The organism is Streptomyces sp. NPDC052496 (assembly GCF_040679095.1).
Lineage (GTDB): Bacteria > Actinomycetota > Actinomycetes > Streptomycetales > Streptomycetaceae > Streptomyces.
Genome location: NZ_JBFAUH010000036.1, coordinates 1 through 55355 on the forward strand (window position 1 = coordinate 1; position 55355 = coordinate 55355).

Sequence of the window (55355 nt, forward strand, 5' to 3'; positions counted from 1 at the left end):
GCGCGCGGGCGACCAGCGCGACATTCTGGCGGGACTCGGCGACGAGGTGCTCGTAACGTTCCCGCGTGACGTTCCCGATCCGCTCCGACACGAGGACACCGCCTCACTCCAGGCAGACACGACCACCCACCGTGGTCGATAAAAAGGTTTACCGCCCAGGCCACCGCAAGCGTGACGCCGTCGGCGGGCGGTGGGCAGGCCCTTTTGCGTCGTTCCGTTACGGCGTCTCCGAAACGCCCATGCGTGACGCCTCACGCGCCCGCCAGGCCCGCACCCGGCACCTGCGCGAGCAGTACACCGCCGAGCGCTGACGCTCCACCCCTACCGTCCAGCCCCGCCCGCACACCGGACACTCGGCCCGCTCGCCCTGCTGGATCGCTGCCACCCGCCGGCGCGTCTGTTCAAGCTCCCGCCACCGCCGTGACCTGCACCGCCCTGAGCAGAACATCGCATCCGGTGCCCTGGTCGGCGGCAGCGGATCACCACACTCCCGGCAGTACCGGCGTGCTCCTGGTCGTGACGCCACATCCCCGATCGTCCAACCAGGTCAGCCCACAGGCCAGCCTTCAAAAACACTCACTGAGCGAGGAGGAGTCGCAGTCCGGTCCCTTCGCATGCATCGACCGTGCGGGCACGCACCCCAGCATCAACTGGTACGGCGTCGCCACACAGCTGATCGGCAACACCGTCGGCGGCGCCTTGACGCACACTCCCATCGTCGGCTCGCGCAGCGAGCTGGCCGTGCTGAGCATCGCGTCGTCTCTGGCCGGCGGCACGCCGATCGAACTGCGGGAGGTCCTGGCCCCGCTCGACGGAGAGGAACTGCGTCTGGTCCTGCGGGCCCTGCAGGAGGCCGTGTACGGCGAGGACTCCCGAGAGCACTGATCCACTGCTATCGGATACCCACTGGTCTTGATCACGACATAGGAGAGCCGGTACCTACGCAATCACCACCCCCTCAGACCATCGACTGACGTCCACTCCAGAGCACCAGCACCTCTCCTACCGATCGAGCACCCACACTCCTCCAGCCCCTCAGATCAGCACCTCAGAACCTTCTGCCATGGGGACTACCCGATGTGTGAGAAGAAGTCGGCATTCCGGCAGCCCCTTGCCGACCGCCTCTGACCTGCTACTTTCCCTGCTCTGAAACCAGCTATTGAGGCATGTTCAGAGGCATGTTCAGAGGCATGCTCAGGGGCAGGCGCAGAGGCACGTGCAGAGGCATGCTCAGGGGCTGTTGCTTGCCATGGTGGAGTGGATCTTAAGAGCCTGGCCGTTGCTCGTCGGCGTGCGGCCGCAGGTGTGCGGGCGCAGGGTAGAGGCATGGCCGCACCGATCACCGTGCACCGGCCGACGCTCTCGGGCGGCCGCCGCGTCTCCGTCCGTACGGACGGCATCGACCGCGACCTGGGCATCGCGTTCTCGGACACCGATGTCGAGGAATTCTTGCGGCGCGCTGGGCTGTCGGAAGGCGCCGCGCTCCTCGATGACCCCGGCTGGGTGGAATGGCGCGGCGGCCGGGAGTGGGTGACCGGCTGACGTACGGGTGCGTGTCCGGCCGTGAACAGGGTTGGGGCAGACAGGGGAGCGGTGTGGCCGTAGGTTGGTCGCCATGGCGGAGACGCAGGATCTGTGGCGGGCGGTGGACCAGCTGGCCTTCGACGTGTCGACGACCGCGGGGAGGACCGAGCGGTGGCATCGGGCGCTGCGGCGCTCGGCCGCCTTGTTGGAGCCCGCGTGGCCGACGCAGTACAGCGGCGGGCCGTTCACTGACGCGCTGCCCACTGTCGCGTTGCTGCTGTACGCGGGCCTCTTCGCGAGCGAGGTGGAGGAGGTGCCGGTGGAGCAGCTCGTCGCCGCGCTCACGCCGCGCCCGGTGGGTGAACCGCAGATCGAGGACGCCGTCCGTGAGGCACTGACGGAGCGCGGGCACGACCTGCAGGACGACTCGCCGCTGTCTGCGCTGGTCCGCCGGCTCACCGCATCCCACCCGCCGCTCGCCTACGGGGCGGGCGGCGTAGAGCTGCCCTCGATGGAGAGCTGGCCCGGCGGAACGACGATGCGTGAGGCGGCACGGTGGGCGGCGCACCGGCTCACCCACCACCTCAGCGCCGACAGCGCCTGATCAGCCCGAGGCGTCAGGCCGCCTGTGGCAGCAGCCCCAGGTCGAGGTCGGCGCTGACCGCAGCGTGATCCGACAGACCCTTGTCCACCGGCACCATGTGCACCTGATAGTCGACCAGTGCCGGGGCCAGGGCGGGGCTGGCCAGGATGAGGTCCTGGCGCCGCGGCACATCGCCGTCACCGAACGCGGCCGTCGGTGTGGCCTGCTGCCCGACCCACCCGCTGGTGTCGATGAAACCGGCCCGGGTGAGCAGCTCCACGGCGTCCCGGTCGGAGACCTCCTCCTGCCCGGGCAGCCGCAGGTGCCCGTTGAGCAGATGCGGCGGAAGCTTGCTCCAGTCCGGTTCGGGGAAGGCCGTCCCGATGGTGTTGATGTCGCCGACGATCAGTGACAGCCGTCCGGGTGCGGCGAGAACCTCCAGCGGGGCGATCTCCCGTGCCCGGTTGCGCGGGTCGAACGGGTCCAGGTGCAGATTCCGGATCTCCAGCAATCCGCCGGTGCCGGGCAGAAGCAGGCTGGCCCAGCCCATGACGTGGTGATAGCGCGTACGGTCCGCGTCCTCGGCGGCAACCCGGACCCGGTCGCTGAGCAGGATCGCGGAGTGGAAACGATGACCGGTCGTCGTCGCGTTGGCCTCCGCGAGGAAGCCCTGAGCCAGACCGAGTTCGGTGACCGCCCGGTGCAGCCGCCGGCGTCCCAGCAGCTCGAAGAAGACGCACTCCTGCAGAGCGAGTACGTCCGGCTGCAGCGACCGCAGGAACGCCATCTGCCCGTCCCACCGGTCACCCGGCCCGAGCCCGGCGTCCGCGTGTCCGGCAAACAGCATGTTGAAGGTGACGACCCGCAAGACGGGGCTCATGCCCGAGTCTCCGGGGTCTGCTCCAGGGCGGCACGCAGCATCTTCACCGTGGCGGCCGCGGCCGCCAGGGCCTCGGGATCCGCGGCCGTACGGGCCGGATCGTCCAGGAGCGCGGCGGCGGCCTGCAGGGCCCCGGCCTGGACGGACACGGTGCGCAAGGCGGCGAGGGCGGCCGCGGCCTGTCCGGCCGGGGTATCGGCGGCAGGGCTCGCGGACTGGGGAATGAGAGAGCTGACGCCGCGTCCGAGAGGCGTGCGAGACGGCTGAGCCGGTGCTGTGGTCACCGCGTCAGTGTGCCGCGTGCCGCGTCCCCGGGCTGGCGTCGGGTCATACCGGCTGCGCGGCCCTTGCATGGAACTTGGCGAACAGTACGATCCTGACCCGCCGGCCCCGCCCCGGCAGGCCGCGGTCGGTGGCGGCGCGCAGCACGGTCAGACCGTCGCGGGACAGGTCCTCGGTGTCCGCCTGCAGGTGCTCGGCCCAGGCCCGGAAGGCGTCGCGGCAGGTGTCGGTGCGCGGTACGTCCGCCTTCAGGGTGCCGTCGGGCATCACGGTCCACTTCAGGGTCGGCAGGCCGCAGGCGCGCCCCTCGTCGAGCGCGTCGATCAGCGTGGCGGCGGCTTCGTGCTGCTGGAGGTACGTCGTCGCGTCGAACATCTCGGCCTCTCCGGTGCGGTGCGCTCTGTTCCTTCAACGAGCCGCAGGCGACCGCGTAGCGACCTCGCCGTCCGTCTCCGGCGGCCGACCGGCAGTTGGGGCCGTTAGGACCAATGGGGGTAACGGCGGCTGACGTCGCGTCGTACGGGGCGGCGCAGGGGTGCCCGATGCGGGCCACCGGTCGTTGACGGGTCTTCCTCGGGGGCGGACGCTGAGGATGGCGCCGAGTGGAGGAGGCGGTGGGGATGGGAGGGCCGGGCGTACCCGAGGAAGTCAACGGCTATCCGCTGCTGGAGGCCGAGACGGTAGTCGAGCCGGAGGAGGACGACGCCGGCACCGAGGAAGACGGCGACGATGGAGCGGGATGAGTCGGGGCGGCGCTGGGCTGAGGCGTATCTGCTGCGGCCCCCGGTACGGCCCCTGCCGGTGACCACCGATCCGTTCTGCTCCGTGCACCCGGACGCCGAGCCGGTGCGTGTGCTGGGGCGAGTGCCCCTGTGCCCGGCCTGCCTGCGCCAGCCCCGCTACGGGGCCCCGGAGTGACCACCGCGGCGCCCCGGTCGGCCGCCGCGCAGTCCTGCGGCATCCGGCGACCGGAAACCTCCCCCTTCCCGGTCGGCGCGCACCGCTGAACCGCGGGCCCGGTGACCGGAAAGGGGGGCGGCAATGGGGGGTGGATGGCGGACCTGCGACGGGCCGGGGTGCGGCAAGACGGTGCCGACGACGAGCGGCACGGGACGCCCACGGCGGTACTGCTCCGAGGCGTGCCGGTCCCGCTGGAGGCGCGTCGCCGCCCGGATACGTCGGCGCCAGGCGCTGCGGGAGGACCGTACGGAGGCCCTGTGCGAGCCGCGGCACGAACTGCGGGCCGCGGCCTACCGGGCGGCGGCCGCCGCCCGGGCCCTGGCCGCCCTCGTCGACGCCGAGGAGGCGCGCGGGGAAGGCGAGATGGAAGACCGCCACTGGCATCCCGAGCGGGCGGCCGCGCTCTACACCCGCGCCGCCCGCACGCTCGCCGAGGCGGCCGAGGACGTCCTCGCGGCCGCGGTGCGCGCCGACCGGACGGCCGGGGACAGCTGGGCAGCCGTCGGCAGGGCTCTGGACGTCAGCGCTGACACTGTCGCCCGCCGCCACCGGCGCGCCGCCCGCCTATCCAACATCAGACCTGTTGCCCCTAATGGCCCTGACCCGGGGTGACCAGGCATTTCAACATCAGACATGGCCCACCGAACCACGGCCCTGTTTAGGTGCCGCCGTAGCGGTGCAGTGCGTCCGCCAGCTCATCCGGGGCCATTGGAGGTGGCTGCTGAGAGGGTGGGCGTTGGTCGAGCACAGCCATGGCAGCCCTGGCGATCTCTTCGGGCTCCGGCACCCGACTGGACCCGAAGGGCCGGCGGTCTGGAGGAAGATTCACGTCGTTGCACATGACTTGAACCTTGGTGCGTGACCAGGTCCACCCCTCGTCTTCGTGCCAGTACAGGTACAGGTTGGCGCCGTCCTCGTCAGCAGCATGCGTGAGGATGATGCCCGCCTGCGAGGACTGGCCGGTCACGCCCCGCGTGCGGCAGTGGTGAACCGTCAGCTCGCCCCTCTCTTCGAGGCAGTGCCGGACCGCGTTGATGTAGCCGGAGTGCAGGTTCGCTGGTCGCATGGCCCGGCCCCTTTCGAACGGTGGTGCTTTCAGGTTCCGCCTTCCGCAGCGGGCCCGCACATGCAGCGGCGCCTCCTTGTCACCCCTGTTGCCTCTAACAGGTCCTACCGGCCCATCGACGGCCCTCCACGCTCCTGGGACGGCGGTGTGTGCTGGTAGGCGGCGGCCGACGACTCCGCGGCTGTCCTGGCCCGCTCGGCGGCCGCGCGCTGTTGCTTGGCGATATACGACCGGCGGGCTTTGGTCTCGTTGTCGTGCAGCTCGGGGTACTTCGTGGCGATCGTCCGGCGCAGGACCTGCTCGGCCTGTCCGGTGGCGACGGTCTTGCGGCTGCGGGCGGCCGCGTCGGTGTACTTGGTGATCTCGCCCTGCAGGCGGGCCAGCGTCTGGGCATCGCGGCGGTCCAGGCGCATCTCAATGTCGGGCAGCCGCTCGCGCATCGTGGCCAGCCGCTCGGTGACGACGTCGATCTCCTTCGGCGCCGGCTGGTCGGCACCGAGGTCGCGGAAATGCCCGGCGAAGTTGCTGTCGCGCACCAGCTTCCATGCCTCATCACGGGCGTCGCGGGCCGCGTTCTCGGCCCGGTTCGCCTCGGTCCGCAGGCCCGCACGCTCGGCCGACAACGCGGAGATGTCGGCCTCCAGCTGCTTCAGGGTGAGCTTGGCGCGACGCCGCTCGAAGAAATTCAGGTCCCGCTTGGGCTCCAGGTACTCGCGCAGGTAGGTGTCCTTCTGCTCTGCCTCTGCCCGCGCGTTGAGTGCCCGGCCTGCCTCCTCGGCGGCCTTCTTCGCCTTCGCCTCCGCCTGGTCCAGCACGGTGGCAGCCGCAGCAACGAACGCCTGCCCGCGGGTCTGCCCGGACGCTTTCTCCTCGGCGAGACGCTCCTCAAGGACGCGGGCCTTCTCCGCAGCCTCCGCCGCGGCGCGCTCGGAGATGCCGGCCGCTTCATGAGCCAGACCGATCACCCGGGCCAGTCCGGCGTCCGACCGCTTGCCGTACGGCCGGTGCTTCCAGGACTGCACGGACGCCATCTCGCGCTGCCGCTGGGTCTCCGCCAGACGCATCTCGCTGGCGGCCCGCTCCCGGGCGTCGTCCTCGTTGTCGGGCTGGAGCTGCACGGTGGGCTCGACAGCGGCCGTGGTGTCCTCACCGGCTTCGGCGGCGAGCCGCTGCGCCTGCTCGTACGCCTCGTGCGCCCGGCCGGAGGAGACGGCGGTCGCCGCCTGAACCCGTCGCCGGGCGGCCTCCGACTCCTCGCGGACCAGCTCGTGCTCGCGCACGGCCGCCTGCTCCGGCACGCGTACGGCCGGGGCCGGCGGTTCGCGCAGCAAGTCCGAGACCATGTAATCGCCCCGGTCCTGTCCGAGGAATGTCGCGAACGCGATGACGGCGCGCTGCAGGCGTTCGGTCTCGGTGCGGGCCTTGCCGAGGCGGGCCTGGGTCTCGTCGTCCTCGACGACCTGCAGGGGTAGCCACAGGTGGTTCTCGGCGCGGCCGCGGGTGATGCCCGGGTAGACGGCGAAGGCGTTCGCGCCGTGCCCGTAGAGCAGGTTGACCTCACTGGTGAGGCCCTGGCTGGCGGCGACGGTCATCGCGTAGCCGAGGGAGAGGGCTCCGGCGCTGATGGCCTTCGGCTCGTACCAGGCGGAGACGTGGTCGCCCGTCTTCGTATCGCGCCAGGTGATCTCGACGCGGTGGTCCTCGTCGATCGCCGTGACCACGGCCCGGTAGCCGTTGAGGACGTCGGGGCCCTCGCCGCGCCTGCTGCGGTAATCGTTCTGGCGCACGCGCACCAGGTCGCCCACGGCGAGGTTTACCTCCGCGCCGCCGGACAGGGCGTAGCGGTGTTCCGCGCCGAGTTCGCCGCGCTGCCGGCGGATCTGCTGTGCCCCCAGGTTCAGCACGTCGACGTCCGTGTTTTTGGCGGCCAGCACGGTCAGCGCGTCGATCAGGTCGTGCGGGTCGGTCCAGCGGCCGCGCAGCTCGTCCCAGGTGGTGAGGATCTGCTCGTGGGCCTCGATAGCGCTCTCGGTCGCGTGGACGCGGCCGGTGTCAGCCAGGATGCGCAGGGCCTGCTCGTGGTCGCCGGTGCGCCATACCTCCAGGGCGGCGCGCTCGGCGTCGTTGCGCTGGCGCCGGTTCTCGGTGAGCGTGAGGCCGCCGACGAGGCGGTGGACCTCCTTGAACCAGCCGCCCGGGCCGATCGCCTGCATCTGCTGCGGGTCGCCGATCGCCACCAGCTTCGTGCCGGTGCGCTGCGCCTCTTTGAAGAGGGCGGCGGCCTGCCGGTCGTTGGCCATGGTGGCCTCGTCGACGACCAGGACGTCGATGCCGGACAGTCCGTTGCCGTCGCGGATCTGTGTCAGCCAGGAGGCGATCGAGCGGGCCGGGATACCGGACGCGTCCTCCAGCGACGTGGCGGCGACCGCGCTCACCGTGGCGCCGGCGTAGGTGTGGCCGGTGGCGTCCCACGCGATCCGGCACGCCTCCATCAGCGTCGACTTGCCGGTGCCGGCCGCGCCGATGTGCGCGTCGATGCCGAGCCCGGCGGTCAGCGTCCGCTCGATCGCCGCGCGCTGTTCGTCGGACAGCGCGAAGCCGTTCGCGACCTCGAAAACTTCCATTGCGCCCGCGGCCTGCTCGGCGGTCAGCTGCACCGCGCCCTCGTGGACTCGCGCCTGGACCTGGCTGATGACGAGTTCCTCGGCGTCGAGGATGTCGCGGGTGGTGTACCGGTCGGTGCTGCTCATCACCGTGGAGCCGACGTGCGGCAGCGCCACGGCGTACCCCTCGACGCGCAGGACGTCGTCGACCAGGTGCTGGAGGTCGGTGAGGTCGGCGCTGCCGAAGCCGTACGGCAGCGCATTGACGACGGCGGCCATCAGCGCGGCGCGGGTGAACTCCTTCCTACTCGCGGTGACGCCGGTCTCGGGGTCGAAGACGATGCGCGCGATCTGGTCGGGCGGCGGGATGCGCGGCCCGCCGGGACCGTCGACGGCTGCCCCGCCGTCGGGGCCGGGCGGACCGGGCGCGGCCTCGGCGACCATCGCGTCCACGTCGATGCCCAGCGTCTCGGCGCGCTGCCGCCAGCTGGCACGCATCCCGGTCGCATCAAAGGCGTGCTTGGCGTGACGGGTCTTCGCGGAGGCGCGCATCTTGTCCTCGCGGGAGGCGTCCTCGCCGACGGTCTCGTTCACCAGAGCCGCGCGCCGGCTGAACGCGTCGCGCAGCTGCTCGGGGATGCCCTCGATCTCCCACGCCCGCGTCGTCTCCGACTGCACGCGCCGAACGCCGAACCGCTCGTACGCGAGCTGGCGGACGCGGGCCTTGAAGGTGGCGTCGAGGACGGCGGCGTGCCGGTAGAGGTCACGTCCGGAGTTGGCGATCGACCGCCACTTGCCGTCCTCACAGAGCGCCAGGTTGGCGATGACGACGTGCAGATGCAGATGCGGGTCACCGGGCTGTCCGTCGCCCATCGGACGCGCGGCGCGGTGTTCGACGGACCAGCCGAGCAGACCGCCGGTCGCGATCCGCACCGGCTCGCCGTCCTCACTGCCGACCGCGTAGCCGACCAGTTGCTCGGCCATGCGCAGCGTCTCGTCCTTCGCCTGGTGGACGATCTCGCGGTACGTACGCTCGTCGAGGTCGGGCATCAGGCCGTCGAGCGTGCTGTCGCTCTTGGTCAGGTCGAGCACGATGTCCCAGCCGCGCACACGGGAGTCGACGCGCAGGTCCTTGTGGCCCCACGCGAACTCGACCGCGTCCTGGCCATACACCGTGTCGAGGTCGATGCCGGTGGCGCGGGCGAGCTTGCCCACGGTCTCGACGTGAAGTCGCTGCGCCTCGCCCTTCCGGTTGACCATCCGCTGTTGCTGCGCGAGAACCTTCTGCTGCTTCGGTTTTCCCTCCAGCAGCGCGGCGGGTTCGACGCCTTGCCCGGCGGCCTTCGCCTCGATGGCGCGCAGCAGAGGAGCGACGGTCAGCGTGGCCTTCTCGTCGGCGCGCACGGACGTCTTGGTGGTGATCAGCCGGGCGCCGGTGGCAGGGTGGCAGCCCTTCATCAGACGGCGGGCCGCGGCCTCGCCTTCGGTGCTCATCACGGTGCCAGCCTTGAGGCCGACAGCGTCCAGGCCGGAGCCGACCCACACCAGGACGCCGTCCGCGTCCGACTCCAGTCGGTAGTCGACCTGGCCGTCCTGCCCAGCCTCGACCTGTTGGCCGGCCCCGTCGACGACGCCGCATCCGGCCTGGCGGCTGAGCCGGTAGTCGACCTGCTCGTCAGCCCTGATCTCCGTCACCCACGCCATCCGGCGGCCCTCCCCGTTCCCGCAGCTTGTGCGGTTGTGCAGTCGTTCGCTCTTCCCGGCCGCGCCGGGGTTCCCCGACAGGGGAACCCCCTTTGTCCATCCCTGTTCTTTGATCTTGCTCTATTCGAATCTGAGTTCTAATCATTCGGGCGGCATCGAGGGTCGTTGACGGTAACTCCGGATCAGCGGTTGACCAAGAAATGGCCTGCGGGGCGCCTGGTTCATGACGGTATGACCAGCCTCAGCGTCTGCCCTGGGAGCGCTGGACGGTTCCGCTCGCGGGCCCGCCAGGCGGTCTGCAGGATGCGCGGCACGCCCCGGAGGAGCGTCCGCGATTCGCGGACGACTGGCGAGATCAGTCACGGACGGTGATTGGCGGGCAGGCGTCCCGGCGCGGCCGACGAGACCGAGCCGGACCCCCGGAGGGTCGTCGCCAGCGTCGGCGACGGTGCGGTTCACGGTCCCCAAAGAGGCGGTCCCCGCGCACCTCGCGGCACTCCGCGCTTTGCCCGTTCTTGATGTTCGCCGGGGGTCGCGATCCGTGTGCGCTTTACCCTTGCTTTGCTCGCTGGTCGGCGCGGTTTGACGGCCGTACGGTCCCCGACGGTATGTCAGGGGGACCGGTCCCCGAACGGCAAAGTCCCCGACCGCTGGGAGCGCGGCCGGGGGCTACGGGAGGCGTTCGGGCGGTGGCACGTCCCCGGTTTCCGGTGCCGGAGCAGGGGCGGCAGCTCAGCACAGAGGCAGCAGCATCGCGTGGAACAGCGGCGCATCCTTGATCCGTGGTCGCAGGTTGCCCAGGGTCTGCCAACCCCAGCTCTCGTACAGCGCGTGCACCTTGGGATGGCCCTGGTCGACGAGCAGCGTGGCGCGCTCTTCGGGGCGGCCTTCGAGCAGGGCATCGTGCAGCTGCTTCGCGGCGCCGGTCTTGCGCCAAGGGGTGCGGACCATCAGCTCGCTGAGTGCGTACGTACGGCTGCCGGTCTCCGCGGTGATGGCCGGGTCGACGTCGCTCAGCAGGCCGCCCCACCACGGGGCGTCGGCCGCCAGCGGGGCGCCGTAGGCGTAGCCGACGGCCTGGTCGCCGTCGTAGCCGACCACGCACGTCCAGCCGGGCCGTGCGCTCCATCCGTCGAGGCCCCGGGCGAAGCGGTCGACGCCGGCGAACGGATCGGACATCGCGGCGTCGGCATAGACCTCGGCGTAAACCTCCAGCAGCAGCGGGCGCAGCTCGGCGGCGTGGCGGTGGTCGTAGCGCCGTATGGCGATGCCGGTGGTCACGGGCGGGGCTCCTGGGAGGTGAGGGTGTGCTGGACGGCGGCGAGCCGGCTGGCGATGCGGCGGCTGTCGAGCGAGGCGTTGTTGAGGGCGGCGACGGTGTGCGCGGCCTGCTCGCGCTCGCCCTGCGCGAGGTGCAGTTCGGCGAGCTGGACGCCGTAGTAGGCGCGGGAGCGGCGCATGGCAGGCGGCAGCAGGTGCAGGGCCTGGACGGTGGCGGCCTGCGCCGGGCGGTAGTGCCCGAGCGCCTGGTGGGCGATGGCCGCCAGCCCCGACAGCTCGCCTGCGGACAGGAACCTCAGCCAACTCGGTGCGGATCCGGCGGCGTCGACGCGGTCGTACGCCTGCTCGGCGGCGAGCAGAGAGCGGGCGGCGCCGGTGCGGTCGGCGGTGCGGGCCCGGCCGATGGCCAGGCGGGCGTGCAGCAGGGCGGCGATGCGCGGGTCCTGGCGCACGCGGCGGACATCGAGGGCGGCGCGGGTGATCTGGACGGCCTCGCGGTGCCGCCCTTCCAGGCGGGCCTGCAGGCCGAGGTTGGACCAGGCGCGGGCGACGGCGGACGGATCGGCGGCGAGCAGGGCGCTTTGCAGCGAGGCGGTGTGCAGCAGCCCGGCCTGGCGGGGCTCGCCGCTGTCGTGGGCGGCCCACCCGGCGGACGCGTACAGGCCGCTGATCGCGCCGTGCAGCCGCCGCTCGACGCGCTCGCCGTAGACGCAGCCGTCCAGGGCGTCGCGCAGCCGTTCCACGTAGGTGGTGCACACGCTCAGCAGCGGGCCGCCGCCGACGGCGAAGAAGTGGGCGTCCAGGCGGCCGATGCTCCGGTCGATGCGGTCCAGGTCGCTCATCGCCAGGCGGCCGCGCACCGGGGTGTCGTCGATGCCCAGGGCGAGCGCCACCGTGGCGGCCACGGGCGCGGTGACGAACGTACGGCGATACATGTCGCCTCCCACCTCCTTGGGTGCCGTCGGGGCGGACCGGCGGACGGCGCTGTGCTTTCCGCGCGGCACGAACCCGATCGCCTCCGGCGGCCGGCCGAAGATGCGTTCCAGCGCCAGAAGATAGACGGTGCACGGCCACCGGGCCTCCCCCGAAGTCCAGCGGCGCACATGCCGGTCCGTACACCGGCCGCGTGCGCCGGTCAGCTCGCCGACCACATCGTTGATTTTGTCGGCGAGGCTGGAGTGGCTGAAGTCGTACTGGAAGAGCAACGCCTCCAGCACGGTGTTGCGCTGTCTGGTCATCAGGGCCCCCGGCCGTGTGGTGCGTGGCCGCGACGGTAGTCCGGATCCGGCGGCCCGCGCGGGTAAAACCGTCCGGTCCCTGGCAGGTAAGTGCCCGGAAAACGTCCGGGGCGCACACGCGGGAGCGGGGGTTGGCTGGGTACCGATACCCGCACCCCGCTGGAGGCCCTCGTGCCGCTCATGACCGCCGCTCCCGGCACACCCCAGCCCTCAACCTCGCCCCCGGCCCCAGAACGCGCTGGCGCCGCCGTGGACGCCATACAGGCCACCGTCGCCCACGTCCTGGCCCCGCGCCGCTATGTCCCCGGCCTGCGCACCGCCCGGCAGCAGCGCCAGGCTCTGGCGCGGCACATCGACCTGCTTGCGCCGATCGCCGAGGAGCGCATCCGCTCGGTGTGGGCCGGCAGCGAGACCGCGCACCTGGTCGTGGCCGGTCTGGCCTGCCTGCGCTACCGGCTCGACCGCGGCCTGCCGATGTCCGCGGACGCCGCCTGGACCAGCGTCCAGGTGCTGGCCCTTCAATGCCGGGCCCTGCTGGCCCTGGCCACCGTCCCCCTGGCCAGCGAGGCCCGGCGGTGATCCCCGCGTCCGCCGCCCCGTACGGCCCGGACGGCTTCGCGGACAAGGTGCTGCCGCTCGATCGCGAGCCGTACCTGGCGCTGGTCAAGGCCGTGCTGGCCTGGTCCAGCCCCGGTCCGGATCTCCAGCCGCGCGACTACGAGCAGATCGCTCACGTGCTTGCCGTCCACGCCCGCGGTCTGGCCGGTGACGTCCAGCGCCGCTGCGCCGGGCTGCCGGCGGACAGCGAGGTGCGGGCCCTGACCGAGGTCGTCCTCGGCGAGGCCGGGCGGCGCCTGTCGGTGCCGCCGCGGGCCACGGTGGCCGGGGTGCAGCACCTGGCCCGGCTCGTACGGGCGCTGTACGAACGCCTCGACCGCCTGGACCCCGCCCCGGCCGCGCCCTGACCCCACCTCGAAGCCGCCGCCCGGTGGTACCTCCCCATGGACCCGGGCGGCCGGAAGCCCTGGCGCCGCACGCCTGTTACGGACTGCGGCCGCCGGGGCTTCCTCCATCGCTGGTCAACACCTGTTGGGCCCGTTACCCCTAACAGGCCCAACCTCCTGGGCCCGGGCGTGCGAAAGGCCCTGCCGAGGGAGCCCGGCAGGGCCTTGGCCGGTGGTGTGGGGGTGTGCGAGGGCCCGCCCCAGCGGTGCGTCTCGTCGGGGCGGGCCTGCCCGTACGGTACGCGAGCCGGTCCGTGCCCGGACACGACGAAGCCCCCGCCCGCGGGGCCGCGGACGGGGGCTTGGGGGTCAGTCCAGGTCCGGCATGACGACCTCGTCGACGATCGTCGGGGGCCTGCCGGTGTAGGTGTAACGGGCAAGGCCGTGGCCGCGCGGGAGGTCGATGGTCCAGGTGCCGGCAGCCGCGTTGTCGACGCGCGCACCGGGCGGCTGGATCCCCATCTCGTGCGCCTCGCTGATGGCGACGGTGACGGCGAAGAAGGCACCGAAAGCGTCGGCGTCGTGCAGGGCAGCGTGTTCCAGGACGGCCATCGCGCGGTCGGAGGGAACGACCGGCCAGCCCTCATCGTCCTCGTCGGGCCCGTTCACGCCGCTCCGGCGGCGACGCGTGCCCGGTCGATAGCGTCCCAGTCGATGTGCCGGGCGCCACGGCGCTCGCGCATGGCGTCGATCTCGTTCCAGTCGATCGCGCCGCCGGCGGCGATGCGCCGCAAGAACACACTCGTCATGGAGACGGTGCCGGGCGGGGTGGCCTCCTCCTTGGGCGCGGCGGCCTCCAGGACGGCGACGCCCCACCATTTGGCCAGGCACGCCTCCAGGTCGGCGGCCTCGGTGGTGCGGGCCTCCGCGTTGAAGCGGGCGCGCTCGGCGGACGGCAGGGCGTCGGCGATGCCGTCGATGGTGCGGGGGATCGGCGCCACCCGCGCATGGGTCTGGGTGCTCATCGGCTTCCTTCCGACGATGTCGAGTGTGCCGCCCCGGGCCCGGCCGGGGCGAGCGATGGACGCAGAACGGCTCCACGGACGGACCTCGATCCTGGCGGCGTCGCCGGGCGGCCGGGCGACGACGGACAGCCGTACGGTGCCGGGCGGGCCCGGCTGCGCCTGCACCGAGTGGAAGGCTCCGGCCGCTCCCAGGGCGTCGGGCTCGAACGCGCTGGCGGGCAGGTCCAGGGAGCCGCCGTGGTGCATCAGCACGGCGATGAGCATCGCGTGCGACATGTCCTCCGGGGCGGGCAGGCCGGTCACCAGTGCCCTCCCTCGTCGCCGATCAGCTTGGCGACCCGGTGCCCGGCGATGTCGTTGATGCCCGCCACGGCAATGGCGACGGCCTGCTTGGCATCGTCGATCAGCAGCTCCTCGACCGGCCACTTCCCGGCGGGCTCGTGCAGCATCCAGCCGTCCGCTGGCAGGCGCAGGGTGGCGGCGAGCAGCAGCGCGGGCCTCGACTCGTCCTCGGGAGCCTGCAGGCGCCGGGGGCCGTCGGAGGAGTACGAGTACCGGTCGGTTTCCCAGTCACGCATGGCGGCGTACGGCGGGCGCACGCCGGGGGCGAGCTGACCGTGCTGGACAGGGGTCTCGACCTCGACCAGGAGGCGGCCGTCCTCCTGCGACTGGGTGAGCCGGACGGCGCCGAGGTCGGGGCGGATACGGACGTAGCCGGGGGACATGACCGGCGGGGTGGCGACCCGCCAGGCCCACACCAGGAAGGCGGCCGGGTCGGTGCGGTCGTCGTCCCACAGGCCGTCGATCCGCTGGGTGAGGTAGCGGCCGAAGCGGGAGTCGAGCGGGGCGCCGGAGTCGCCCATCTCGCGGTCGTAGTCGTCGGCAATGGCGACGAGGGTGGTGCTGGACCAGGTGGTCACGAAGGGCTCCTCGGAAGGGAGGGGCGGGGACGGTTTCGGCGGCCCCGCCTCGGGTCAGCCGTGGTGGGTCAGCGACGGAACGGGTTGCCGAGTTCGCCGTGCACAAGAGCCCGGACAATCTCGGCGACCTGGGAGGCGCCGGCCTGTGAGGCGGGGGCGGCGACCGGCAGGAGGGGGGCGCCGTTCTGGTTGAAGGCCATGTCCCATCCGCTGTCAGTGTGGATGCCGACGATCAGGTTCGCGTCGCCGTGGAAGCCACCGCGCGGGGTGGCGGAGCCGCGCTCGACGATGACGCTGGCGCGCGGTCCGGGCGTGGCGCTCAGCCCGATCTCGTCGGAAGTCAGGGCCTCCATCAGGTGCCGGGCGAGGGCGAGGGCCTCCTCGGAGGTGCGCTCCTTCGCCGGCCGCTCGTACCGGCGGGAGACGACGTCGAGCGCACCGCCCGCCAGGTCAACCGCCCATCCCCACTCGGAGGCGGTGACGCCGTGGCGCTCGCCGGTGGCCCATAGGCCGGTGAGGAGTTCAGCGGCGTGCTCCAGGACGCTCGGGGCGTACAGGGTGCGGTGGGAGCGAGCGGCCTTCTCGATGGCGGTGTACGCCTCGGGGGAGTAGACCGGGCCCGGCGCCGGGGCGCTGCCGGTGGTAGTCATGGTGTCCTCATCTCATGAGTGAGCCCCGGGGCCGGTTTGGGCGGCCCCGGGGCTCATGCTGTCGCCTGTGCTGATCGTGCGGGCGGGAATCGGCCGCACGACCCGGTGGGGGCGTTGGGTCCAACAGGCCCAACCCGTCGGGCCGGTCCGGCATCGGGCAGCAGAAGCGCGGCGGACCTAGAAGGGCGGCTCGAAGTCGTCGTGCGCCGGGTCGGCGTAGCTCGCGCTGCGGATGCGCAGCCGGTAGTCGCAGGCGACGGGCGCCCCGGGAGCGGTGTCGAGTTCGTCGAGCATCATGATCAGCGCGTCCTCGTCGGGGATCTCCACGTGCAGGTACGTGCCGCAGGTGCAGGGCGCGATCAGGGTGAGGACGTGCTGTGCCTCGCCGAGCTGGTCGTGGCGCTGGGTGGCGTGCAGCCACCAGCTGTGGTCGCCGTCGGCGGATCCGAGGGGGGTGACCGCGCACGCCGCGTGCGCGGCGTCGTCGACCGGCGGGTAGCCGGTCCAGGACATGGGCGGGACGGCGGCACCGAGGGTGTCGGGGAACGAGCCGATCATGGCGGCTTCGGCAGCCAGGACCGCCTGGAAAGCAGCCGCCTCGCCACGCTCACGCTGGCGGCTGACCAGGTCGGCACCGGCCACGCGCTGGCACAACGCGACGATCGGGGCCGTCGTCTCATCGGTGGTGCGGTCGTGCCGGACGGCGGGGTGCATTTGGACGACGCTCATGGATCTGTCCTTCCGGGATGGGGACTCCGGTCCTCGCTGCGCCCGGCCCTGGCAAGAGAGCCGGGCGGCTGCGGGAAAGTGCGGATGTCGGTCTTTTCGGCCGGCTCGCACGCGGCGGCGGCCCGAGCGAGCCGACGTCAGATGGTGGCGATCACCAGCGCGGCGACGCCGAGCCATAGGACGTGCCAGGTCTGGTCAATCTCAAAGGCCGCGGTACCGGGCCCGGTCGCGTCTGCGTCTTTGTCGGGCTTGCGTACGACGGTGCAGTGGTCGAGATAGCGGCCGCGCCGGATGGCCCGTACCAGGCCAAGCAGCATGAAGCGGCGGTCAGCCCAGTAGTGCGAGACGGCGTCCACGGCGCTGCCCAGGACAAGTCCGGGGATGGTCACCGGCAGGTGCAGCGTCAGGACGACTGCCGCCAGGATCCCCACTTTGGTCGCCGTGAGGGTGGCGACGTGGCTGACGCAGGCGAGCCGCCCCGGCCACCCCCGGGTGCCCTTCACCTCGGCCTGTGCGCTGGTCTGGACGATGTGGTCGCCGAGCAGATGCCCGATGTAGAGCGCGACGAACACCGCTGCGAATGTGGCTGCGGCCGTCGCCGCGGCGACGGCCGATTTCATGTCGTGCATACAGGCAGGTCCTCCTGGACTGCGCGGTAGGTATTGGGTGCTGCCGCCCGCCCGGGTCGGCCGAGCGGCAGCGAGGAGTCTCAGCGGGTCGGGCCGGAGTGGCCGTGGTGGCGGTGGACGACCTGCACGGTGACGCCGGCGGCGCGCAGTCGCTCGGCGATCTCCTCGGCGACGGCCGGTGCGCGGACCTGGCCGTCGGGGCTGCGGACGTGGACGTCGACCTGGCCGCTGACGCCGAGACGCTGGCGGATACGGTCCAGGGCCTGATGCACGAGGTAGGCGGCGGCCTGGGTCTGCATCACCTGTGCGCGTACGGCCGGGTCGCGGCCGCCGCGGCCCTGCCGGGCCCGCGGGAGCGGGCCGGGCAGAACCTCAGCGTCGACCGTCACGGGCCGCAGGCCCGGCGGCGCATCACAGCGGGCAGCGGCGTACGAGGTGATGATGACGCTGCTCAGCGGCGCGGGCACGGTGCTCAGCGCGCCGTGCGGGCGCCGTCCGCCCACACCGGCAGTCCTCGCAGGGACCGGGCGGTGCGGCCGCGGCCGAGACCGACATGCAGGTAGCGCAGCACGCGGCGGCCCTGCTCGGCGAGCGGCACCAGGTCCGCCCGGGCCGTGAAGCCGCGGAGCCGCTGGACGGCGCTCTTGAGGAGAGCGAGCTCCTCGATGAGCACCGGGAGGGTGGTGGGCTCGCCGCCCTCGGCGACCTGCGCCGCCCCCAGACGCTGGTGCAGCGCCTCCAGGAGGCGCTCGGTCTCGTCGCGGTCGTCCAGCTCGATCATCAGGGAGACAGCGGCCTCCAGGATTTCCTCGACCACGGGCAGGTCCTCGGTCGCCAGGGGAGCGGCGGCCCGGCTGGGGGCTGCGTCGGCCGGCGGGCGCTGGGCAGGGATGGGCAGGCGGTCGGTGGCGGTGGTGGTACGGCGGTCGAGTTCGATCTCCATGGTGTGTTTCCTTTCTGGGCCGCGGGTGGGCGGCCGTCGTGGTGTACGTACGGGTGGTGCGTGGGGTGTCGGCCGTCCCAGGCGGCGGTCAGCCGCCGGGGCAGGCCGCCGTCGGGGAAGGCAGGCGGGGCAGGGGCCGCGCGGCCGGGACGCTGCCGGCCGCGCTCAGTCCGCCCGGGGGTGCAGGAGGCGCGCGGTGGGCTGCACCAGGCGTTGCAGGAGGGGGGTGCGGCGAGCCCAGGTGCGCCACCGGGCCGGGTGGGTGTGGCGCCAGGCGCTGCGGCCCGCGTCGCCCTCGGTGGAATGGCGCTGGCCGATGCCGCAGGAGCACTCCCAGCCGAAGGGCAGAGCCGCGGCGTTGGTGCGGGTCACGACAGCGATGGCCTTGGTGCCGCCGTGGTGCCCGTGGTGCGTGCCGACCCACGCGGCGGGGCCCGCGGCATCGTGGCGCTGGCGGGCGGCGTCGAGCCGCTGAAGCCACGCATCAGCCACGATGCGGCTGTGGTCGAAGGCGAGGTCGCCGGGATCGGCCAGCGGCGCCCACATCACGGCTGCCGCGTCGTCGTCGGCCCGCGCCGTGGTGCCGTCGGGCACGGTGACCATGTAGGCCACGGTGATGAACCGCCCGCGGGGGTCGCGGCCGGGCTCGTCGTAGACGCCGACCAGCGTGAGGTCGTCCTCGACGACGCGAACGCCGGTCTCCTCGGCCAGTTCGCGGACCGCGGCGGTGAGCGCGGTTTCACCTCGCTCCACGTCCACATATCCGCCGGGCAGAGCGAGCTGCCCCGCGTGGGGCGGGTAGCGGCGCTCGACCAGCAGGACGGAGCTGCCGCGGATGCACACCACGTCAGCGGTGAGGATCGTCTCGGTTTCGGTGGTCATGGGGTCCTTTCCTGGAGATAGGGGTGTTGGGTCCAATGGGTCTGACAGGTCGTGAGCTGGAGGAACAGGTGGGCCAGGCTGGTTAGCCGCGCAGTTCGTTGCGGGTGCGGGCGACGAGCCCGCGCGTCTGGCTGGTGATCGCGCGGTGGTCCTGGACGACGGTGCCGCTGTAGTGGTTGTGGATCTCGGGCGGCGCAGCCGCGGTGGCCTCTTTGGCGCGCTTGAACACGCGGCACAGGGCGAGGAGGAAGGCGGTGGGCCCGCCGATGACGAGGCTGACGACGGCCGGTCCGGCCTGGCCGGCGGTCCACAGCAGCAGGGAGGCCGAGCCGCCGAGCGAGACGACGGCGACGCTGCCGGAGAGCATCAGGCCGCTGAGGTCCGTGGCGCGCTGGCTCATCGGGGGCCGGCCGGGCTGCGGGACGGGCGGAGCAGTGCCGACGGCGGGCACGGGGCTGGGGTCGCGGTACGACGTCACCGCGAGCTGCTGGGGCTGGTAGGCGGCCTCGATGAGGCGGCGGGCTTCGGCGGCCGCCTCGGATTCGTCGAGCCGCGGCCCGGGGACGTCATGCTCCACTGCTGATGCTCCTTCGCGTGTGGTGGGGGGAGTGGGCGGGGACCGGCGCTTTGTGACGGGAGGGCCGGTCCCCGTGCCGGTCAGAGGCCGTCTCGGGCCTGGCGGGCCCCGGTGGTTCTCCGAGGCCCTGCCGGTGGGTCAGTCGGCTACGGGCACGGCGCGGCCGGAGCCGTCCGGGCGGGCTACGAGGCCCTTGGCGCGCAGGGTGCTGAGGGTGGTGCGCAGGGAGCCTCGCCGTACGGCGCGGCCGCCGTCCGCGTTCAGCGCGTCCAGCAGGTCCGCCTCGGTCATGCCTTCGGGCGGCAGGAGGGCGAGGATGCGGTCGGCGGTGGACGCCGGCGCCGTCATTTCCTCGGCCGGTTCTGGTACTGCGCCCGCTTCCGGCGATGCCGGATCATCGGGCTGCTCGGCCATCGCCTTGATTTCCTTCGGCTTCACATAGGCCATGAGGAAAAGCCCCTCGCCGGGCGGGGCTTCGGCGCCGTACAGGTCCAGGACCAGCGGGTCGTGCCCTTCACAGGGCGCAATCGAACCGACCCTGCACGTCCGGGCCATACTCGTCGGACGCGGTCCGCTGAGGTGATAGAGCATCCCTTGGGAATTCACCTTCTCAACACCTCTTTTGACCGGCTCGTTGAACCGGCGGATGCGGCGGACCTTGCCGACCTCCTTCAGGATGGGCTGCAAGGCTTCGCCACGCGGGATCAGACCGTCGCCGACGAGCTGCTGCATCATGCTGCTGCTCCAGCGCAGCAGAATGACTTCGCCTTCCTTGAGCATGGCTCGCAGGGTGTCGCTGCCGCCGAGTTCGTCGAGGTGTCCGGCCTGGGCGGCGATGATGATGCCGACGCCCACGCTGCGCCCCGTCCGGCCCAATTCTTTGATGAGCGTGGCGCCTTCGTCGCGAAAAGGCGCGTTTTTTTCCAGAAGGCGGTTGGCTTCCTCGATGATGCCGTACATCAGCGGGTCGGGGCGGTTCAGGACGAAGCCCGAGCGCCCCATCTCGGCGTATTCCTTCATCCGCCGCTCTGCCTCGGCGACCAGGCCGCGCAGCATGAGGATGGTCTCGTACTGTGTGGTGACGCGGGTGGCGACCTGTCCCTTGGCCTCGGGGACACTCTGGCCGTGCTTGAGGTCGGCCAGGTGCACCACAATGCCGGAGCGCTTACAGGCAATCAGGATGGCCTGCACCAGCCGGGATTTCCCCGCGCCGGTGGTGCCGAAGATGGCACCGCGCTGCGCGTTGCCGGTGTCGGGGTCGAACAGGCGGAATTTCAGGGGCTCGGCGTCGTAGTAGGCGCCGAGCACGATGTGGCCGTCCGCGTCCATCAGCAGGTCGTCCGGCCGGATCGGGCGCATGTTCATCAGCGGGTTGGCCGGGTAGATGCGGACGATCGCCTCCCGGCCGACGCCCTGCTCGAAAATCACCCGGGACCGGTCGTCGATTTCCAGCAGGTCGCACAACGCATCGTGGTCGTATCTTTTGATGCCGCCCGGCGGGGTGCGCAATACGTATTCCTTGACGACGGCGGGCGCCATCAGGTCAGCTCCTTCACGGTGTAGGTGTTCGCCTCAACCAGCTCCACACCGGGCATCGCGGTCTGGGCGATCACCGTCCAGGTCTCTTCGTCGTCACTGCCCCTGGCCGTGACGGGCTGCGGGCGCTCGCCGAGGAGCACGAGCTTGACGCCGGCGCCGCGGCCGGGCACCGGCTCTATCGCGATCAGGGGTTCCGGCAGGTCGGTGAGGGCCGACAGGCCGGAGGGCTTGATCTCGGGGACGGGGGCGCCGGGGACGGCCGAGCCGATGACCAGGGCCAGGCACCGGTCGCTGATCTGCTCGTGGGCCAGCAGCACGGTGCCCGGGGCGGGGCCGTCCTCGGCGGCCACCACGGTGGCCCACCAGCGGGCTGCTTCGCTGACGGGCTCCGGCTGGACAGCTACCGGTGCGGGCGTCTCCTCCGGCGCCTCTTCCTCGGCCGTCTCCTCGGCGGCCTCGGCGGCGTCCTGGGCCTTGGCCTCGTCGACGACCATGCGGGCCAGGCGTCCGGGCCGCAGGTACCAGGTGGCGCCGGTCCACAGCGCCACGGCGCTGGCCTGCCCCATCAGCCAGGCGGGGCTGCCGCCCTGGGGGATGAGGTGTTCGCCGACCAGGAGGGCGGCGCATCCGGCGTGCGGGGCGGCGTAGAGGGCGATGGCCGTCGCCCGTACCGTGTGCGGCCCGCACAGGATCTTGAGGTTGGTGGCCAGGCCGATCCCGGCGGCGGCCGCCGCGGCGGCCAGGCCCGGCAGCATCGCCGCGTCCGTGAACAGGCCGCCGGTGAGCAGGGACGCTCCGGCGAGGGTGGCGATACGGCCCGTACGGTCACGTACGCGGTCCAGCATGCTCTTTCTCCCAGGTATCGGGAGGGCGGCCCGGAAGCTCCAGGCCGCCCTCGGCGGGTGGTGGTGCCTCCGGTGCCGCCAGTCGCGCTGGCTACCGGTTGCTGTAGTACGTGCGGTCGGCGATCTGCCCCTGCTTGGTGGTCATGGCCTCGTGCACCGGCCCGTAGTCGGCCTCGTGATCGTTCTTGGCGTTCTCGAAGTCCGAGGCCATTTCCTGGGCCTCGGTGGCCAGGGCCTCGGCGTCGGCCAGGATGGTGCGCGCGGCCGTCGCCGCGTCGACGTGCGCCTCGATGACGGCCGGTTCCACCTTGAGGCGTCCGGCCGTCTCCGCGATCGTCAGGACCTGCTGAGCGCAGCCCTCGACGTAGTCGTAGGCGCCGCGCACGGCCCTGCTGAGGCTCATCATCGACAGTGACGCGGAGGCCAGCCGCGCCGTGATGATGGTGAAGGTCACGGCGTCTTTGGCGCCATCGACGATCTTGCCGCCGATGCGTTCGAGTTCCAGTCCCATGGCTACTCCTGGTGGTATGAGGCGTCGGCGGGCGCGGTGTGGCCCATGTCCTTGACGACGTCGGCGGCGTGCTTGTCGCAGTCGGCGGCGACCTGACCGGCATGGCGGATGGCCTCCGAGGCCAGCGGCAGGCCCACGGCGAGCGCCTCGGCCCTGCTCTCGACGACCCCGGCCCGGTCGATCAGGCGGACGCACCAGCCGAGCAGCGTGCCCGGCACAAACTTCGCGGTCAGCTCCGCCCGCACTTCCTCCAGCGACGACTTCAGGTCCTCGCAGCGGCTCGCCACGTACTTGACGTGCTCGCTGCCCGCGAGGATCTCCTCGGCCATGTCCTCGTCCGCCTCGATGACGTCGTAGACCGTCATCTCCGCGTCCTCGAACTGCACGCTCTCAACCGGTACCGGCGCTCCGCTCATCGCGCGCGCTCCTTTCTGTGGTGCTGGTGACGGGCCGGACGGCCCGGAGACGACCACCCCTTCGATCACCGGGGCACCGGTGGTCGTCGCCGCGGGCGCCGGCGGCGCGGGGGCGTCCGGGCCGGGGGTGGCTCCGGTCGGCTGCGGCGTGGTGCCGGCCGGGCGGCCCCGGGGCAGCGCGGGCCGCACCGGGGGCTGCGGCGGCGGCTTGTCCTTCGGCAGCCGGGTGAGCCTGACGGCGTAGGTGGCCGTCATGCCGGGCGGGGGACGCAGCCACTCGCCGTCCGTACGCGGCATATCGCCGGGCGGCGGAGTCTGCTGGCGCTGCCTGCGCGAGCGCGAGCCGGGCCAGCCCGGCGTCGGCCCCGCCGCCCCCGCACCGCGGCGGCCCTTGAAGACCTTGGGCCCCTTGGCCTTCTTGGACTTCTCGCCGTCTGCCTTCTTCCTGCCGCGCCAGGGCCGCATGCCGGGCGTTCCGCCCGGCGTGTGTGTCGCCCCGGGCGGCGGTGAGGTGGCGGTGGAGCCCTTGGGCGGCGCCGTCGAAGCACCCTTCGGCGCCGTCGTCTTCGGCGGCTTCTTCGTCAGGTCGACCTTGGGCGGCGCCGCTGCCCCGCTGCCCGCCTCGCCGGACGGCGGGGTAGCGGAGGATCCCTTGGGCTTCTTCGTCAGGTCGACCTTCGGCGTGCCCGTCGAGGCGGTCTTCGGCGACTGCCCTGCCGTCCCGCTGCCCGTGCCGCCGTGCTTGGGGACCTTGGCCACTACGGGCGGAGCGAGATTCTTACGGCGCTGGTCCAGGCGCTGCTGCGCCTGATCCGCCGCGGCCTTGCCCAGCGTGGTGCGGCCTGCCTTGGCGGCCGCCGCATTCGCCTTCTTCGTCAGGTCGACCTTGGGCGGCGCCGCCGCCCCGCTGCCCGCCGCGCCGGACGGCGGGGTAGCGGAGGATCCCTTGGGCTTCTTCGTCAGGTCGACCTTCGGCGGGCTCTTGGGTGCCTTCGTCAGGTCGACCTTCGGCGACTGCGCCGCTGACCCGCCGCCCGTGCCGCCGGGCTTGGGGATTTTGGTCAGTACGGGCGGGGCGAGATTCTTACGGCGCTGCTCCAGACGCTTTTGCGCCTGATCCGCCGCGGCCTTGCCCAGCGTGGTGCGGCCTGCCTTGGCGGCCGCCGCATCCGCCTTCTTCTGGCGCCGGTCCTCGGCCCGGGCATCGCGGGCCTGCTCTTTCCGGTTGGCCTTCGCCTCCCGCCGTGCGTTGCGCAGCTTGTCGTCCGCGGCCTGGCGGTCGCGCTTCGCGCCGTCCTTACGGTCCCGGGCCGCATCACGGTCCTTGGCGCGGTTCTCCAGCCGGGCGGCCTGCCGGTCCGCGCGCCGCTGCATCTTCGCGCCCTGGCGGTCCGCGGCCCGCTGCTGGCGGCCACGGGACCGCTCCAGCGCAGGGCTGGAGGCACTGGAGCTGGGTGACTTGCCGCCGGAAGGCGACTTGATCCCCTTGCCCTTGCCGGAGCTGCCCTTGTCCGAACCGGACTTCCCGAGGCTGCCCTTGCCGGGGCCGCCCTTGTCCGAACCGGACTTGCCGGAGCTGCCCTTGCCGGAGTCGGACTTGCCGCCCGACGGTTTCGGCCCCGGGCCCTTGCCGACGCCCCCGGACCCGTTGGCGGTGCTGGGCTTCGTCTTGCCCGGCCGGTCGCTCCCCGACCGGCCGGAACCGGACGACGTCGGCGAGCCGGAGCTGCCCGAGGGTTTCTTGCCGGACCCGCCGCCCGACCTGCCGGATCCCGACCCGCCGGAGGCCCCGGAGCCCGAGGACTTCTTGCCCCCGCCTCCACCCCCGCCCTTGGCGGCGCTCTTGCCGAACTCCGTGGGGGACTGGACGACGCCGGCGGCCTTGGCCCGCTTCTGAGCGACTTCGTCGCGCAGCTTGGCCATAGCCACCTCATGGTCGGCCCGGGCCGCGAGCTGCTGCGCTTTGGCCTTGGCCGCGGCCTCACGCACCGGTGCCTCGTCCTGGAAGCGCTGGCGGCGGTCGGCGAGCCACCCGGCCATGCCGCGCAGCGCGGCGACGGCGGCGCCGACCGCGACGACCATCGCGCCCTGCGCGGCGCCGTGCCCGTCGCCGTCCTCCTCGTACTCGTACTCCTCCTCGTCGGCGCCGTCGGCGTACACCGCGGTGGCGGTGTCCCCGGCGAGCAGCGGCGCGGGCAGCACCGGCGGGGGAGGCACCGCGGGCGCGGGCATCTCCAGCTGCGGCCACTGCTCCTGCTCCTCGGCATCGTCCTCGTCGGCCGCGTCGACCGCGTCGTCCTCGGGTTCCGTTTCGGAGGCCGAGGGCGGCGGCGGAGGGCCCGGCGGCGGGGGAGGGGGCGGCGGCGGTGCGCCCCCGGTCGGCCGGAACGGCAGCACCCGCCCGCCGTCCGGCCGGTCGTCGTCGTTGCTCACACTCTCCTCCAGGGAGTTGACAGACGGTGACGGCCTCGCGTACGCGCGCGCGTGTCCGCGCGCCCGTGTGTCCGCGCGTCCGCATTACGCGCGTGCGAGGCCGTCACCGGCGGTTTGATCGGTGGATTGATTGACCCGCGTGATTACGCTTCGTAGCGGCTGCACCAGGTGGCCAGCGTCCTCGCGAGGTCGTTCCACGCCTCGGGGTCACCGGCCCGCTCCCGCTGTGCGGCGATGGAACGGGCCCGCTCGGCCCACGACTCGGCCCGGCCGCGCGGGCCCCGCTTCTCGCGTTCCGCTTGGCGCTTCTCGAAGTGCGCCAGCTTGTTGAGTGCGGCCCGCTCCGCCTTCGTCTGCGCCCGCGTCACGCTCACGCTCCCTTGCGCAAGTGCTCAAAGACGGTGTTGAACGGCCCCTTCGACTCCTGCTCGGCAGGCACGGGCGCCGTCCCGCTGTCCGCCGGCGCGGACTCGATGGCCTGCGGCTCCTGGCCCTGGCGCTTGGCCAGTTCCTTCTCGGCCTTCTTCCTGGCCCGCTTGACCGGCAACTCCTCGTAGGACCTGCTGTAGCGCCCGTTGAAGGACACCACGTTGGCGATGGCCTTCTCGACTTCGTCCGCCGCCTTGAACAGCGGCCGGACGGCGTGCCAGGCCCGCAGCCGGTCCTGATACGGCCAGTCGCCCTCGATCTCGCCGACCTCCTTGAGCTCGGCCTCCATCTCCCGGGCCAGGCGGCGCAGGTCGTCGACGATCGGGTGGAGCTGGGCCCGGCGCTGCTCCAGATGAATAGCTCGGCCCGCCGGCTCCGAAAGCCGGTCCGGGGTCCACTTGTCCGCGCTCATGAGTCATGCCTTTCGCGTGGTCGTGCAGGGGGAGGAGGCCGGGCCCGCCGGGTCGGAGCGCGGCGGGCCCGGCGGGGCGGTGGTGCTCGCCGTACCGCGTCAGGAGCGGACGGCGGGGTTCAGGTGCGGGTGCGCTGCTTCGACCCGGTCGCGGATGCGCTGAGCGGTCGGCCGGGACGGAGCCTCCATTCCGGCGGCGCTCAGCGCGTCGCGGATCTCGGTCCACTCCGGGCGGTGGCCCGCCGTGTAGAGCGCGCGCACGATCTCGTCCTGGCGCTCCTTGAGCGCGGCGCGCTCACCGGTGTGAGCGCGCTTGGCCTGACGGCGCTCACGCTTGGGACGCTCAGCGGGCGGGCGCTCACCATCAGCGCTCCGAGCGCGCTCACTCGTGGCGCCCTGAGCGCGCTCAGCGCTCGTACGGTGAGCGCGCTCGGTCTGCCGGTGAGCGCGCTCGGCGGTGTGCGGCTGAGCGTCGGACTGAGCGGGTGCGGCATGGCGCTCAGGGACGCTCGCGGGCTGAGCGCCCGCGCTGTCTTCGGCGGGCGGGGCGCTCGGCTTCGCGGTGTCGTGATCGCCTTCCTGAAGACGGTGGATGCGCCAGACGATGGCGACCACGACGATCACGGCGACGACGATCAGCCAGACGCTCGGATGCTGCTGGCCGCCCACCACGGTCATACCGGCGCCGGTGCGGTCCGCCACGTGGAAGGTGATGTTGGTGGCGGCCATCAGGCCGAGGGCGAAGCCCACGTCCTTCTTCTTCCGGAAAGCCGTGACCGCGTACACGTCGAGACCGAGCGGCAGGGCCCATCCGGCGTCGCCGATCGGGGTGTCCCCCAGACCGACCAGCCGGGCGAACTGCCACTCGCCGGACGCGGTCAGGACGATTACCGCTGCCAGCCCCACCCACAGGGCGGCCGCCTTGGCGATCTCGCCTACGCGGTACTGGCGCTTGAGGCTGGTGGCCCGCTGCTCGGCGAGCCGGTGATCCTCCTGCGCGGCCCGGAGCTCCTGTTCGGCGGCCTGGCGGGTGTGCTGGGCTGCCTGGAGCTCCTGGTCGGCGTCGCGGCGGATGTCCGCGACCGCGGCGCGGGCCCGGGCCTCCGTCTCCCGGCGCAGGGTCTGCGCCTCGGCGGCCGCCCGGTCACCGAGCTGCCCGGCCTCCCGTTCGGCCCGGGCCCGGATGGCGTCGGCTGCGTCCTCGGCCTCGTGCCGGGCCTTGTCCCGCACTTCGGCGAGTTCCGCCTCGATCGCACGGCGCCGCTCGGCCAGGTCCTCGTCCAGCTCCAACCGGGCCGTACGGCGGGCCAGCTCCAGGTCGGAGTCGAGCGCGGCACGGGCCGCGTGGATCTCCGCGGCCTGGCGCTGGGCTTCGTCCAGGATCTTCGCGGCGTCGGCGAGCGCGTCGCGGTAGGCGGCCTCGGCCGCCGACCGGCGCAGCGCCGCCATGCGTTCGGCCTGCTCAGCGGCCTCGGCGAGGATCTGCCGCGCCTGCCGCTCGGCCTGAGCCAGTACGTCGGCGGCCTGGTCTTCGGCGCGGCCGCGGATCGCCCGGGCGGCGCGGTCGGCGTCCGAGCGCGTCCGGCCGGCGGCCGCGCGGGCCGAGGTGGCCATCTGCCGGGCCTGGTGGCGGGCGCCGTCATGCAGCGCCTGCGCCTGGTCCTCGGCGGCGGTGCGGACGCCGTCCGCCTCGGCGGTGGCCTGCCGCAGTCGCTCCCCGGCCTCCTCGGCCGCCTCGGCCAGGACCCGGCGGGCGTCGGCGGCCGCCGCCCGGCGGACCGTACGGGCACCGTCCTCGGCGGCCCGGAGCAGCCCGGCGGCCTCGGCGGATGCCTGCTGCCGGGCCCCTTCGAGGACGTCGGCGGCCCGGTCCATCAGGTCCGCGGCCCTATCGCGCAGGTCTGCGGCGCGGGCCTCGGCCTCCTCCCGCACCTCCGGGCTCGGCGGCACGGTCGTCGCCGGGCCGGGAGGCTCGGCGGCCGCCCCGGTCGGGCGGCGCGGCGGCGGTGTCGTCGTGGTCTTCGACGGCGGCTTCCGGGCCGCCGGCGTCTTCTTCTTCCCGGGGGTCTTGTTGCGGGTCGCGGTACGGGCGGCCACGCCTCAGCTCCTTTACGTACGTACGAAGGTGACCGCCCGTCGGGCGGTCACCTTGGCGTGGTCAGTCCTGGGTGGTGCGGGCCCCGTCGCCCTTCTCGCGGGAGGCGAGGTTCTGGTGGATCTCGTACTCCACCGCGTCCCACTCCTCGTCGACCGGGTCACCGTGCGCCTGGCGGAACGCGGAGGCGGTGGTCGCCGGGGCGCGCCAGGACTCCTCCAGCCCGAAGAAGGCCAGCCACTCGTCGGGCGGCGCGCCATCGAGGTACCAGCGGTCGATCGCCTTGCGCACTGGCAGCTCGCCGAAGGCCCGCCACAGGATCACGACGCTGAGCGCGGCCAGCCATGAGTCGATGCCATCCGTCGAGTGGAGGTCGACCAGGCTCGACGGCCCGTGCGCCCCGAACAGCGGGATGAGCGACGCCATGACGGCGGCACCGGCGAGCACGGCGAACGGGGCGACGTCGCACACCGCGAAGTGCGCGATGCGGGCAGTCCAGTAGCGCCTGCTCATGCCGTCACCCCCGAATTCGCAGCCCGCATCCGGCGGTCGACTTCCTGGCTGATCAGCTCGGCGGCGTCCGGGTCGTCGGCGAGGCGGGCGGCCTGGTGCGCGTCGACCAGCTGCTCGGCGTCGAGCTCCCGCAGGGCCTCGGTGCAGGCGGGGCACCCGTCGCTCAGGTGCCGGGCGATGACCGCCGGATTGCGGCTGTCGTGCTCCTCGGCCACCGCCGGCAGCGCGGCCACCGGCTGCGGCGTCCTCTTGTTGTCCTTCTCCCGGTAGTGGGCTTCGAGCGCCGCGGCGGACGGCGCGGGCGCCAGCTCGGGCAGCACCATGCGGTGGTGCCACCAGCCGGTGCCCGGCCCGTCGTCCGTCCGCGGCTTCCAGACCGCCAGGTCCGGCGCATCGGGGTCGAGGCGCCGCACGGCCTGGGCAGCCTGAGCGTGCGTACGGTAGAGGCCGATCAGGCGTCCGGCGCGCTGCAGCACGTGCACGGGCTCGTCGATGGCGGCGGTGTAGTAGTCGAGCGCCTGGTGCAGCAGCACCTCGACGCGCCGCAGGTCGGTGAGCTCGGCGTCCGCGGTATTCAGGTCGGTGTCGAGCCGCCCGGCCCGCTGCTCGGCGGCCTCCAGGGCGCGCTCCAGGTCGGCGATGGTGCGGGCCTGCCGGTCGACGCGCTCGGCCAGGAGACCGGAGCGCCAGTCGGCGAGGTCCCGCTCGTTCTTCACACGGGCCAGCCGAAGCTGGACGGCCCGGATGCGGGCATCGGCGTGCTCCCACCGGGCGATGAGCCAGGTGGTGAGCCGGGCGTGCCGGCGTGAGCTGATGAACCAGGTCATGCGGAGAACCCCCTGGTGCCCGCGCGGCGGCGGGCGGCGATGTGGGAGGAGAGGTTGAGGGCGGTGCGGAGCGCGCAGCGTCCGATCAGGACGGCGCCGAGCAGGCCGGGTGCGGCCGCCGTCGACGCCACCAGGACGTCGACGACGGCGTTGAGCACCAGCTCCAGGAGGTGGCCGACCCCGTAGCCGAGGCCGGTCCCGAGCAGGGCCAGCGCGGCGAGCGCGGCCGGGTGCAACTGATCGGCGGTGCGCCGCAGGCGGCGCCAGACGCTGCCGAGCCAGCGGACGACGGGGGAGGGGGTGCCGGTCATCCCGGCCCCTCCTCACCGCCGTGCTCCAGGACGTCGCAGGCGGCGCGGATCTGCGCGGCCACGGCGGGCGGCAGTTCGGCGGTGTCGATCGCGTCCAGCAGCCGGACCGCCTGCGACCTGCGCAGGACGAAGACCGTCAGGTCGTCGGTCGCGGCGTTCAGGTACGCCGTGGCGGTGTCCGCACGCGCGGTCGTGGTGCGCAGCGCGTACAGAGTGGCGGCGTGGTGAACGGACAGCAGCTCCGTCTGGCGGACGACGTCCTGCACCGCGTCGCCGAGGGCGGCGCGGTGACGCAGGTCGTCGAGGACGTCGGCCGGGACGAGCCGGAGGGCGGAGGTCACGGTCATCGCCGGCCCCCCACTCCGGCCCGGGCCTGGCCGTGACGGCGCAGCTTGGCCTCGGCCTCCTGGCGCGCCTTCACCGCCTGGCGGGCGGCTTCGGCCGCATCCTTCGCGGCCTGCTCCTGGCTGCTCATGCGAGGTGGCCCGTGTGCGCGTCGTACGCGGCGAAGTTCGGGTCGACGACCAGGACCAGGTCGGCCAGGTCGCCGAGCGACAGGTGCGCGCGGTCGACGGTGCACCGGACGATGACGTGGTTGGCGTACATGGTGCCGCTGACCTCCACGGCACCGTGTGGGTAGCGGATCTGACCGTGCGCCAGCTTCTTGGCCAGGCCCGGCAGCAGGCCGGCGGTCTCCTGCGACAGGGTCAGACCGACGGTGACGTAGTCGCCCGGGTCGACGGTGACCTCGGTACGGACGCCGAGCCGGGCGAGCGCCTGGACCTCGGTGAAGACGTTGAACGCCTCGGCGACGGCGTCTTCGAGCCCGATGGCCAGGGCCTCGGGACGCAGCGGGGCGACGGCTGAGATGATGGACATGCGGATCGTCTCCCTGTGACTGGGTTGGTCCGTGACAGCCCCCGGCACACACGGCGCTGCAACGCCGTGCTGGGGGCTGTGCGCCGTCTGAGCGGCGCAGTTGAGCGGCGGCTGCCGCAGTACCCCGGGCCGGACTCGAACCGGCCATCGCCTACGGGGTCCGCGATCTTCGCCCTTGTGTCACCGCGCGGTCGGATCCTTGTCCGCCCGTGAGGACGGCATGGGACAAGGTGCTGCGGAAGCTGATCGCAGTTCAGCTGCGCACGCGGCAGGGCTGGCTTGTCGCTGTTGCCTGTCCCGCATCTCGCCTGCGGGATGGCGGTCCGCATATCCCTGCGGACCGGGCCGGGGCACCCAGTGGAGCCGCCTGCCACACCCTGGATGGGCGCGATGGTTCAGCTCGTGTTCCCCGGACGGATCACTCTGTGGAGTTCTCAAGGCCAACAGGTGCTTCTCCGACCGGGCTGATCCGCAGTTTCACGAGCCCAGGGGGTGGATCCGAAGCGCACGTAAGGCGTGGCCGCGCCTCTATGACTGCTCTGTGCATCCAAAACATAGGTACTAGTCGCTGCACATTGACTAGACAATGCGTTGGTGAGATCGATGTAACACCCCAGCGGGTCACCCCGTCAAGCACCGCGGCTACACGTTTCACATTGACTGGACAATGGGTAAGGGCGCAGGTACACATGGGGCCATGAAGAAACCGGTGCCCGTCTACCAAAAGATCGCGGACGACCTGAGAGCTTTGATCCTCGACGGCTCGCTGCGACCTGGTGCGCAGCTTCCGACCGAGGCTGCCCTGCTTGACCAGTACAAGGTCAAAGCGCGCGCGACGGTGCGCCAGGGGCTGAACGTCCTGATCAATGAAGGGCTGATTGAGCCGCGGCGGCCGCGGGGCTACTTCGTCGTCGAACGTCGCAGGTTGGTGTACCGGCCACAGGCTGAGTTCAGGCGCCGACCTCCCGAGACGGACATTTTCACCAACTTGGTCGCGGAGGAGGACGGTCGAACTCCGTCCCAGGACATCGAGGTGTCGATCGTCGAAGCGCCTGCGGCCATCCGTGACCGCTTGGGACTGGCCGCAGGTGAACTGGTCGCAGCGCGGCGCCGAGTGCGGAAGCTCGACGGCGTGCCGTACAACCTCAACGACTCCTACGTCCGGCTCTCGCTGGTGCAGGGCACCGACTGGATGAATCCGGGGGATGTCGCACGCGGCACCAACGCCGTTCTCGCCGAGCTCCTGGGGGCAGAGCTGGAGCAGGCCCTCGATGAGATCTACATCCGGATGCCTCTACCGGAAGAAGCACGCCGCCTGGAGATCGGGCCCGGAGTCCCCGTCGGCGAGCACATCGCCACCACGTTCGCGAACGACAACGTGGTGCAGTGCACCATCAACATCATCCCGGGGGACCGGCACGTCATCGTCTACGACCGAGTGAGGAACCCCGAGGACACCGGGCAGCCTCGTATCCCGTGGGGGGCTCAGTGATATTGGTCCGCGCCGAGCTCGCCGATCTGCCGCGATTGCTGCAGTACCGGACGGACGCTGCCGCCTGGCTCAAGGAACTCGGTACCGATCAGTGGGCTCGCCCGTTCCCTGCCGAGAACATCCTCGCGAGCATCCGGCGCGGCGAAGTGTTCCTCGTCAAGGAGGACGCGGACCACACTGATTCCTTCGCCACCATCACTCTCGACCGCCAGGCCGACGAACGGTTGTGGAACGACGAGGAGCGCCAGGAAAGCTCCCTTTACGTACACAAACTGACAGTCGACCGGCGGGCGGCAGGCCGTGGCCTCGGCGTACGCCTCCTGGATTGGGCGGGGGACCAGGCCGCACGGCGTGGCTGCCGGTGGTTGCGGCTGGACGCTTGGAGCACCAACACCCGTCTGCAGAGCTACTACCAGGGGCTGGGCTTCGAGCATGTGCGCACCTCAACCGACCCGACAGTGGTCTCCGGGTGGGCGGCCCAACGGCCGGCGCGCCGCAGTGTCGCCCATGGCCTGTCGCTCTTCGACCCGTACGAGTCCTGGGAGCAGCGGCACGTCAATGTCCTGGGTGAGAGCGCGTGGGACCGCATCCTGCGCTCCACATGGCGACTGGCGTCCTGGTGCCACGACTACTCCGCCCCTCGGAGCCGAGCTGCCATCAGTGCAGAGCGCCATGAGACGTGGTTGCCGGCCGCGGTCCTGCTGGCCCTGGCACTATGGCGTGCAGGCCGAGAAGCCGACGTACTCGCCGACGAGATTCCGCTTGACGCCGCCCTTCCGTGGCTGGTCGGCGAACAGCACCAAGCGCTCTACGCGGCCCCACTGCCCGTCGACACTCCCGTCCCGGTAAGCAGTTGGAGTGCCGTCGAACACGACGACAACCACCTGGCGACGGCTGCACAGCGCGTCATCGCAACCCACTTGGTGACCCCTGGCGTCCAACTCGGCGACTGCCTGCGCGCCCTCGACAAATACTCGGCTTCGTGACCGCTGCGGCCGGACCACAGCAGCGCGCCTCGACACTCCGAAGTCACATCACTGCTCACGCCGAGACTGGCAGAGGAGGATGATGACCCCGCAAACGCGAGCAGGCTCCCGCGTGCGGGAGCCTGCCGGTCGCGACGTCGGTGTGTGGAAGCCCGACGTGCGATCAAGCACCTGAAGCAGATGGAGGTGCCTGCGTGGTCTGCAGGCTACGCGTACTCACGGTCGTGTGGGCGCAGCAGAGGCGATACGACACGCCGCCCGGATCCCTTCCTGCGGGTTGTCGCACGGGTTCTCTCCCGGAGAACGGGATGACGGAACCCCGACGCTCGCGAGCGCGTTCCACACACCGCGCCACCAGGTGCACATTCGCTCGCTGCACCCTGTACCACGTGATTCCCGGTTTCCCGAACCGGAGAAGGGCCCGGATCATGCTGTCCATGCCACAGCCGCCGTGAACACGACGATGGCCGCCCCTGCGCCAACAGGGACGGCCATCCAAGTCGACTCCGCAGAACCTTGCCCAGTTCCGAGTCGTACGTCGGCGGTAACGCCGGGCACCAAGCCCCAGGGGCCCGGCTACCACACACCAGAATAGCTACACGAAGACACGCTGGACAGCACGTCCCGTGTGTTCCCTGCCTCCATCTGGTGATCGTTCGACGTGCGGCTCCCGTACCCCGAAAGGGACCGCACAACCCATGCACCACCTCCCCCGCTGCCGTCCGTCACGGCAGCCCGCGACAGTAACGTCCGCGGCCACGTACACCAGCGCCGTGACTACGACGCAGACGAAGAACAGCGCTCTGACCTGCCACGACGGCGGTGTCCGCTTTGGCGCATACAACGGCCGCGTGACGACGACGCCCGTGCTCGACAGCACCACCATCGCCCTGCCCACCACGGCCGCCGTGGTGGTGACCCGATGACTTCTCCGAGCCCGATGGACGAGGCCGCCGAGGAGCTGGAGTTCGTCGGTGACATCACCGACTACTGGACGCACACCCAGGTGCGTGACTGGGTGCTGCTGCTCCCGGGGATGACCCGGACCGCGCTGCACCTGTACCTGATCCTGCGCTCGATGGTCTACGAGTCGGCCCGGCGTAAGGGCGGCGGCCTGCGCCGGATGTCGCTGGACCAGCTGTGTTTCCTGCTGCCGGGCGTGAACGAGAAGCCCTGCAGCCCGACCATGGTCAAGGACGCGCTGAGGCTGCTCGCCGAGCACAACCTGGTGGTGAATCCCGACGGCGGCCGCCTGGTCACCTCGACGGGCAAGGGCGGGATCCAGAACTCCTTCCGCAAGTACAAGGTCAACGACACGCCGCCGGACGCCTATGTGGGCTGGCGCAACGTCTGGGACAAGCTCGACGCCTACACCCCCGACTGGCGGGAGAACCCGCCGCAGCCTCCGCTGCACACCCGCACCGAGGAAGGCGTCATCCAGACGCCTGCCGACCGGCCGGCTGGCGCGACGGTTCCGGCGGCCGCGGCCAAGCCCCGCCCGGCCAAGCCCGATGCTCCGGCCAAGTCCGATGCTCCGGCGAAGGGCGGGCCGGCGCGGAAGGCAGGCGGTTCGGCGTCCGCCGCCAAGACCGCGCCGAAGAAGCGGGCCCCGAAGGCGGCACCGGCGCAGGACCAGGTCGACGGAGGCGACGCGCCCGCCGACACCTCGGCTGCCAAGTCCGTGGTCGACGCCTGGGGTGAGGGCATGAAGGCCGGTGGCCGTCCGTTCCTGCCGAAGCGCGCGGCCGCCATCGCCACCGAGGCGGGCGAGCTCCTGGCCGCTGGCGCCGATCTCGACCACCTGTGCCGGGTGGCCCAGTGGATGGGCCGGATGAAGCCGACCTGGAAGGTCCTGGAAGACGCGATGACCTGGCCCGAGGCTCCGCAGCCGTCGGTGCCCGGGCAGCGTTCCGGCCGTTCGGCCCCGCAGAAGTGCGAGCACCACCCGACGTTCGCGGCCGACGACTGCCCGCAGTGTCGCCTCGCCGAGCGCGAGCGGCAGCGGCGTGGCCCGTCGGAGCCCGGCCCCGTCGACGGCGCCGGACTGCTGGCCCGGCTGCGTGCCGGTCAGCCCGCGTGACCTCGGCACCACGATCCGAAAACGCCTGTGGCGGCCACTCCCGTCAAGAACCGGCCGCCACAGGAGAACCTCACGAAGGAGATCCGTATGTCCATCGTCGCACCCCACGCCGCTCCTGACGACGGGTTCGGTCCCTCGGGACGGAACGACGGCTTCGACCGCGTCCCGCCGAACGACATCGACGCGGAGCAGTCCGTACTCGGCGGCCAGCTGCTGAGTAAGGACGCCATCGCCGACGTCCTCGACACCCCGATGCAGCAGCGGGACTACTACCGTCCGGCGCACGAGACCATCCAGGCCGCGATCCTGTTCCTGTACGGCAAGGGCGAGCCGGTCGACCCGATCACCGTCGCCGCCGAGCTCACCAAACGCGGCGACATCACCAAGGTCGGCGGCGCCTCCTACCTGCACACCCTGGTCCAGACGGTGCCGACGGCGGCGAACGCGGCGTACTACGCCGAGATCGTCCACGAGCGGGCCGTGCGCCGCCGCCTGATCGAGGCCAGCGTCCGGATCACGCAGGTCGCCTACTCCGGCGAAGGCGAGATCGACGACGTCCGCAGCGCGGTGGAGGCCGAGGTCCTCGACGCCCTGGCGACCCGTGAGCAGTCCGCCGGCTACGCGTACGTCCGCGAAGACGTCCCTGACTTCTGGGACCAGCTCGACGCCCGGATGAAGGGCACCGGCAAGATGACCGGCATCCCCACCGGCTTCGCCGACCTGGACGCGCTGACCAACGGCCTGCAGCCCGGCCAGCTCATCGTCATCGGCGCCCGCCCGGCCATCGGCAAGTCGACCCTCGCCCTGGACATCACCCGGGCCGCCTCCATCAAGCACGGTCGGACCTCGGCGTTCTTCTCCCTGGAGATGGGCCGCCCTGAGATCACCCAACGCCTCTACAGCGCCGAGGCCCGCGTTGCCCTGCACCACATCCGCGCGGCAACGGTCACCGAGGAAGACATGACCCGCATGGCCAAGCGCACGGCCGCCATCGAGGGCGCCCCCCTGATCGTGGACGACTCCCCGAACCTGTCGCTCACCGAGATCCGCTCCCGCGCCCGGCGCATCAAGCAGGCCAAGGACGGCCTGGACCTGCTGGTCGTGGACTATCTCCAGCTCATGCAGTCCGGCTCCGGCCGTCGGGCGGACAACCGTCAGCAGGAGGTCTCCGACATCTCCCGCAGCCTCAAGCTGCTGGCCAAGGAGCTGGAGATCCCGGTCATTGCCCTCTCCCAGCTCAACCGCGGCCCTGAACAGCGCATCGACAAGCGCCCGCAGATCAGCGAGCTGCGCGAGTCCGGCTCGATCGAGCAGGACGCGGACATGGTCATCCTGCTGCACCGCGAGGACGCGTACGAGAAGGAATCGCCCCGCGCCGGCGAGGCCGACCTGATCGTGGCCAAGCACCGTAACGGCCCGACGGCGACCGTCACCGTGGCCTTCCAGGGCCACTACGCGCGGTTCGTGGACATGGCGCAGTCCTGATCACTAGGACAAAAGGCTCTATACCACCACAAACCACCCGGCAGGAGGCTGACGACGCCCCCGACGCATCTCCGCGTCGGGGGCGTCGCCGTTCCTCACGCCTCCGGCCCGCGCCACACCCGGTCGACCGGAGGTCGAGACACCCCAGTCGGAAATCCGTCCATCGAAGCGACCAGGCGTGATGTGACATCAGTGCAGGTCGCTTCGATGGACGGATTTCCGACCTGACTGGACGGATTTCCGACCTGACTGGACGGAAAAAAAACGCTGCCACGCCTCTGACCTGCGGAAACGCGATCCCCTAAGAAGCCCCCCCAACAAGTTCTTCTCTCTTCCGTACCGCGCACCACACCGGTCCCACCCCTTTGGCTAGGGACGGTGCACCACGAGGAGAGAGAGGCGGCTGCGCCGAACAAGCACTGCCTGGCGGTCGCCGGCATCGTCGGCGGTACTGAGCAGCGGGGCGGTGGCGACGAGGCGGGCCTGCGTGCCGGGCAGCGGCCGAGCGAGAGCACGCGACACTGTCCGCTTCGGATGGCAGGCTGCCGTCCGTCTAGTCACGCAGACCGCCCCCGGCGCACGTCCGCGCCGGGGGTGTCGTACGTGCCGGGTACCCGGAGGGCGGCGGGCGACGAGATCCCTCGATGTCGTCATACCGACGCAAAGCGGATACCGCGGTATCCGCTTCTCGTCATCGCGACACACCGGAGGGCACCCCACCCCGGGGCTATTAACAGGCCCGAGCGCCCTCGACTCCTCCCACCCCCTCCCGTCCCCGCTCACCCCATTACCCCAGCTCAGGGCACTCCTCCGGCCCCTTCCGGCACGAATGATCTTGCCCCCTGGACGCAGGAGGCCGAGGCAGTGACCTGCATTTGGGACGGCCGGAGGTCGGGAACGGAGGGTGGGCATGAACGTGCCAACACCGGCCGGTAACGAGCGCTCGGGCCTGTTAATAGCCCAGAGGAGAGGGGGCGCGGCCCGTCACCCATTCGGGTGACGGGCCGCGCCGTGGCACTGACGCTGGGGGGAGAAAGTGCAGGTCAAGGCAAGAAAGGAGCCCTTCGGGCACGACTTCCCACCCCATCGGCTCCGCCGATGAACAAACGACGCGCTTCGCGCGGCGACCTACAAGAGCACGGCAGCGCGTCCCTGGATGGGCGTGTGCGGCTCTCGGAGCCTGGCGGGGCACTCGGGGGCGGAGGGGCGGAGTTCGGCGCTCCGAGGCCCCTTTGCGGGCCGTCTCGGGGGTGTTCCGCGTGATCGCCGCGCCCGGCGGTGAAGGGTGTCCGGGCTGGTCAGTGGGGCTATGCGATAGATCATCCGCATATGTGACCGGGCCCCCTGGGCTCGCCGTCGTCCGGCCCCCTCCCGCGACCAAGCGTGTCCGCGATTCACGGACAGCGGCCGCAAGCCGTCGAGGCAGCACCTCTCGCGGCACCTGAGACGGTCGTCGCGCCCAACCCCGCCGCCCGCTCTCTTTAGGGGTGTTGGAGCTAACAGGTCTGACTGTGCCTGAACAGGACTTACTCCTGGCCGACGAGACGGGCCATCAGTCCTTGTATGTGAGGGAGCCCAGGCCGCTGTGAGCACGGGTCAGGGAGACGTACAGCTTCTCGGCCGCGGTGCGGGCAGCGTCCAGATCGTGGAAGATCTCTCCGAGGTCGTCTTCGAGCTGGTGGTCCTTGTCGCTGCGCAGGTGGCCGCCCTCGTTGAGGCCGGCGATAAGACGAGCGGCCTGGTCCAGGGCCTGCGGCAGCATCATCGCCATCGTGGAAAGGCCGCCGATCAGGCTGTAGACGTCGCCGGGGTACTTCCATTCGCGACTACGGCTCCTGGTCAGCTCGTTGATGACTCGCATCGCTTCGACCGCCACGTCAGCGAGCTCGTCGGACGTCTTGTTGTCAGTCATGGCTTCGGGTCCCTTCGCGACGAGCCGAGGCCGCCACACAGCGCCCCGAGCCCATCCTGGTCGGCCGGACCGGCAGTCCGTGAACAAACGCCGAAGCCGGGCGCTCCTGGCCGACTTGCGCGCCGCCCGCAACGGCTACGTCGATTAGAGGCATTGGGCCCAACAGGTCTTACCCGTCGTGATCAGGTATTTCCTCGGCCGCTGGGACGCGGGCCGCGTCGGCGATCTGCTCCCTCGCCTCCTCTACGCAGCAGGAGGGGCAGAGCGCACGTCAGGCTCAGCGGTGCGGATCGCACGCAGGAGCAGGGTGTCCGCCCCGCGAGGGCTGGAGGCGGCCGCGCTGAGCCGTTCCGCGGCGATTGCGGTGAAGCCGGCGCCGTCCAAGGCCTTCGTCCATACGTGGGCATCGAGGACCCAGCGGAACATCGTCGTCGTGGTGCCGTCCGGCAGTTTCGCCGGGATGGCGGCGGCACGGATGCCGGCAGCCGGGGGCTGGCCGGTCAGGTAGTGCGCGAGGGTGGCGATCACCAGTTGCCCGCCGGGGCGCAGGGCGTCGGCGACGGCAGGCAGCAGGACGGCGGGGTCGGTGAAGCAGGCGGCACCGAACAGGCTGTATGCGAGGTCGTACGCCGCGGGGTGTTCCCGCAGGTGGGCGGTGACGTCGGTGTGGAGCGGCCGCAAGCGGGGAGCGAGATGGCCGTACAGGTCGCGGGCCATGGCGTGCTGGGTGGCGGAGGCGTCGACGGCGTCGACGCGGTCGACGGGGTGGTGGACGGCCAGGTGGGCGGCCTGGCGGCCGGCCCCGGAGCCGAGGTCGATGACGCGGGCGCCGGTGAGGTCGCCGAGGATCTCGGCGCCGGGGCCGCTGTCCTGGCCCCAGGTCCAGTACAGCCTCTCGGGCACGGAGCGGTCGGTCTGGGCGCGGCGACGCCCATAGTGGTGCCACAGGTCGGAGGCGGGTGCTGCGGGGGATGCGGAAGTCACCGCACCATCGTGGAGCGGTGAGTGGGGCAGTCAGGGGCGGATGGGAGAAAGTGCCCCGCTTGTCGGCTGCCGGGCGTACGGTCCGGGCCCTGCCATGAACGGCAAGGCCCGGACCGTACGGGGGTGTCGGGTCAGTGGGAGTCGTTGCCGTGGTGGCAGGGGCCGCAATCGGCGGCGTCCTCCCACAGCGGCAGGTCGAGCTCCCAGCCGTCGGCCGCGATCAGGTGCGCGGTGCGCATCACCGAGCCGTCGTTCTTCATCTCCACCTTGGGCACGTGGTGCAGGAAGTGCCCAGCGTTGTACTTCTGACACAGCTCGGCGTAGGCGACGGTGTCCAGGATGATCGTGTGCACGCCGATGTCGACCAGGCGGCTCGGGACCAGGCCCAGCCGCTCGCCGCGGTGCGCCATCGCCGTCAGCAGGTAGGCATAGCCCTGGCCGAGCACGCGTGCGGCCATCACCGAGTCGTACGGGTAGTCCCGCATCAGCAGGCCGACCTGCTTGGCGAACAGCGCGGCCGGCACCGCGGCGCGCACATCGCGCGACGGACCGGCCACCGGGGCGGCGGCCCCTGTCTGGAGTTCGAGGACGGTTGCCATGTGACCTCCCGCATCAAGCCCCGCTCAGTCGGGGCACCGCTGCCAGCACACCGCGCCGCCCCGGACGCGTCGCCCATCCGTGCAGGGTGCGCAAGCGGTTTGCAGGCTGTGCAAGGACCGTCGCCACCGGGCGGTTGCGCCCGTACGGTGAAAGGCCCCGTCCTGCGTGCGGTGGGAGGGCGCCATGCCCCACGACCCGTTCTGGAACAGCCACCAGGCCCGCGAGGTGGCCGTCCGCCACCGGCCCGGTGCCCTGGTGCGGATGGGCCGGCATCACCGGGGCTGGACGCTCGCGGACCTCGGACAGCGGCTGGGCTGCTCAGTCGCGACCGTCTCCCGTCTGGAACGCGCCGTCCGCATCGGCGACCTTGTCCTGACCCGCCGCGCCGCACAGATGGTCGGCGTGCCGTCCTCCTTGCTCGCGACTTCCCTCGGATTAGCCGCAGCTTCCCCCACGACCGCCACTACAGTGGCCGCCGGGCCGCGTGCTGCCGAGGAGGACTCCATGCGCCGTCGCACCCTGCTCGCCACCGCGGCCGCCGGACCGGCGGCCGCACTGCTGGCCGTCGATGACGCCCTCGCCGTCCCGCCGCAGCCCACCGCCGACGCCGAGCCCCTTGCCCAGGCACTGGCCCGCGCCCGCGCCTTGTACGACCACGGCTCCTACCGCCCCCTGCTTGCCGGCCTGCCCGGCCTGCTGGGCAACGCCCACCACGCCGCGCGCTCCCGCCGCGACCTCGACCACGCGCACCTGTCGGCCGCCTACGCCCTGGCTGCCGCCGTCCTGGTCAAGGTCGGCCGCTACGCCCCGGCACGGCTGGCCGCCGACCGCGCCACCACCTACGCCCACGTCTGCGGCTCCGCCCTGGCCGGCGCGGCCGCCGCCCGCGAACTGGCCATCGTGCTGCGCCACCAAGACCGCGGCGAGGCCGCCCGGCAGCTGATGGCGCGCGCCACCGCCGACGTGGAAGCCACCGGCCTGCGCACCGAGGCGCAGGCCGCCGCCTACGCCCAGATGCTCGCCACCTCCGCCTACACCGCCGCCCGCTCCGGCGATCGCACCACCGCCCTGGCCATGACCGACGAAGCCCGCCGCGCCGCCCGGCACCTTCCCGATGCCCCTCCTGCAGGACGGCTGTTCCCCATCACGCCGGCCGCCGTCGACCTGTACGCCGTCGGCGTCCACTGGGCCCTCGGCGACGCCGGCGCCGCCCTGGAAGCAGGCAAGAACCTGCACCCCGGACAGTTCCCCACCGCCGAACGCCGCGCCCGGATGCACACCGACCTGGCCCGGGCCTGGTGGCAGTGGGACCGCCCCGCCCAGGCCGCCCACGAACTGCTGGCCGCCGCCCGCGTCAGCCCCGCAGAGGTCCGCGACCGCCCGGCCATCCGCGCCATCGCCCAGGACCTGGCCGCCCGGCACCCCCGCGTCGAGGACGTACGCGAACTCGCGGCGGCAGCCCACGTCGCCTTCTAGCTGTTCCGGTTCCCGGACGGACGCACCACCCGAGACCCCACAGAGCCTCGGCTCGTTGCCCAGCCGTGAACGACCTGTACGACCGCGCCGCCACCGTTCTCGGGCAGGATGAGCGCGGCATCCGCTGGCCCTACGGGCTGGCGCCCCCGCTGCGCCGCACCGACCCCGCAGCGTACGAGCAGCGCGCGGCGGATACCCGGGCCCGCCAGGAGGTGGTGGTCGCGTGGGCGCAGCGCTACGGCCTGCGGCTCAGTGAGGCCGGCTGCTGCCCGCGGTGGCTGCTACGCGACGGCAGCCAGGGCTGCCGCCTCCGCTATGACGTCGGCGGCCCGTGCACCCGTTACGGCACGTCCCACCCCGACAGCGGGTGGCTGGACCACACGGTGACCTGGCTCAAGGACACCCGCCCCGCGGTGCTCACCGCTGCCCCGTACGACGTCGACGACCACGACCGGCGGCGCCTGGCCCACTGGGAGCGCACCGACCCGAGACTGCGGTCGGCCATCGGCACCGGCTGGTACGGCTTCGGCACCACGCAGATCGTGCTGTGGCGCAGCGACCGCGTCGCCGAGCTCCGGGCAGCCGAACCGCTGGTTAGGGCCATTGGAACCAGTAGGGCCAACCGGTTCGGCGGAAGCTCTCCCACGGCCCCGTCTCGTTGACCAGCGCAGACGGCGCCCGTCCGCAGGCGCCGGGAGAGACAAGGTGAAGACCGTGACCGAGGTGGTCGCCCCGGAGGTGCGGGCCGCACAGCGGCGAATCGTCAGCACGATCAACGCGTCCGGGAAGCTGAATGCCGACGGGCTGGCCATGTGGCGGGAGGTCGGCTGCGGCGAGTGGAAGGCCACCGCCGCCGACATCGGCCGCGACCTGGACCTGCTCCAGGTTCCGCACACCATCGTGACGGCCTTCCGGTTCCCGCTCGCCTCCTCCTACAGCAAGGCGATGCGCAAGGGCGAGGAGGTCCGCATCTCGCGCAAGAACTTGCCCCACCTGGTGCCGTGGATGCCGTCGCTGGAGCAGACCATCGCCGGCATCCCCGAGGACGCCCCGGGCTGGGACTTCGTCCTGTTCCAGCCCCGGGCCGAGGGAATGGCCATCGCCAAGCTGGCTTTGTCGGCGGAGTATCCCGCCTGGTCGAAGAAGCAGGCCCGCGCCGCCCGGCTGGTCTGCGCGGAGTGCGACTACGACCTGCGCGAACTCAAGGACGAGACTCGGCTGCCCTACGACATCCGGCTTCCCGAGCGGCCCAAGGCACGGCGGCTGGTGTGCGGGCAGTGCTGCAACGACGGCGTGGACGAGATGAGGCGCCTGGCCGCGCTCGCCGCCAGCTAGGCCGACGGTTCCCCGGTCAGCGGGTGAACAGGCGTCAGGGCAACCCCGTGCGCAGCCGCGTACCGGATGATCCCGTCGTCCACCGCGGCCGCGTTCTCGGCCGTGAACCCTTCTGCCTGCATCTTCTGATCGAGCGCGAACAGTTCCTCGCGCGCCTGGACCTGCGTTTCACTCACAACAGCACCTTATCGGGCCTTTCGGACTGCCGTGCGCCTCCCCTGCGGCAGCCCGTACCCCGGCACACCCGCCCCGGTTAGGGATGTTGCCCCCAATAGGGCCAACGCCCTTCGGTCGGACGCCGGGCCACCGGGCCTCCCGCAGCACAGCGGCCAGCAACACCTCGCGAACGGCCTGCACATGCTTGTCGAGGCGGTGGCCGGCAGTAGCGAGTGCCCGACGCTCGGGCGCCGCCGCCCTCGTGCGGCGCCGGTCGCGGTACGCCCGGTCCCGGCACAGCCGCGACCGCGCACAGTACCGTCGTCGTACGGAACCCTCACCGAGCGGCTGACCGCACCACCAGCAGCGCGGGCCCTCGGGACCGCTGTCGCCCATGAGCGGACCGTACGGCCGCCTTCGCGCGACGGGCAGGGGAACGGCGGCCTCCCCTTGGCACCGGCGCGTCGGCTCCGTTCCGCCCGAGCGCCCGCCACCCCATGGGTGAATCCACTACCAAACGCATTTCGCATCAGCGTGGCACGCTTCTATTGAAACCCGTTCTGGTCCGTACTGTCCTCTGAAACGCCTCGCTGGCCACTCAATCGGGGGCCAGCGAAACGGAAGGGACAGAATCTCATGGTTGTCCGAACGTACGGTCGCGCTCACCTGGCGAGCCGCTGGCGCAGAAAGCTGCGCGGCGCAGCACTAGCCGGGCTGTTGGTGGCGCCTTCCGGCCTCTTCACGACCCCTTCTGCTGCCGAACCTACACCGGCAGCGCGCGAGATGTGCGCCGGGGGAACGACGAACTACGACGCCCTTTACAAGGCAACAAATGACCGTAGAACCCTGATGACAGCCTCTACGCACTGCATCTTGATCGGCACCCGGGACAGCCAAAACAGCGCAGTCGTCATCAAACCCGCCCTCAAGGTAACCGACTGCCAAAAGAAAAGCCCCAGCACCGGTCGGTGGTCAAGCGCCACTCAATGCAACCTCCGGGGACGCTATACGCTGACCGACCCCGACGGAAACACCCACCACGGCGATTACGCCTTGCGCAGGGCAAGCGGCTCGTCCATCGACTACCCGCTGTATGCCACGGGAGCTACCTTCTCATGTAAGTCAGGGTATTGGACTCTGACGACTCATGCTCTGCTCGACCTCTCGGGCAACGTGGCAGAGATGGCTGTACAGCACAAGTCTTCACATAACGTTTCCTGCATCACCAGCGGCCGCACTTCCTCTGCAAGTCCATGGTGGTCTATTGCATCATCACTGTGATCTTGCAACACCCGAGTGCAGGGTAATCCGGGCCATGCCTCTGCCGCCGCAGAACACGCTAAGGCAGAATCTCGCTACCGACTGCCCGAATCTTGCACTCACCGGCGCCCCGCAGAACAGCAGGAGTCTTCTACCGCCTGAAATCGGGGCGAAGAGTGTAGCCGATGCACCTGACCGTCACAGGTTTCTCGAACTGCGCCCTCCGGCCTTCCACCAGAAGGTATTCCGGCTCTCCAGCGCATCGAGTATTCTCAAACAATCCGACGGTATACTTGGTGGTGTCGTTCCAGGCAGCCTCGGCCACGAATTCTGGAATCGGGATCGTACCAGCACTGACAGGTTGACTATAATTCGCTTTACCCCGCCATTCCCTGTCCTCATACAGGAAAAACTTTGCATTGGGCGCGGAGGCCGATTCGGCTACGACAGCGTGACTTACGGAAGGCCAGCTGGCGCCAACTGCCACCAGAATGGAAATGGACAGCGAAGTGACGCGTCTGGCCACAGACCCTCCAAAAGGACGAGCAAGCGAACTAACGAGCCCCCAAGCGCGTGCTTCCCACAAGTGCCGACGGGATATTCCGTCACACAAAGTGTCCATCTCCTGGTGAGCGACTGGCAATACCTTCCAAGCCTGACACTGAGGTGCGCCAGGCGCATCGGGGTGAATCCCGCACGCCCCCGCCTGTGGTTGCAGCACTTCAACCACCGTTAGAGGTGTTAGACCTAACAACCCTAAAAGATTCAGCGCCCCCCTGACCTCTTTTCTTATTTTATTAACGAAACCCGCGCGCACGTATATACCAGCACTTCAAAGCCTCGTACAGGGAATTACTCAAATGAGCTTCCGGGCAGGGGTCTGTTTCGCGCTCCATCACAGAGGGAATCTCGGCGAAGAACCCTTTTAGGGCTCCAAAAATCCCGGAGGATAAATGATCAAGCAGGTTTCCGCCGTGACCATTCCACTCTTCCTGGCCGCCGGCCTGCTGGCCGTACCACTGGGCTCAACAGCCAGCGCCGACAATGTTGCCGCTCCCAGCGGCAAGGCAGTCCTGTACGAAAAGCGTGACTGGACGGGACCGTCCGAGTACTCCCAGCCCTCGCAACCCGGCAAGGAGACGATCACCGCCTTCACGGCCCAGGCCGCCTGGAACGACACCACCAAGTACACCATCGGGCTGTTCGGCAACAGTCAGTGTTCCGGGACAGCGAAGTTCACCATCACCAAGGGGAACTACAAGAAGTTCGACGACGACTTCACCGTCAAGTGCATCGAATACACCGGAATCCCGGGCCCCGGGGACTGATCACTTCAGCGGAGAGCGGCACACATTCGCTCGAAGCTGCATCGCGCAGAGCGGTAAACCAGTCAGGGCACTCTGCCGAGTGCCCTGACTGTGTCTTCTGTACACCCGAGACCAGACTGCCAGCCTTACCGCGCGCGAGCCGTTCGTCGACCATGCTGGCGAGAACAGCGCCCGGCCTGCTGGACACCGCGTACCCCTTCCGGGCCCACCCCGACGTCCCCGCAGGCGCCCGCGAGGCTCTGAAGGCCGCGACCCCGCCGGGGACCGTACGGGCGGGATCCGGCCCGCGCGCACGCGTTGAACGGTCTCATTGGTTCCACGAATGTTCCTTTTCGCAGGTCAGCGCGGTGCGGCCCGGTCTCACGGTTGGGCGCGGCCGTGGCTGCCGGTCTCGGCTTCGCCTCCCCCTTCGTCCGGCCACACAGGGTTGGCCCTGTTGGGGCCAACAGGTCTGACCGGGCGTGCGGGCCGGTGCCTGCTTCCGTCGGGGGAAGTGGCTTCGCGGAAGGCCCGACGAGCGGCGTGCCGCACCCGCTACGGTTCGCCCATGCCGATCCCGTACCAGAGCCAGGTCCCCGCCCCCGCGCCGAGCGCAGCCGCCGTCTCGGAGGCGCTGGCAGCGCTCGGCGCGTACGCCGAACCGCCGTCCGCCGGGGAGCTGGAGCAGCAGGCCGCGGCCGCCGGCGGCGAGCACGTCCTGGCCGCCGCCCTCGCCAACGCGCTGTACGGCGCCGCGACCGGGGCCGGGATGCTCGCCGAGGGCCACATGCTCGCCGCCGGGGCGGGCGGGAAGGAGATGTCGCTCGCCCGCCAGCAGATACTCAAGGCCTCCGGGGCCGAGGGGCCCGGCGTGCTCGGGGTGCTGCACTGGCAGACGGGCCACGTCTCCCAGCTGCTCAAAGGGCTCGACGAGCAAAGTTGCGGGCCCGTCATCGCAGCGGCAGCCCGTACGGCGAGCGCGCTGCTCGCGCTGCTGGCCTGCTCGTCGGTGTTCTCCCCCGAAGACGAGCGGGCCGGGCAGGTAGTCGCGGAACTGGACCGGGCCCGCCGGGACCTGGCGGCCGCGCTCGACGAACTCGACGCGCTGCCCGCGGCGGCCGCCGCGATGTTCCCCGACGGGGTACCGGGCTGACACCACAGCACCCTGCCAGACAGCCAGCCCGGTGGTTAGGCCCGTTGGGCCCAATGGATCTAACCGGCTATGTGCGGGCCGTCCCCTGTTCCGTCGGAGGAAGCGGCTTCGCGGAAGGCACGACGAACAGCGTGCCGCACGCTACGGTCCGACCGCCTACCGCCGCTCACCCCGCTCGGGCCACCCCGGCTCCTCTCGGGCGGCGGCAGATTCGGCAGCCGAGTCCTGCCTTCACATTCGAGAGCCTGAAACGGCTGACCGCCCCGCAGCCTTGGCACCGGGCAGACCAGGGTTCCAGGAATCCGGGATAGGGTTCCAGCGCGACGAGACCGGCCTCCAGCATCATCGCCGTCGCCCCCGTGCGGACGAGATGGCGCCTGGCCAGCGATGCCGGAGACGCGCCCCGTCTCGACACCGGCGCCTCGTGATGCCTGACTCGGGTCCACGCCTGGGCCCACACGGGGAAGTCCGCCTCCGCCACCTCGCAGGCGATCAGGTAGGCGTAGAGCTGTTTGAGCGAGGACACCGCCTGCTTCCGCTCCCGAATACGCCAGGCGGACGTCCGGGAGAGCGGGGAGTATTCCTTGGCCCGCCTCTCCGCCCGCGCCTCCATCATCCGCAGCGACGGCTCGCCGTTCTTCTCCCAGGCCCGTCGCAGCGCGGCCGCCAGGTCAGCGGGTGTGCGAAGGAGAGTGACATGGGGCGCCTCCGTAAGTCGGGTGCGCCCCGGACGCCCTGCCTGCCGCCATGCCCTCTCCACGGTGTCGAGGTCGAGGTGGCAGGCCATAGCTATGTCCCGCGTCACCGGCCAGGGCACCCGCACCCGGCCGGCCTCCGCCCGGTGGATCGTCGTGACCGAACGTTTGACCTTCACCGCGAGCTCCGCCCGGGAAAGGCCCACCCGAAGGCGGGCCTGGCGCAGTGCGCCCGCGAGCTGGCCGACTCGGCGATCCGGAGCCTTGATCGGCGCCAGCGGGCGCCCCCGTCGGCGTGCCACCGCCCTGTCTACTCCTGGCCGCAGGGCGACAGCGCCCGTTGCGCGCCGCGGAGCACTGCGCTGCGCAGGATGCCTCCCCGCGCAAGGTGGATCACGGTCACCGCGAGCAGGCTGGCGCTGGCGAGCACGGCCGTCGTCTCGGACAGCGTCGCGCCCCGCAGGGCCATCAGGACCGCCAGGACGGTGATCACGATGATGACGGCCGTCTCTCCCCACCCGATAGAGGGCCGAGCGGTACCGCACGCGGCGGCAGAGTTTCCTGCAGACATAAGATTCCCGTTTCTGACGTATCACCAAGCGCCGCCGTACAGGCAGGCGCGTTTCTGACGCTGGCCCCAACCAGAGAGGCCGCAGGCGGTTGGCTACGCCAGCGCCGCGGCGGACAGAATCGTGCCAGTACACGGCATACGCTCGTGCCGCAATCGCGCCGTAAGTTCATGTCTGTCACGCCCCCCGGCAAGAGGGCGAACTGGCAAGTTCCAAATGCCTTGGCCACAGCTCAGGGCTGGAGTGACGGAGGGCCGGTTCCTGACCAGCCGCGATGCCCCGAGCACCAATCGGAACGAACCGTTCCGGCGATCGTCGGGCCCAGACATATTTCATCTTGGCCCACTTCGTTTGCCCCTGTCGGTGCCACGCTGCGACCATCCAGCAACGCACTCGCGAGTGCGTTGCCCTGACGTGCTGCTGGCCCCAACCACCGCAACGACCAGGGATCACAAGGGCCGGGCTCCTCGGGAGTCCGGCCCTTGTTCGTATCGACAGGGTCGACAGCCACCTCGTCGCACCCCACATCCCCGTTAGGGGCATTGGACCCAACAGGACTAAAGCGGTGTGACGTGCACTGACAGGTCCAGGGCGCGCAGCAGCTCGGGCTCCCATCCGGCGCGGGGGAGGTCCAGGGCGTGCAGGCCAGCGTCGGCGAGCGCGGCGAGCTGCACCTGGTGCTCGACGCCCATACGCCATGCCTCGCGCAGGACGTGGCGGGCCTCGTCGCGGGCGGCCCGGCCGGTGGTCGCGATGGCCTCGGCGTCGGGCAGCGCGGCCAGCTGACGGCCCGCCTTCTCCAGGCGCTCCATGTACGCGGCGGCCTTCTCGGCGTCCGGGCGGGGCGGTACGAGGTAGAGCTCGGGGGCGGCGACGCCGCGGCGCAGCTGCTCCATCCGCTCGGGCAGCGGCGTCCAGCCGGGCTCGCCCGCCAACTCGGTGTTCACCTTGTCGACCGCCGCGGCGTGGGCCCGCCCGGCGCCGCGGGGCTGCAGGGCGGCCCCCGGAGGCCGGCTGAGGGAACCGGTCTTCGCGTCGCCGCCGTGGTTGGTGCGTACGGACACCCACAGCCAGTCCGCGCCGCCGGTGACGCTGATCATCAGCAGGCGGCGCACCAGCAGCCACCGCTGCAGGGCGGCACGGGTGGCGCGGCGCAGCGGGTAGACCTCGACGGAGACCGGGGCGGTGCGGCTGGCGTTCTGCGGCCGGCGCACGATACGGATCTCGGTCAGGGTGGGGGAGAGGTCCTCCAGACGGACGGCGCACAGCTCGCCGACGCGGGCTCCGGTGTCCAGGACGACACTGCTCATGGCCAGCATCCGCACCCAGCGCGGGAAGCCCTGGGTGAGCAAGCCGCCCGCGACGCTCCACTTCGTCTGACGGCCGATGTAGTCGGCGACGGTCTGCAGACTGGCCCGCAGCCGCTCGCGGCGGGCGACGTCGACGGGCTCCTTGCGGGGCATCTCCTTGAGGACTCGCAGATGGTGAACCTCCAGGCCCAGCTCGCGCTGGAGCAGCACCATGACGCCGGAGCGCACCATGGCCGTCGCCTCGGCCGTGGGGCGCACGGCGCCGCGGTCGCGCAGTTCGCCGGCGAGCGCCAGGCGCTCGTACGTCCGCAGCGAGGGCAGGTCGAGGATCTCGGCCAGGTCGTCGGCAACGGTCAGCGGATGCTCGGGATGATGCAGCGCGCGGACGAGCTCGCGGGCGTGTGCGCGGATCTGGCGTCGGCGGGCCTCGGAGGGCGCCTGCTCGCATACGGCGTCGACCGCCTCCTGGAGCTCGGGCACCTCGTCGAGCACGTCGCGTCGTCTCATCACGTCTGGCACGGTAGCCACCTCCGCGTGGCCGGACAGCCGGAACCAGCCATTAGACCTATTGGAACTAATAGGTCTGACCGTGGCTGGCCTGGCATGGGAAAGGGCCCGGCCGTGGACGACCGGGCCCTCGCCTACTCACCTACAGGGTCAGCGCTGGACGGGCGGACCCGTCTTGAGATTGCGCTGGCGGCGCTGCTTGAACGGCTGGCCGCCGTTGTACTCACGCTCGTCCCGGCGGATCTGCGCCACGATCGCCGCCTCCACATACGAGGAGAGCGAGATGGGCACCTCGGCGTCCTCATCGTCGATGCGCTGCATGGCGACCACCGTGTTCCTCAACCGGTTCAGCACCGCGGCGCTGACGTACGCCGGGACCTTCTCCTTCTTCCCGGCCTCCTCGGTCAGGCGCTCGCCGCCGAGCTGCTTGCCGAGGATGGATCCCGTTCCGAACGGCATTCCCATCGCGGTCATGTGTTGCCTCCTCGGGGCGGCAGAAGGGTGTACGCGAGCTGGTCCATGTCCAGCGTGGTGTTGCAGGCCGGGGCATGGACCCGGATGGGCAGGTCCACATCCGGCGCCTCGGTGGCCTGGACGGTCCGGCGGACCGGACAGACCAGCGCCTCGGGATAGTGGGCGGCCATCTCGTTGCCGATCTTGCGGGAGATCTTCGTCGCGCTCCAGGCGGTGAGCACCGCCGCCCTCACCGTCAGGTCGTACTCCTCCTGCGCGTCGGTGATCGTCCTGCGCAACGGCGCATTGGACTTGTTGTCCACACCGCTCACCTGACTCGGCACCACCAGGTCGCCCCCCAAGGCCAGGGCGAAGGTCGACAGCTTGCCCAATTTCGGCGAGCAGTCCACGATCGTGACGTCCACCGGCGCCTCGCTGCGCCGCAGGGCCCGGCGCAGTGTCCGCTCGCCCTGGACCTCCGGGTCGTACTCGGCGACCGCGCAGTCCTCGTACGAGGGCACCACGTAGACGTTCTGGTAGTTCGTGAAGTAGGTCGCCTCGTCCAGCTCTGCCTTGCCGTACAAGACATGCTTGAGGGTCTTGCGGTCGGCCGGGGCGACGTCCTCGGGGTAGACGGGCACGAGCCAGCCGGACAGGCCGGCGGCCTGCGCGTCGCCGTCGATGACGCGCACGACGTAGCCCATCGCCGCCCACGCGCAGGCCAGCTCGATCGCGGTGGTCGTCTTCCCGGCGCCGCCCTTCTGGTTGAAGACGATGACGACGCGGTGCTCACCGGGGGCAAGCGGCGACGGCGCGGTCCAGCCCGCCGGGAGGAGGATCTTCGGCTTGATCCTGTTCGCGGCGACCGTCAGGTCCCACTGACGCTCCTGGACCAGCGGCATCCGCAGCCGGTCCGGAACCCTCAGCGGCTCCAGCACTGCCAGAGACATGTACCTCTCCTCATCGCCATCGGACCTTCTCGCCCTCCCCTGGGAACGTGCGTCACCGCCAGACCGTACCGCCTGCCGTCCGCGCCGCCGACCACCGGCCCCACCAAGCAGCGAAAGAAGAAACCCCAGTACAGGACACATCAGGCCCGTTAGCCCCAACAGGACTGACCGGCATTAGGCCCAACAGGTCTGATCCGCCCGGCCGTCGGGCAGCGCCGTGATGCCCAAGACGCCACACCTGCCTCACCAGCCTCACTTTGGCCGCCTTTTGGACTTTGCTGTCTTCAGGTGACGTCTAGTGCGTTCTCGGGACTGTTGTCGGTGGTCCCCGATATCGTGGCGATGTACGGCCACGCACAGGCCCAAGCCAGCCTCAGCCCATGACTGGGAGCGATCTGAGGCGAAGGTGCCAGGACCGATGGAGTCCCAGCGCATCAGTGCGACGAGCAACACCGAGTCCGTCGTCGACGACGTCCGTATGCCCGCGCAGTCCTCTTCCGCGTGCATCGGGTCATGGGTAACCGCTGCACACCCCAACGGATGGGAGAACTGCCGTGGTCAAGAAGCATGGGAAGAAGCAGCGCGCGAAGAACCGGTCGCAGCGCACCGGAGCCGCCCACGCCTCGGCGGCCGCGAACGCCACGCACACGCACACCCCTCTGCCGGACCTGACGCTCCTCGCGGACCTGCCGTACGGCGCAGGCCGGGAGCTGGACCTGGATCTCGCGGCCCGCCTGCTCGCCGCGTGCTTCGCCGCGTGCCGGCCGTGCCAGAGGACGCTGGCGAAGAAGGTGCGCACTGAGCAGCGGCCGACGCTCGCCGCGCTCGCCGGGGCTGTTTACGGCGCGATTCCTTCCGAGGGCCCGTTCATCTCGCCCACCACCAGGTCGTGGGCGCCGCTGGCGAGGGCCGCCGCGCGCGCACACTCCGCCGGTACGACGGACGGCCGGGCCCTGGCCGCGGTAGAGGCGATGGACGACGATGCCGCCTCCGACCTCCTGGAGGACGCGCTGGACATGTGGGCCGCGGGCACGCCGGAGAAGGTCACCGCCCTGCTTGAGGCCCTCCGGTCGCCCGAGGTGCCCCCGCGGCCGACTGACCCGCTGGACGCCTTCCGCGAGGCCGGAGTCAAGGTGTTCACCCTGGATGACCTCGACCTGCCCGAGGTCCCCGACGCCGTACCGCACTACTCGGTCGTGCTGAGCCGGACGTTCATGCCCGACAGGCGGCCGCTGCCGATGCTGACGCTGGTGTGCGAGGGCGCCGGGGCCGGGATCGCGGACCTGCGCACCCGTACCGGCTGGGCCCCCTACGACCTGCGGCGCCTGCCCGAACTGGACTTCAACTGGCGGGTGCGCGTGGACATCGCCTCCCGCACGCTGCGCTGCCTGGTGCACACCGACGCCGAAGGCGACGACGACCACTTGCTGTGGGAGGCCGCCGAAGATGTCCCGCTGCCGGAGAACTACTGGAATCTGCTGGACACCGCGCAGCACGTCCTGGTCGCGGGCCCGCTCAAGGACGGTCGCGACGAGAGCGAGCTGAAGACGGCCGCCGACGCGGGCGAACTCCTGGCCGTCGTCGCTCGGGTGAGTTTCCTGTGACGGGCCGGGCCCGCCGCCCGCGCGGCGACCGCCGCTATCTGCCGGGGATCGCGGACATCCGGATCTGCGCCGACGAGGAGACCACCGAACGCGTCCTGGACGCCCTGGAGTCCGTCTTCCGGTGCACCAATCCGCGCCCGTACGACGGCGGCCGGACCTACCTCCAGGTGGACACCGGCTGCACCGACCCCGACACGGACTGACCGCCTCATTCCCGGTCGGAAATTTAGAACGTCCGCAGGTCAGGGCCCCGGTGCCGTCCGGCGCGCACGCACCCGCACCACGGGAGCGTTGCCCGCGCCGGGCGGTGCCGGGGAAGCGGGGGGCTGGGGCCGGCGAAGGTCTCCAGCAGCCACCGGCCCCAGCCCCCGGCTCCCTGACGAGGAGAAAGGACGCTTCCTTGCCCCCCACCGACAAGGACGAGGTGCCCCTCGCCCACATTGCACGCATGGCCGGAGTCGGCCGCGCGGCCGTCGTTAACTGGCGCCGCCGTCACGGCGGCCTCGACGCCACCGGCGGCACCGCCGAGAGCCCCACGTTCCCCCGCGCGGCCGCCGAGCAGTGGCTGCGCGACCTCGGCAAATTCCCCGAACCCGGACCGGACGGGCCGCTGCTAAAGGCCACCGTGACCTTCCCGACCATCACCGTGTACGGCCCCGAGCTGCACAGCCCCGCGCTGCCCTGGAGCGGCGGGGCGGACTACGAGGAGTTCAGCGGCTACCTCGATCCCGAGCGGCCCGGCATCCCCTGGCCCACCGCCTCGGCGCGGATCAACCATCCCGGCCGCCCGCCGTACGAGGTGACAGACGCCGACGTCGACATCAGCTGCTACGGCGGGCGCATGGAGTTCCTCAAGCTCACCTGGCCCGCCGCCCGGCGGCAGACGACCGAGAACACGACGGAGGTACAGGCATGACGGACACCACCACCAAAGCCACCGAGACCATGAAGACCGAGGCCACCGCGGTGGTCCCGCAGCAGGAGCCGTACGTGCCGGAGGCCCTGGGGGCCCACCGGATCGCCTCGCTGCTCGCCGAGCACACCGGCGAGCCGGTCACCGCCGCCGACGTCGCCGAACTCGTCGCCCGCGAGCACCTGGCCGAGGTCGACTCCTACAAGGGCTGGCCGATGTACTCCACGGCGGCCGCGCGCGTCCTCGACATCGAGGTGGTGCGCTCGGTCGTCGGCGAGCGGGTGGCGTGGGAGGCGGCGAGCCTGCCCCGGGACGCCGCGGCGGCCCGCATCGGCTGGCACTGGAGCGACCTGGCCCGCATGGGCGAGGAGGGCCGTATCACCACCGGCCGCGGGGACCGCTACCTGATCGCCGACCTGGACAAGTTGGCCGAGGAGGCCGACGGCGAGCAGTACGTCACCGCCCAGGCCGCCGCGACCGATGTGCTGGAGATCCGGGCCAGCGACTGGAAGTACGTCGAGGCCGCCGGGTGGATCACCCCGGCGCACACTTACGAGAAGGAGGTCGGACGCCGCCGCACGGTCACCGTCGCCCTCTACCGCCTCGGCGACGTCCGCGCCCTGCGGGAGATCCCCGGCGTCGACTGGGAATGCGTCCGGGGCCTGCCCAAGGGCGCCGTCTCCCCGCTGCGCGAGTACGCCCGGCTCGCCCCCACCCGCGCCGCCGCCATCAAGGGCTTCGCGCAGGCCCTCGCCGACCGCCACGGCGTGACGGTGTGGGCCTGGAACAGCCCGTATTCCGGCTGCTGGGAGCTGGACTGGGAACGCATCGACGGCGCCCCGTCCAGGGCAACGGTGCACCAGGAGCTGGCCGACGATGCGGTGGCCGGCGCGTACGCCGCCGAAATCACCCTGTGCCCCACCTGGGGTGAGGTCACCCGCGAGGCGCGGGCGCTACTGGAGCCGGGCGCGGCGGTCGTCCTCGACACCGAGACCACCGACCTGTACGGCCGCACCGTCGAAATCGCCGTCATCGACGCGGCCACCGGCAAGAAGCTGATGGACACCCTGGTCAACCCCGGCGCCCCGGTCAGCGACGGAGCCCGCTGGGTGCACGGCATCACCGACGAGATGGTCGCCGACGCCCGGCCCTTCGAAAAGGTCCTCCCCCGGCTCCGCAAAGTCACCAAGGACCGGACGATCCTCGCCTACAACGCCGAGTTCGACCGGTCCGTGGTCCTCCGCGACATCGCACGGGCCGGGAAGAAGCCGCTGCACCTGGAACCGGAGGACTCCTGGTACTGCCTGATGCAGGCGTACGCCGACTGGCTCGGCTCCCGCCGCTGGCTCCGGCTCGGCGGCAGCCACCGCGCCCTCGGCGACTGCCAGTCCGCCCGTGACGTGCTGGTCAAGCTCGCGAAAGGCCGGGGCAGCGCCTTCACCCCCCGCCCGCCCGCACCCGGCGACCCCGTCACCGGCCCGCCCGCCGGCACCGTCCT

Annotated in this window: 61 protein-coding genes (1 of these 61 running past the window's edge); 22 read left to right on the forward strand and 39 right to left on the reverse strand. The window is 71.4% G+C overall.

Features of this window, described 5'->3' with window-relative positions; genetic code table 11:
- Positions 1-516 precede the first annotated feature (516 nt).
- From AB0L45_RS34575 to AB0L45_RS34585, 3 genes are all read left to right on the forward strand, one after another.
- A complete protein-coding gene (locus AB0L45_RS34575; protein ID WP_365847184.1) occupies positions 517-885 on the forward strand; it encodes a hypothetical protein in 369 nt (122 codons plus the stop codon).
- 441 nt (positions 886-1326) lie between these two features.
- Positions 1327-1542, forward strand: a complete 216-nt coding sequence (locus AB0L45_RS34580) for a hypothetical protein (protein ID WP_365847186.1) — start codon at positions 1327-1329, stop codon at positions 1540-1542.
- A 73-nt stretch (positions 1543-1615) separates the two neighbouring features.
- Positions 1616-2128, forward strand: a complete 513-nt coding sequence (locus AB0L45_RS34585) for a hypothetical protein (RefSeq protein ID WP_365847188.1) — start codon at positions 1616-1618, stop codon at positions 2126-2128.
- 13 nt (positions 2129-2141) lie between these two features.
- On the opposite strand, the gene AB0L45_RS34590 is transcribed toward AB0L45_RS34585, so the two are convergent.
- The 3 genes from AB0L45_RS34590 to AB0L45_RS34600 all read right to left on the reverse strand — a co-directional run bounded on the left by AB0L45_RS34590 (position 2142) and on the right by AB0L45_RS34600 (position 3644).
- A complete protein-coding gene (locus tag AB0L45_RS34590) occupies positions 2142-2987 on the reverse strand; it encodes a hypothetical protein (RefSeq protein ID WP_365847190.1) in 846 nt (281 codons plus the stop codon).
- The gene (locus tag AB0L45_RS34595; protein WP_365847192.1) at positions 2984-3145 is read right to left on the reverse strand and encodes a hypothetical protein; all 162 of its coding nucleotides are present in this window, start codon (positions 3143-3145) and stop codon (positions 2984-2986) included. The genes AB0L45_RS34590 and AB0L45_RS34595 overlap by 4 nt, the downstream gene beginning before the upstream one ends.
- 169 nt (positions 3146-3314) lie before the next feature.
- Complete coding sequence (locus AB0L45_RS34600; RefSeq protein WP_365847194.1) at positions 3315-3644, reverse strand: hypothetical protein; 330 nt, start codon at positions 3642-3644, stop codon at positions 3315-3317.
- A 227-nt stretch (positions 3645-3871) separates the two neighbouring features.
- Between AB0L45_RS34600 and AB0L45_RS34605 the strand changes: the two genes are divergently transcribed.
- The 3 genes from AB0L45_RS34605 (at position 3872) to AB0L45_RS34615 (ending at position 4841) form a co-directional block, all read left to right on the forward strand.
- Complete coding sequence (locus tag AB0L45_RS34605) at positions 3872-4012, forward strand: hypothetical protein (RefSeq protein ID WP_365847196.1); 141 nt, start codon at positions 3872-3874, stop codon at positions 4010-4012.
- Positions 3999-4187 carry a hypothetical protein gene (locus AB0L45_RS34610; RefSeq protein ID WP_365847198.1) on the forward strand — a complete coding sequence of 63 codons (189 nt, stop codon included), beginning with the start codon at positions 3999-4001 and terminating at the stop codon, positions 4185-4187. The genes AB0L45_RS34605 and AB0L45_RS34610 overlap by 14 nt, the downstream gene beginning before the upstream one ends.
- Positions 4188-4310: 123 nt before the next feature.
- Complete coding sequence (locus AB0L45_RS34615) at positions 4311-4841, forward strand: hypothetical protein (RefSeq protein ID WP_365847200.1); 531 nt, start codon at positions 4311-4313, stop codon at positions 4839-4841.
- A 46-nt stretch (positions 4842-4887) separates the two neighbouring features.
- Here AB0L45_RS34615 and AB0L45_RS34620 read toward each other — a convergent pair whose 3' ends face one another.
- The 4 genes from AB0L45_RS34620 to AB0L45_RS34635 all read right to left on the reverse strand — a co-directional run bounded on the left by AB0L45_RS34620 (position 4888) and on the right by AB0L45_RS34635 (position 12121).
- Positions 4888-5295 carry a DUF6292 family protein gene (locus AB0L45_RS34620; protein ID WP_365847202.1) on the reverse strand — a complete coding sequence of 136 codons (408 nt, stop codon included), beginning with the start codon at positions 5293-5295 and terminating at the stop codon, positions 4888-4890.
- A 104-nt stretch (positions 5296-5399) separates the two neighbouring features.
- Positions 5400-9602: a MobF family relaxase gene (gene mobF / locus AB0L45_RS34625; RefSeq protein WP_365847204.1), complete on the reverse strand. Its 4203-nt coding sequence runs from the start codon at positions 9600-9602 to the stop codon at positions 5400-5402.
- A 732-nt stretch (positions 9603-10334) separates the two neighbouring features.
- Entirely contained in the window at positions 10335-10883 is a 549-nt protein-coding gene (locus tag AB0L45_RS34630; protein ID WP_365847206.1) for a GNAT family N-acetyltransferase, read from the reverse strand.
- Complete coding sequence (locus tag AB0L45_RS34635; RefSeq protein WP_365847208.1) at positions 10880-12121, reverse strand: hypothetical protein; 1242 nt, start codon at positions 12119-12121, stop codon at positions 10880-10882. Before AB0L45_RS34635 ends, AB0L45_RS34630 begins: the two co-directional genes overlap by 4 nt.
- Positions 12122-12370: 249 nt before the next feature.
- Here AB0L45_RS34635 and AB0L45_RS34640 point away from each other — a divergent pair, with 249 nt between their 5' ends.
- Together AB0L45_RS34640 and AB0L45_RS34645 are read left to right on the forward strand one after the other, a co-directional pair.
- Positions 12371-12700, forward strand: coding sequence for a DUF6415 family natural product biosynthesis protein (locus AB0L45_RS34640; RefSeq protein ID WP_365847210.1), 330 nt, complete (start codon positions 12371-12373; stop codon positions 12698-12700).
- The gene (locus tag AB0L45_RS34645; protein ID WP_365847212.1) at positions 12697-13086 is read left to right on the forward strand and encodes a DUF6415 family natural product biosynthesis protein; all 390 of its coding nucleotides are present in this window, start codon (positions 12697-12699) and stop codon (positions 13084-13086) included. The genes AB0L45_RS34640 and AB0L45_RS34645 overlap by 4 nt, the downstream gene beginning before the upstream one ends.
- A gap of 348 nt (positions 13087-13434) precedes the next feature.
- On the opposite strand, the gene AB0L45_RS34650 is transcribed toward AB0L45_RS34645, so the two are convergent.
- From AB0L45_RS34650 to AB0L45_RS34760, 23 genes are all read right to left on the reverse strand, one after another.
- Positions 13435-13734 carry a hypothetical protein gene (locus AB0L45_RS34650; protein ID WP_365847214.1) on the reverse strand — a complete coding sequence of 100 codons (300 nt, stop codon included), beginning with the start codon at positions 13732-13734 and terminating at the stop codon, positions 13435-13437.
- A complete protein-coding gene (locus tag AB0L45_RS34655) occupies positions 13731-14393 on the reverse strand; it encodes a hypothetical protein (protein ID WP_365847216.1) in 663 nt (220 codons plus the stop codon). The genes AB0L45_RS34650 and AB0L45_RS34655 overlap by 4 nt, the downstream gene beginning before the upstream one ends.
- Positions 14390-15010, reverse strand: a complete 621-nt coding sequence (locus AB0L45_RS34660; protein ID WP_365847218.1) for a hypothetical protein — start codon at positions 15008-15010, stop codon at positions 14390-14392. Before AB0L45_RS34660 ends, AB0L45_RS34655 begins: the two co-directional genes overlap by 4 nt.
- 68 nt (positions 15011-15078) lie before the next feature.
- Positions 15079-15660 carry a hypothetical protein gene (locus AB0L45_RS34665; RefSeq protein WP_365847220.1) on the reverse strand — a complete coding sequence of 194 codons (582 nt, stop codon included), beginning with the start codon at positions 15658-15660 and terminating at the stop codon, positions 15079-15081.
- A gap of 177 nt (positions 15661-15837) precedes the next feature.
- Positions 15838-16389, reverse strand: coding sequence for a hypothetical protein (locus tag AB0L45_RS34670; RefSeq protein WP_365847222.1), 552 nt, complete (start codon positions 16387-16389; stop codon positions 15838-15840).
- Positions 16390-16526: 137 nt separating this feature from the next.
- Complete coding sequence (locus tag AB0L45_RS34675; protein ID WP_365847224.1) at positions 16527-17018, reverse strand: DUF3307 domain-containing protein; 492 nt, start codon at positions 17016-17018, stop codon at positions 16527-16529.
- A gap of 80 nt (positions 17019-17098) precedes the next feature.
- Positions 17099-17521 carry a hypothetical protein gene (locus tag AB0L45_RS34680; protein WP_365847226.1) on the reverse strand — a complete coding sequence of 141 codons (423 nt, stop codon included), beginning with the start codon at positions 17519-17521 and terminating at the stop codon, positions 17099-17101.
- Complete coding sequence (locus tag AB0L45_RS34685; protein WP_365847228.1) at positions 17491-17961, reverse strand: hypothetical protein; 471 nt, start codon at positions 17959-17961, stop codon at positions 17491-17493. The genes AB0L45_RS34680 and AB0L45_RS34685 overlap by 31 nt, the downstream gene beginning before the upstream one ends.
- 165 nt (positions 17962-18126) lie before the next feature.
- The gene (locus AB0L45_RS34690; RefSeq protein ID WP_365847230.1) at positions 18127-18843 is read right to left on the reverse strand and encodes an NUDIX hydrolase; all 717 of its coding nucleotides are present in this window, start codon (positions 18841-18843) and stop codon (positions 18127-18129) included.
- Between the two features lie 82 nt (positions 18844-18925).
- On the reverse strand, positions 18926-19420 hold the full coding sequence (locus AB0L45_RS34695; protein WP_365847232.1) for a hypothetical protein: 495 nt from the start codon (positions 19418-19420) through the stop codon (positions 18926-18928).
- Positions 19421-19558: 138 nt separating this feature from the next.
- The gene (locus tag AB0L45_RS34700) at positions 19559-20959 is read right to left on the reverse strand and encodes a transfer protein (RefSeq protein WP_365847234.1); all 1401 of its coding nucleotides are present in this window, start codon (positions 20957-20959) and stop codon (positions 19559-19561) included.
- A complete protein-coding gene (locus tag AB0L45_RS34705; protein ID WP_365847236.1) occupies positions 20959-21804 on the reverse strand; it encodes a hypothetical protein in 846 nt (281 codons plus the stop codon). Before AB0L45_RS34705 ends, AB0L45_RS34700 begins: the two co-directional genes overlap by 1 nt.
- Positions 21805-21895: 91 nt before the next feature.
- Positions 21896-22315 carry a hypothetical protein gene (locus tag AB0L45_RS34710; RefSeq protein WP_365847238.1) on the reverse strand — a complete coding sequence of 140 codons (420 nt, stop codon included), beginning with the start codon at positions 22313-22315 and terminating at the stop codon, positions 21896-21898.
- Between the two features lie 2 nt (positions 22316-22317).
- On the reverse strand, positions 22318-25164 hold the full coding sequence (locus tag AB0L45_RS34715) for a hypothetical protein (protein ID WP_365847240.1): 2847 nt from the start codon (positions 25162-25164) through the stop codon (positions 22318-22320).
- Between the two features lie 143 nt (positions 25165-25307).
- Positions 25308-25532, reverse strand: coding sequence for a hypothetical protein (locus tag AB0L45_RS34720; RefSeq protein ID WP_365847242.1), 225 nt, complete (start codon positions 25530-25532; stop codon positions 25308-25310).
- Positions 25533-25534: 2 nt separating this feature from the next.
- Complete coding sequence (locus AB0L45_RS34725; protein ID WP_365847244.1) at positions 25535-26005, reverse strand: hypothetical protein; 471 nt, start codon at positions 26003-26005, stop codon at positions 25535-25537.
- 99 nt (positions 26006-26104) lie between these two features.
- Positions 26105-28102, reverse strand: coding sequence for a hypothetical protein (locus tag AB0L45_RS34730; protein WP_365847246.1), 1998 nt, complete (start codon positions 28100-28102; stop codon positions 26105-26107).
- Positions 28103-28163: 61 nt separating this feature from the next.
- Positions 28164-28613 carry a hypothetical protein gene (locus tag AB0L45_RS34735; protein ID WP_365847248.1) on the reverse strand — a complete coding sequence of 150 codons (450 nt, stop codon included), beginning with the start codon at positions 28611-28613 and terminating at the stop codon, positions 28164-28166.
- On the reverse strand, positions 28610-29440 hold the full coding sequence (locus AB0L45_RS34740; RefSeq protein ID WP_365847250.1) for a hypothetical protein: 831 nt from the start codon (positions 29438-29440) through the stop codon (positions 28610-28612). The genes AB0L45_RS34735 and AB0L45_RS34740 overlap by 4 nt, the downstream gene beginning before the upstream one ends.
- On the reverse strand, positions 29437-29751 hold the full coding sequence (locus tag AB0L45_RS34745; RefSeq protein WP_365847252.1) for a hypothetical protein: 315 nt from the start codon (positions 29749-29751) through the stop codon (positions 29437-29439). Before AB0L45_RS34745 ends, AB0L45_RS34740 begins: the two co-directional genes overlap by 4 nt.
- Positions 29748-30098, reverse strand: a complete 351-nt coding sequence (locus AB0L45_RS34750) for a hypothetical protein (RefSeq protein WP_365847254.1) — start codon at positions 30096-30098, stop codon at positions 29748-29750. Before AB0L45_RS34750 ends, AB0L45_RS34745 begins: the two co-directional genes overlap by 4 nt.
- Entirely contained in the window at positions 30095-30226 is a 132-nt protein-coding gene (locus AB0L45_RS34755) for a hypothetical protein (RefSeq protein WP_365847256.1), read from the reverse strand. Before AB0L45_RS34755 ends, AB0L45_RS34750 begins: the two co-directional genes overlap by 4 nt.
- Positions 30223-30630 (reverse strand): hypothetical protein, encoded by a 408-nt coding sequence (locus AB0L45_RS34760; protein WP_365847258.1) that lies wholly within the window; start codon positions 30628-30630, stop codon positions 30223-30225. Before AB0L45_RS34760 ends, AB0L45_RS34755 begins: the two co-directional genes overlap by 4 nt.
- Before the next feature lie 697 nt (positions 30631-31327).
- Here AB0L45_RS34760 and AB0L45_RS34765 point away from each other — a divergent pair.
- From AB0L45_RS34765 to dnaB, 5 genes are all read left to right on the forward strand, one after another.
- Entirely contained in the window at positions 31328-32122 is a 795-nt protein-coding gene (locus AB0L45_RS34765; protein WP_365847260.1) for a GntR family transcriptional regulator, read from the forward strand.
- Positions 32119-33108 (forward strand): GNAT family N-acetyltransferase, encoded by a 990-nt coding sequence (locus AB0L45_RS34770; protein ID WP_365847262.1) that lies wholly within the window; start codon positions 32119-32121, stop codon positions 33106-33108. The genes AB0L45_RS34765 and AB0L45_RS34770 overlap by 4 nt, the downstream gene beginning before the upstream one ends.
- Positions 33109-33881: 773 nt before the next feature.
- On the forward strand, positions 33882-34034 hold the full coding sequence (locus AB0L45_RS34775) for a hypothetical protein (protein ID WP_365847264.1): 153 nt from the start codon (positions 33882-33884) through the stop codon (positions 34032-34034).
- On the forward strand, positions 34031-35188 hold the full coding sequence (locus AB0L45_RS34780; protein ID WP_365847266.1) for a hypothetical protein: 1158 nt from the start codon (positions 34031-34033) through the stop codon (positions 35186-35188). The genes AB0L45_RS34775 and AB0L45_RS34780 overlap by 4 nt, the downstream gene beginning before the upstream one ends.
- A gap of 87 nt (positions 35189-35275) precedes the next feature.
- Positions 35276-36673 carry a replicative DNA helicase gene (gene dnaB / locus AB0L45_RS34785; RefSeq protein ID WP_365847268.1) on the forward strand — a complete coding sequence of 466 codons (1398 nt, stop codon included), beginning with the start codon at positions 35276-35278 and terminating at the stop codon, positions 36671-36673.
- Between the two features lie 1552 nt (positions 36674-38225).
- On the opposite strand, the gene AB0L45_RS34790 is transcribed toward dnaB, so the two are convergent.
- From AB0L45_RS34790 to AB0L45_RS34800, 3 genes are all read right to left on the reverse strand, one after another.
- Positions 38226-38585: a hypothetical protein gene (locus AB0L45_RS34790; RefSeq protein ID WP_365847270.1), complete on the reverse strand. Its 360-nt coding sequence runs from the start codon at positions 38583-38585 to the stop codon at positions 38226-38228.
- A 243-nt stretch (positions 38586-38828) separates the two neighbouring features.
- A complete protein-coding gene (locus tag AB0L45_RS34795) occupies positions 38829-39569 on the reverse strand; it encodes a class I SAM-dependent methyltransferase (protein WP_365847272.1) in 741 nt (246 codons plus the stop codon).
- A gap of 131 nt (positions 39570-39700) precedes the next feature.
- Complete coding sequence (locus tag AB0L45_RS34800) at positions 39701-40168, reverse strand: hypothetical protein (RefSeq protein ID WP_365847274.1); 468 nt, start codon at positions 40166-40168, stop codon at positions 39701-39703.
- Positions 40169-40352: 184 nt separating this feature from the next.
- Here AB0L45_RS34800 and AB0L45_RS34805 point away from each other — a divergent pair, with 184 nt between their 5' ends.
- The 3 genes from AB0L45_RS34805 to AB0L45_RS34815 all read left to right on the forward strand — a co-directional run bounded on the left by AB0L45_RS34805 (position 40353) and on the right by AB0L45_RS34815 (position 42980).
- Positions 40353-41645 carry a helix-turn-helix transcriptional regulator gene (locus AB0L45_RS34805; RefSeq protein ID WP_365847276.1) on the forward strand — a complete coding sequence of 431 codons (1293 nt, stop codon included), beginning with the start codon at positions 40353-40355 and terminating at the stop codon, positions 41643-41645.
- Between the two features lie 65 nt (positions 41646-41710).
- Complete coding sequence (locus tag AB0L45_RS34810; protein WP_365847278.1) at positions 41711-42307, forward strand: hypothetical protein; 597 nt, start codon at positions 41711-41713, stop codon at positions 42305-42307.
- A 52-nt stretch (positions 42308-42359) separates the two neighbouring features.
- Entirely contained in the window at positions 42360-42980 is a 621-nt protein-coding gene (locus AB0L45_RS34815; protein WP_365847280.1) for a hypothetical protein, read from the forward strand.
- On the opposite strand, the gene AB0L45_RS34820 is transcribed toward AB0L45_RS34815, so the two are convergent.
- Positions 42977-43156: a hypothetical protein gene (locus AB0L45_RS34820; RefSeq protein WP_365847282.1), complete on the reverse strand. Its 180-nt coding sequence runs from the start codon at positions 43154-43156 to the stop codon at positions 42977-42979. The two genes, AB0L45_RS34815 and AB0L45_RS34820, sit on opposite strands and share 4 nt — an antisense overlap.
- Positions 43157-45370: 2214 nt before the next feature.
- On the opposite strand from AB0L45_RS34820, the gene AB0L45_RS34825 reads away from it, so the two are divergent.
- Both AB0L45_RS34825 and AB0L45_RS34830 read left to right on the forward strand, forming a co-directional pair.
- A complete protein-coding gene (locus AB0L45_RS34825) occupies positions 45371-45724 on the forward strand; it encodes a hypothetical protein (protein ID WP_365847284.1) in 354 nt (117 codons plus the stop codon).
- A 547-nt stretch (positions 45725-46271) separates the two neighbouring features.
- Positions 46272-46856, forward strand: a complete 585-nt coding sequence (locus tag AB0L45_RS34830; protein ID WP_365847286.1) for a DUF6245 family protein — start codon at positions 46272-46274, stop codon at positions 46854-46856.
- 166 nt (positions 46857-47022) lie between these two features.
- Here AB0L45_RS34830 and AB0L45_RS34835 read toward each other — a convergent pair whose 3' ends face one another.
- The 5 genes from AB0L45_RS34835 to AB0L45_RS34855 all read right to left on the reverse strand — a co-directional run bounded on the left by AB0L45_RS34835 (position 47023) and on the right by AB0L45_RS34855 (position 51340).
- The gene (locus AB0L45_RS34835; RefSeq protein WP_365847288.1) at positions 47023-47853 is read right to left on the reverse strand and encodes a helix-turn-helix transcriptional regulator; all 831 of its coding nucleotides are present in this window, start codon (positions 47851-47853) and stop codon (positions 47023-47025) included.
- Between the two features lie 8 nt (positions 47854-47861).
- Complete coding sequence (locus AB0L45_RS34840) at positions 47862-48044, reverse strand: hypothetical protein (RefSeq protein WP_365847290.1); 183 nt, start codon at positions 48042-48044, stop codon at positions 47862-47864.
- A 633-nt stretch (positions 48045-48677) separates the two neighbouring features.
- Positions 48678-49937, reverse strand: coding sequence for a hypothetical protein (locus AB0L45_RS34845; protein WP_365847292.1), 1260 nt, complete (start codon positions 49935-49937; stop codon positions 48678-48680).
- A gap of 150 nt (positions 49938-50087) precedes the next feature.
- Positions 50088-50411 carry a hypothetical protein gene (locus tag AB0L45_RS34850; protein WP_365847294.1) on the reverse strand — a complete coding sequence of 108 codons (324 nt, stop codon included), beginning with the start codon at positions 50409-50411 and terminating at the stop codon, positions 50088-50090.
- On the reverse strand, positions 50408-51340 hold the full coding sequence (locus AB0L45_RS34855; protein ID WP_365847296.1) for a ParA family protein: 933 nt from the start codon (positions 51338-51340) through the stop codon (positions 50408-50410). The genes AB0L45_RS34850 and AB0L45_RS34855 overlap by 4 nt, the downstream gene beginning before the upstream one ends.
- A 554-nt stretch (positions 51341-51894) precedes the next feature.
- Between AB0L45_RS34855 and AB0L45_RS34860 the strand changes: the two genes are divergently transcribed.
- From AB0L45_RS34860 to AB0L45_RS34875, 4 genes are all read left to right on the forward strand, one after another.
- A complete protein-coding gene (locus AB0L45_RS34860; protein ID WP_365847298.1) occupies positions 51895-52944 on the forward strand; it encodes a hypothetical protein in 1050 nt (349 codons plus the stop codon).
- Entirely contained in the window at positions 52941-53147 is a 207-nt protein-coding gene (locus tag AB0L45_RS34865) for a hypothetical protein (RefSeq protein WP_365847300.1), read from the forward strand. The genes AB0L45_RS34860 and AB0L45_RS34865 overlap by 4 nt, the downstream gene beginning before the upstream one ends.
- Positions 53148-53344: 197 nt before the next feature.
- Positions 53345-53860, forward strand: coding sequence for a hypothetical protein (locus tag AB0L45_RS34870; protein WP_365847346.1), 516 nt, complete (start codon positions 53345-53347; stop codon positions 53858-53860).
- Positions 53857-55355 carry the 5' portion of a 3'-5' exonuclease gene (locus tag AB0L45_RS34875; RefSeq protein ID WP_365847302.1) on the forward strand. Its footprint extends 28 nt past the window's final position, so only the first 1499 of its 1527 coding nucleotides appear in the window; its start codon is at positions 53857-53859; the stop codon falls past the right edge of the window. The genes AB0L45_RS34870 and AB0L45_RS34875 overlap by 4 nt, the downstream gene beginning before the upstream one ends.

Coding starts and splice junctions, on each gene's coding strand:
- AB0L45_RS34620 (WP_365847202.1), bottom strand. CDS start 5,295: ATGCGACCAGCGAACCTGCACTCCGGCTACATCAACGCGGTCCGGCAC.
- AB0L45_RS34765 (WP_365847260.1), top strand. CDS start 31,328: ATGAAGAAACCGGTGCCCGTCTACCAAAAGATCGCGGACGACCTGAGA.
- AB0L45_RS34705 (WP_365847236.1), bottom strand. CDS start 21,804: ATGCTGGACCGCGTACGTGACCGTACGGGCCGTATCGCCACCCTCGCC.
- AB0L45_RS34590 (WP_365847190.1), bottom strand. CDS start 2,987: ATGAGCCCCGTCTTGCGGGTCGTCACCTTCAACATGCTGTTTGCCGGA.
- AB0L45_RS34580 (WP_365847186.1), top strand. CDS start 1,327: ATGGCCGCACCGATCACCGTGCACCGGCCGACGCTCTCGGGCGGCCGC.
- AB0L45_RS34790 (WP_365847270.1), bottom strand. CDS start 38,585: ATGACTGACAACAAGACGTCCGACGAGCTCGCTGACGTGGCGGTCGAA.
- AB0L45_RS34855 (WP_365847296.1), bottom strand. CDS start 51,340: ATGTCTCTGGCAGTGCTGGAGCCGCTGAGGGTTCCGGACCGGCTGCGG.
- AB0L45_RS34690 (WP_365847230.1), bottom strand. CDS start 18,843: ATGACCACCGAAACCGAGACGATCCTCACCGCTGACGTGGTGTGCATC.
- AB0L45_RS34745 (WP_365847252.1), bottom strand. CDS start 29,751: ATGACCGGCACCCCCTCCCCCGTCGTCCGCTGGCTCGGCAGCGTCTGG.
- AB0L45_RS34740 (WP_365847250.1), bottom strand. CDS start 29,440: ATGACCTGGTTCATCAGCTCACGCCGGCACGCCCGGCTCACCACCTGG.
- AB0L45_RS34750 (WP_365847254.1), bottom strand. CDS start 30,098: ATGACCGTGACCTCCGCCCTCCGGCTCGTCCCGGCCGACGTCCTCGAC.
- dnaB (WP_365847268.1), top strand. CDS start 35,276: ATGTCCATCGTCGCACCCCACGCCGCTCCTGACGACGGGTTCGGTCCC.
- AB0L45_RS34725 (WP_365847244.1), bottom strand. CDS start 26,005: ATGAGCGCGGACAAGTGGACCCCGGACCGGCTTTCGGAGCCGGCGGGC.
- AB0L45_RS34780 (WP_365847266.1), top strand. CDS start 34,031: ATGACTTCTCCGAGCCCGATGGACGAGGCCGCCGAGGAGCTGGAGTTC.
- AB0L45_RS34845 (WP_365847292.1), bottom strand. CDS start 49,937: ATGAGACGACGCGACGTGCTCGACGAGGTGCCCGAGCTCCAGGAGGCG.
- AB0L45_RS34675 (WP_365847224.1), bottom strand. CDS start 17,018: ATGCACGACATGAAATCGGCCGTCGCCGCGGCGACGGCCGCAGCCACA.
- AB0L45_RS34805 (WP_365847276.1), top strand. CDS start 40,353: ATGCCCCACGACCCGTTCTGGAACAGCCACCAGGCCCGCGAGGTGGCC.
- AB0L45_RS34755 (WP_365847256.1), bottom strand. CDS start 30,226: ATGAGCAGCCAGGAGCAGGCCGCGAAGGATGCGGCCGAAGCCGCCCGC.
- AB0L45_RS34685 (WP_365847228.1), bottom strand. CDS start 17,961: ATGGAGATCGAACTCGACCGCCGTACCACCACCGCCACCGACCGCCTG.
- AB0L45_RS34635 (WP_365847208.1), bottom strand. CDS start 12,121: ATGACCAGACAGCGCAACACCGTGCTGGAGGCGTTGCTCTTCCAGTAC.
- AB0L45_RS34850 (WP_365847294.1), bottom strand. CDS start 50,411: ATGACCGCGATGGGAATGCCGTTCGGAACGGGATCCATCCTCGGCAAG.
- AB0L45_RS34600 (WP_365847194.1), bottom strand. CDS start 3,644: ATGTTCGACGCGACGACGTACCTCCAGCAGCACGAAGCCGCCGCCACG.
- AB0L45_RS34615 (WP_365847200.1), top strand. CDS start 4,311: ATGGGGGGTGGATGGCGGACCTGCGACGGGCCGGGGTGCGGCAAGACG.
- AB0L45_RS34830 (WP_365847286.1), top strand. CDS start 46,272: ATGCCGATCCCGTACCAGAGCCAGGTCCCCGCCCCCGCGCCGAGCGCA.
- AB0L45_RS34700 (WP_365847234.1), bottom strand. CDS start 20,959: ATGGCGCCCGCCGTCGTCAAGGAATACGTATTGCGCACCCCGCCGGGC.
- AB0L45_RS34670 (WP_365847222.1), bottom strand. CDS start 16,389: ATGAGCGTCGTCCAAATGCACCCCGCCGTCCGGCACGACCGCACCACC.
- AB0L45_RS34735 (WP_365847248.1), bottom strand. CDS start 28,613: ATGAGCAGGCGCTACTGGACTGCCCGCATCGCGCACTTCGCGGTGTGC.
- AB0L45_RS34710 (WP_365847238.1), bottom strand. CDS start 22,315: ATGGGACTGGAACTCGAACGCATCGGCGGCAAGATCGTCGATGGCGCC.
- AB0L45_RS34665 (WP_365847220.1), bottom strand. CDS start 15,660: ATGACTACCACCGGCAGCGCCCCGGCGCCGGGCCCGGTCTACTCCCCC.
- AB0L45_RS34800 (WP_365847274.1), bottom strand. CDS start 40,168: ATGGCAACCGTCCTCGAACTCCAGACAGGGGCCGCCGCCCCGGTGGCC.
- AB0L45_RS34760 (WP_365847258.1), bottom strand. CDS start 30,630: ATGTCCATCATCTCAGCCGTCGCCCCGCTGCGTCCCGAGGCCCTGGCC.
- AB0L45_RS34585 (WP_365847188.1), top strand. CDS start 1,616: ATGGCGGAGACGCAGGATCTGTGGCGGGCGGTGGACCAGCTGGCCTTC.
- AB0L45_RS34610 (WP_365847198.1), top strand. CDS start 3,999: ATGGAGCGGGATGAGTCGGGGCGGCGCTGGGCTGAGGCGTATCTGCTG.
- mobF (WP_365847204.1), bottom strand. CDS start 9,602: ATGGCGTGGGTGACGGAGATCAGGGCTGACGAGCAGGTCGACTACCGG.